Annotated in this window: 54 protein-coding genes (2 of these 54 running past the window's edge); 31 read left to right on the top strand and 23 right to left on the bottom strand. The window is 62.1% G+C overall.

The window, feature by feature from the left end; genetic code table 11:
• Positions 1-426, bottom strand: partial view of an NADP-dependent isocitrate dehydrogenase gene (gene icd / locus BM416_RS16795; RefSeq protein WP_027606337.1) — the 5' end (the start) only. 831 nt of this gene lie to the left of the window's left edge; the window shows 426 of its 1,257 coding nt (coding positions 1-426); it begins with the start codon at positions 424-426; its stop codon lies beyond the left edge, outside the window.
• Positions 427-919: 493 nt separating this feature from the next.
• On the opposite strand from icd, the gene BM416_RS16800 reads away from it, so the two are divergent.
• Positions 920-3,145 (top strand): NADP-dependent isocitrate dehydrogenase, encoded by a 2,226-nt coding sequence (locus BM416_RS16800; RefSeq protein WP_092488799.1) that lies wholly within the window; start codon positions 920-922, stop codon positions 3,143-3,145.
• Between the two features lie 57 nt (positions 3,146-3,202).
• On the opposite strand, the gene BM416_RS16805 is transcribed toward BM416_RS16800, so the two are convergent.
• Together BM416_RS16805 and BM416_RS16810 are read right to left on the bottom strand one after the other, a co-directional pair.
• Complete coding sequence (locus BM416_RS16805; RefSeq protein ID WP_092488800.1) at positions 3,203-4,075, bottom strand: LysR family transcriptional regulator; 873 nt, start codon at positions 4,073-4,075, stop codon at positions 3,203-3,205.
• Between the two features lie 72 nt (positions 4,076-4,147).
• Positions 4,148-5,044: a DMT family transporter gene (locus BM416_RS16810; RefSeq protein WP_175539077.1), complete on the bottom strand. Its 897-nt coding sequence runs from the start codon at positions 5,042-5,044 to the stop codon at positions 4,148-4,150.
• Positions 5,045-5,233: 189 nt separating this feature from the next.
• On the opposite strand from BM416_RS16810, the gene BM416_RS16815 reads away from it, so the two are divergent.
• From BM416_RS16815 to nuoN, 21 genes are all read left to right on the top strand, one after another.
• Positions 5,234-5,680, top strand: a complete 447-nt coding sequence (locus tag BM416_RS16815) for an NUDIX hydrolase (protein ID WP_092488802.1) — start codon at positions 5,234-5,236, stop codon at positions 5,678-5,680.
• Positions 5,681-5,739: 59 nt separating this feature from the next.
• Positions 5,740-6,864, top strand: a complete 1,125-nt coding sequence (gene mnmA, locus BM416_RS16820; RefSeq protein ID WP_092488803.1) for a tRNA 2-thiouridine(34) synthase MnmA — start codon at positions 5,740-5,742, stop codon at positions 6,862-6,864.
• Positions 6,861-7,484, top strand: coding sequence for a high frequency lysogenization protein HflD (hflD, locus tag BM416_RS16825; protein ID WP_027606331.1), 624 nt, complete (start codon positions 6,861-6,863; stop codon positions 7,482-7,484). Before mnmA ends, hflD begins: the two co-directional genes overlap by 4 nt.
• A 125-nt stretch (positions 7,485-7,609) precedes the next feature.
• On the top strand, positions 7,610-8,980 hold the full coding sequence (purB, locus tag BM416_RS16830) for an adenylosuccinate lyase (protein ID WP_027606330.1): 1,371 nt from the start codon (positions 7,610-7,612) through the stop codon (positions 8,978-8,980).
• 83 nt (positions 8,981-9,063) lie between these two features.
• On the top strand, positions 9,064-10,230 hold the full coding sequence (locus tag BM416_RS16835) for a ribosomal protein uL16 3-hydroxylase (RefSeq protein WP_027606329.1): 1,167 nt from the start codon (positions 9,064-9,066) through the stop codon (positions 10,228-10,230).
• Positions 10,223-10,645 (top strand): GNAT family N-acetyltransferase, encoded by a 423-nt coding sequence (locus BM416_RS16840; protein ID WP_027606328.1) that lies wholly within the window; start codon positions 10,223-10,225, stop codon positions 10,643-10,645. Before BM416_RS16835 ends, BM416_RS16840 begins: the two co-directional genes overlap by 8 nt.
• Before the next feature lie 231 nt (positions 10,646-10,876).
• The gene (locus BM416_RS16845) at positions 10,877-11,614 is read left to right on the top strand and encodes a secretin N-terminal domain-containing protein (protein WP_092488804.1); all 738 of its coding nucleotides are present in this window, start codon (positions 10,877-10,879) and stop codon (positions 11,612-11,614) included.
• A gap of 495 nt (positions 11,615-12,109) precedes the next feature.
• Entirely contained in the window at positions 12,110-13,435 is a 1,326-nt protein-coding gene (gene aceA / locus BM416_RS16850; RefSeq protein WP_003219577.1) for an isocitrate lyase, read from the top strand.
• Between the two features lie 593 nt (positions 13,436-14,028).
• Positions 14,029-14,442: an NADH-quinone oxidoreductase subunit A gene (locus tag BM416_RS16855; RefSeq protein ID WP_003219575.1), complete on the top strand. Its 414-nt coding sequence runs from the start codon at positions 14,029-14,031 to the stop codon at positions 14,440-14,442.
• A 10-nt stretch (positions 14,443-14,452) separates the two neighbouring features.
• Entirely contained in the window at positions 14,453-15,127 is a 675-nt protein-coding gene (locus tag BM416_RS16860; RefSeq protein WP_092488805.1) for a NuoB/complex I 20 kDa subunit family protein, read from the top strand.
• 72 nt (positions 15,128-15,199) lie between these two features.
• A complete protein-coding gene (nuoC, locus tag BM416_RS16865) occupies positions 15,200-16,984 on the top strand; it encodes an NADH-quinone oxidoreductase subunit C/D (protein WP_092488806.1) in 1,785 nt (594 codons plus the stop codon).
• Between the two features lie 2 nt (positions 16,985-16,986).
• Positions 16,987-17,484 carry an NADH-quinone oxidoreductase subunit NuoE gene (gene nuoE / locus BM416_RS16870; protein ID WP_010566874.1) on the top strand — a complete coding sequence of 166 codons (498 nt, stop codon included), beginning with the start codon at positions 16,987-16,989 and terminating at the stop codon, positions 17,482-17,484.
• Positions 17,481-18,836, top strand: a complete 1,356-nt coding sequence (nuoF, locus tag BM416_RS16875) for an NADH-quinone oxidoreductase subunit NuoF (protein WP_092488807.1) — start codon at positions 17,481-17,483, stop codon at positions 18,834-18,836. The genes nuoE and nuoF overlap by 4 nt, the downstream gene beginning before the upstream one ends.
• 135 nt (positions 18,837-18,971) lie before the next feature.
• Entirely contained in the window at positions 18,972-21,686 is a 2,715-nt protein-coding gene (gene nuoG / locus BM416_RS16880; RefSeq protein ID WP_092488808.1) for an NADH-quinone oxidoreductase subunit NuoG, read from the top strand.
• Positions 21,683-22,690, top strand: coding sequence for an NADH-quinone oxidoreductase subunit NuoH (gene nuoH / locus BM416_RS16885; RefSeq protein WP_017137518.1), 1,008 nt, complete (start codon positions 21,683-21,685; stop codon positions 22,688-22,690). Before nuoG ends, nuoH begins: the two co-directional genes overlap by 4 nt.
• Positions 22,691-22,701: 11 nt before the next feature.
• Positions 22,702-23,250 carry an NADH-quinone oxidoreductase subunit NuoI gene (gene nuoI / locus BM416_RS16890; protein WP_003174725.1) on the top strand — a complete coding sequence of 183 codons (549 nt, stop codon included), beginning with the start codon at positions 22,702-22,704 and terminating at the stop codon, positions 23,248-23,250.
• A 9-nt stretch (positions 23,251-23,259) separates the two neighbouring features.
• Positions 23,260-23,763 carry an NADH-quinone oxidoreductase subunit J gene (nuoJ, locus tag BM416_RS16895; RefSeq protein ID WP_003174726.1) on the top strand — a complete coding sequence of 168 codons (504 nt, stop codon included), beginning with the start codon at positions 23,260-23,262 and terminating at the stop codon, positions 23,761-23,763.
• A gap of 2 nt (positions 23,764-23,765) precedes the next feature.
• Entirely contained in the window at positions 23,766-24,074 is a 309-nt protein-coding gene (nuoK, locus tag BM416_RS16900; protein WP_003174727.1) for an NADH-quinone oxidoreductase subunit NuoK, read from the top strand.
• Positions 24,071-25,924, top strand: a complete 1,854-nt coding sequence (nuoL, locus tag BM416_RS16905) for an NADH-quinone oxidoreductase subunit L (protein WP_065927062.1) — start codon at positions 24,071-24,073, stop codon at positions 25,922-25,924. Before nuoK ends, nuoL begins: the two co-directional genes overlap by 4 nt.
• Before the next feature lie 39 nt (positions 25,925-25,963).
• A complete protein-coding gene (gene nuoM, locus BM416_RS16910) occupies positions 25,964-27,496 on the top strand; it encodes an NADH-quinone oxidoreductase subunit M (RefSeq protein ID WP_017527174.1) in 1,533 nt (510 codons plus the stop codon).
• A gap of 7 nt (positions 27,497-27,503) precedes the next feature.
• Positions 27,504-28,967 (top strand): NADH-quinone oxidoreductase subunit NuoN, encoded by a 1,464-nt coding sequence (nuoN, locus tag BM416_RS16915; protein ID WP_003174731.1) that lies wholly within the window; start codon positions 27,504-27,506, stop codon positions 28,965-28,967.
• Positions 28,968-29,092: 125 nt separating this feature from the next.
• On the opposite strand, the gene BM416_RS16920 is transcribed toward nuoN, so the two are convergent.
• Both BM416_RS16920 and BM416_RS16925 read right to left on the bottom strand, forming a co-directional pair.
• A complete protein-coding gene (locus BM416_RS16920) occupies positions 29,093-29,845 on the bottom strand; it encodes an outer membrane beta-barrel protein (RefSeq protein WP_027606322.1) in 753 nt (250 codons plus the stop codon).
• A 123-nt stretch (positions 29,846-29,968) separates the two neighbouring features.
• Positions 29,969-30,808 (bottom strand): arylamine N-acetyltransferase family protein, encoded by an 840-nt coding sequence (locus tag BM416_RS16925; protein WP_092488809.1) that lies wholly within the window; start codon positions 30,806-30,808, stop codon positions 29,969-29,971.
• 120 nt (positions 30,809-30,928) lie between these two features.
• On the opposite strand from BM416_RS16925, the gene BM416_RS16930 reads away from it, so the two are divergent.
• Entirely contained in the window at positions 30,929-31,165 is a 237-nt protein-coding gene (locus tag BM416_RS16930; protein ID WP_092488810.1) for a DUF6555 family protein, read from the top strand.
• A 32-nt stretch (positions 31,166-31,197) separates the two neighbouring features.
• On the opposite strand, the gene BM416_RS16935 is transcribed toward BM416_RS16930, so the two are convergent.
• Positions 31,198-31,398 (bottom strand): DUF6021 family protein, encoded by a 201-nt coding sequence (locus tag BM416_RS16935; RefSeq protein WP_027606319.1) that lies wholly within the window; start codon positions 31,396-31,398, stop codon positions 31,198-31,200.
• Positions 31,399-31,410: 12 nt separating this feature from the next.
• A complete protein-coding gene (locus BM416_RS16940) occupies positions 31,411-31,590 on the bottom strand; it encodes a hypothetical protein (protein ID WP_065940075.1) in 180 nt (59 codons plus the stop codon).
• 134 nt (positions 31,591-31,724) lie between these two features.
• On the opposite strand from BM416_RS16940, the gene BM416_RS16945 reads away from it, so the two are divergent.
• On the top strand, positions 31,725-32,246 hold the full coding sequence (locus tag BM416_RS16945; RefSeq protein ID WP_092488811.1) for a DUF3087 domain-containing protein: 522 nt from the start codon (positions 31,725-31,727) through the stop codon (positions 32,244-32,246).
• 1 nt (position 32,247) lies between these two features.
• Here BM416_RS16945 and BM416_RS16950 read toward each other — a convergent pair whose 3' ends face one another.
• The 4 genes from BM416_RS16950 to BM416_RS16965 form a co-directional block, all read right to left on the bottom strand.
• The gene (locus tag BM416_RS16950) at positions 32,248-33,381 is read right to left on the bottom strand and encodes an MFS transporter (RefSeq protein ID WP_065927057.1); all 1,134 of its coding nucleotides are present in this window, start codon (positions 33,379-33,381) and stop codon (positions 32,248-32,250) included.
• A gap of 57 nt (positions 33,382-33,438) precedes the next feature.
• Positions 33,439-34,806 (bottom strand): MFS transporter, encoded by a 1,368-nt coding sequence (locus tag BM416_RS16955; RefSeq protein ID WP_092488812.1) that lies wholly within the window; start codon positions 34,804-34,806, stop codon positions 33,439-33,441.
• A gap of 144 nt (positions 34,807-34,950) precedes the next feature.
• Positions 34,951-35,406: a hypothetical protein gene (locus tag BM416_RS16960; RefSeq protein WP_092357624.1), complete on the bottom strand. Its 456-nt coding sequence runs from the start codon at positions 35,404-35,406 to the stop codon at positions 34,951-34,953.
• Positions 35,407-35,557: 151 nt separating this feature from the next.
• On the bottom strand, positions 35,558-36,433 hold the full coding sequence (locus BM416_RS16965) for a Dyp-type peroxidase (RefSeq protein WP_092488813.1): 876 nt from the start codon (positions 36,431-36,433) through the stop codon (positions 35,558-35,560).
• Positions 36,434-36,584: 151 nt separating this feature from the next.
• On the opposite strand from BM416_RS16965, the gene BM416_RS16970 reads away from it, so the two are divergent.
• Both BM416_RS16970 and BM416_RS16975 read left to right on the top strand, forming a co-directional pair.
• Positions 36,585-38,201: an NADP-dependent glyceraldehyde-3-phosphate dehydrogenase gene (locus BM416_RS16970; protein WP_092488814.1), complete on the top strand. Its 1,617-nt coding sequence runs from the start codon at positions 36,585-36,587 to the stop codon at positions 38,199-38,201.
• A gap of 91 nt (positions 38,202-38,292) precedes the next feature.
• Entirely contained in the window at positions 38,293-39,354 is a 1,062-nt protein-coding gene (locus BM416_RS16975) for an FUSC family protein (protein ID WP_065927053.1), read from the top strand.
• 166 nt (positions 39,355-39,520) lie between these two features.
• Here the strand turns inward: BM416_RS16975 and BM416_RS16980 are convergent, their stop codons facing one another.
• Positions 39,521-40,273, bottom strand: a complete 753-nt coding sequence (locus BM416_RS16980; RefSeq protein ID WP_065927052.1) for a TetR/AcrR family transcriptional regulator — start codon at positions 40,271-40,273, stop codon at positions 39,521-39,523.
• Positions 40,274-40,635: 362 nt separating this feature from the next.
• On the opposite strand from BM416_RS16980, the gene BM416_RS16985 reads away from it, so the two are divergent.
• From BM416_RS16985 to BM416_RS17000, 4 genes are read left to right on the top strand one after another with little or no spacing between them, the layout of a single operon-like run.
• On the top strand, positions 40,636-41,340 hold the full coding sequence (locus tag BM416_RS16985) for an ABC transporter ATP-binding protein (RefSeq protein ID WP_065940083.1): 705 nt from the start codon (positions 40,636-40,638) through the stop codon (positions 41,338-41,340).
• Entirely contained in the window at positions 41,337-42,536 is a 1,200-nt protein-coding gene (locus tag BM416_RS16990; protein WP_092488815.1) for an ABC transporter permease, read from the top strand. The genes BM416_RS16985 and BM416_RS16990 overlap by 4 nt, the downstream gene beginning before the upstream one ends.
• Positions 42,529-44,007: a TolC family protein gene (locus tag BM416_RS16995; RefSeq protein WP_092488816.1), complete on the top strand. Its 1,479-nt coding sequence runs from the start codon at positions 42,529-42,531 to the stop codon at positions 44,005-44,007. Before BM416_RS16990 ends, BM416_RS16995 begins: the two co-directional genes overlap by 8 nt.
• The gene (locus BM416_RS17000) at positions 43,997-45,241 is read left to right on the top strand and encodes an efflux RND transporter periplasmic adaptor subunit (protein ID WP_092488817.1); all 1,245 of its coding nucleotides are present in this window, start codon (positions 43,997-43,999) and stop codon (positions 45,239-45,241) included. The genes BM416_RS16995 and BM416_RS17000 overlap by 11 nt, the downstream gene beginning before the upstream one ends.
• A gap of 160 nt (positions 45,242-45,401) precedes the next feature.
• Here BM416_RS17000 and BM416_RS17005 read toward each other — a convergent pair whose 3' ends face one another.
• From BM416_RS17005 to BM416_RS17055, 11 genes are all read right to left on the bottom strand, one after another.
• A complete protein-coding gene (locus BM416_RS17005) occupies positions 45,402-46,796 on the bottom strand; it encodes an FAD/NAD(P)-binding protein (RefSeq protein WP_092488818.1) in 1,395 nt (464 codons plus the stop codon).
• A gap of 12 nt (positions 46,797-46,808) precedes the next feature.
• Positions 46,809-47,576, bottom strand: coding sequence for an ABC transporter ATP-binding protein (locus tag BM416_RS17010; RefSeq protein WP_092488819.1), 768 nt, complete (start codon positions 47,574-47,576; stop codon positions 46,809-46,811).
• Between the two features lie 3 nt (positions 47,577-47,579).
• Complete coding sequence (locus BM416_RS17015; protein WP_092488820.1) at positions 47,580-48,920, bottom strand: ABC transporter substrate-binding protein; 1,341 nt, start codon at positions 48,918-48,920, stop codon at positions 47,580-47,582.
• 17 nt (positions 48,921-48,937) lie between these two features.
• Positions 48,938-49,987, bottom strand: a complete 1,050-nt coding sequence (locus BM416_RS17020; protein ID WP_092488821.1) for a branched-chain amino acid ABC transporter permease — start codon at positions 49,985-49,987, stop codon at positions 48,938-48,940.
• Positions 49,988-49,991: 4 nt separating this feature from the next.
• Positions 49,992-50,873: a branched-chain amino acid ABC transporter permease gene (locus BM416_RS17025; protein ID WP_027606301.1), complete on the bottom strand. Its 882-nt coding sequence runs from the start codon at positions 50,871-50,873 to the stop codon at positions 49,992-49,994.
• The gene (locus BM416_RS17030; protein ID WP_092488822.1) at positions 50,873-51,643 is read right to left on the bottom strand and encodes an ABC transporter ATP-binding protein; all 771 of its coding nucleotides are present in this window, start codon (positions 51,641-51,643) and stop codon (positions 50,873-50,875) included. Before BM416_RS17030 ends, BM416_RS17025 begins: the two co-directional genes overlap by 1 nt.
• Complete coding sequence (locus BM416_RS17035) at positions 51,640-52,488, bottom strand: AMP-binding protein (RefSeq protein ID WP_092488823.1); 849 nt, start codon at positions 52,486-52,488, stop codon at positions 51,640-51,642. The genes BM416_RS17030 and BM416_RS17035 overlap by 4 nt, the downstream gene beginning before the upstream one ends.
• 126 nt (positions 52,489-52,614) lie before the next feature.
• Positions 52,615-54,063, bottom strand: a complete 1,449-nt coding sequence (locus BM416_RS17040) for an LLM class flavin-dependent oxidoreductase (protein ID WP_092488824.1) — start codon at positions 54,061-54,063, stop codon at positions 52,615-52,617.
• Entirely contained in the window at positions 54,063-54,389 is a 327-nt protein-coding gene (locus tag BM416_RS17045; protein ID WP_092488825.1) for an acyl-CoA dehydrogenase, read from the bottom strand. Before BM416_RS17045 ends, BM416_RS17040 begins: the two co-directional genes overlap by 1 nt.
• An 11-nt stretch (positions 54,390-54,400) precedes the next feature.
• Positions 54,401-55,597, bottom strand: coding sequence for an SfnB family sulfur acquisition oxidoreductase (locus tag BM416_RS17050; protein WP_092357640.1), 1,197 nt, complete (start codon positions 55,595-55,597; stop codon positions 54,401-54,403).
• 154 nt (positions 55,598-55,751) lie between these two features.
• Positions 55,752-56,315, bottom strand: coding sequence for a helix-turn-helix domain-containing protein (locus BM416_RS17055; protein WP_092488826.1), 564 nt, complete (start codon positions 56,313-56,315; stop codon positions 55,752-55,754).
• A gap of 93 nt (positions 56,316-56,408) precedes the next feature.
• On the opposite strand from BM416_RS17055, the gene BM416_RS17060 reads away from it, so the two are divergent.
• Positions 56,409-56,963, top strand: partial view of a DMT family transporter gene (locus tag BM416_RS17060; protein ID WP_092488827.1) — the 5' portion only. The gene runs 375 nt beyond the window's last position; the window shows 555 of its 930 coding nt (coding positions 1-555); its start codon is at positions 56,409-56,411; the stop codon falls past the right edge of the window.

Consider the following 56,963-nt stretch of genomic DNA (forward strand, 5'->3'; position numbering starts at 1 on the left):
CGGGCTGGGCACACCTTCGAACCAGCGCACCGGGCGCAGGCACACGTAAAGGTCGAGTTGCTGGCGCAGGGCCACGTTCAACGAACGAATGCCGCCCCCTACCGGAGTGGTCAGCGGGCCTTTGATGGACACCACGTAATCCTTGACCGCATCCAGGGTTTCCTGGGGCAGCCAGGTGTCCTGGTCGTAGACCTGGGTCGCTTTCTCGCCGGCGTACACCTCCATCCACGAGATCTTGCGCTTGCCGCCGTAGGCCTTTTCAACAGCTGCGTCGACCACCTTGATCATCACCGGGCTGATGTCGACGCCAATACCGTCACCTTCGATATACGGGATGATCGGTTGGTCAGGAACATTGAGAGAATGGTCTGCATTGACGGTGATTTTGTCGCCGACTGCCGGAACCTGAATCTTCTTGTATCCCATGCTGAACTCCATCTATGGATTGAACATCTGGCTGCGTTCGAGCCTACTCCAGATAAATGGCGACTGAAACCTCGCGCCATGCTCATTTGCATCGAAAACAGCATAAATTGTCGCCTACAAGCCTGAAAGCAAAGGGAAAAGCGCCAATCTTGAGCACTTCGTGCGACTTTAGGCGTAACCCGGTACCTGCGACCTTTAGACCAATGGACGACACACCTTTTGTATGAAGGCTCGGCGTAAGCATAGCGACCTATGTATAATGCCGCCGCTGACCAAAGAGTCACGATGGCAGACCGCTCTGGAACAGGGCCCTCCGCTACAAAGCAGGACTAATACAATAGTCCACCCGCTTGACGCTCGACTGATGCAACCCAACATCACCGCGAAGAAACCTCGACCTTTCGCTCATGGATGACTTTGAACGAACGCGCTCCACCCGGCGCATCTCGAGTTTCTGCGCACGCTTTCAGCAAAGAAGAGAGTTAATCCGAATATGCCCACCCGCTCGAAGATCATCTACACCTTCACCGACGAAGCCCCAGCCCTCGCCACCTATTCACTGCTGCCTATCGTAGAGGCCTTCACCGCTTCCGCTGATATTGCCGTGGAAACCCGCGACATCTCCCTCGCAGGGCGCATCCTCGCAAGCTTCCCCGAGCAACTGGGCACCAAGGCCGTACCGGACCACCTCGCCGAACTGGGCGACCTGGCCGTTACCCCTGAAGCCAACATCATCAAGTTGCCTAATATCAGCGCCTCGACCCCGCAGCTGCAAGCCGCGATCAAGGAACTGCAGGCCCAGGGCTACGCCCTGCCGGACTACCCGGAAACCGTAACCACCGACGCGGAAAAAGAAACCCGTGCACGTTACGACAAGGTCAAGGGCAGCGCCGTGAACCCGGTACTGCGCGAAGGCAACTCCGACCGCCGCGCGCCGCTGTCGGTCAAGAACTACGCTCGCAAGCACCCGCACAAGATGGGCGCCTGGGCTGCAGACTCCAAGTCCCACGTTGCCCACATGAGCAACGGCGACTTCTACGGCAGCGAAAAAGCCGTGCAGATCGAAGCCGCTGACGCTGTCAAGATCGAGCTGGTCGCCCAGGACGGTACCACCACCGTCCTGAAAGAAAAGACCACCGTCAAGGCCGGCGAAATCATCGACAGCGCGGTACTGAGCAAGAACGCCCTGCGCAGCTTCATCGCCGCTGAAATCGAAGACGCCAAGAAACAAGGCGTGCTGCTGTCGGTCCACCTGAAAGCCACCATGATGAAGGTCTCCGACCCGATCATGTTCGGCCAGATCGTTGCCGAGTTCTATAAAGACGCCCTGGCCAAGCACGCAGACGTGCTGGCACAGATCGGCTTCAACCTGAACAACGGCATCGGCGACCTGTACGCCCGCATCAAGGCCCTGCCGGCCGAGCAGCAGGCCCAGATCGAAGCTGACATCCAGGCGGTCTACGCCGCTCGCCCTTCCCTGGCGATGGTCAACTCCGACAAAGGCATCACCAACCTGCACGTGCCGAGCGACGTCATCGTCGACGCCTCGATGCCGGCCATGATCCGTGACTCCGGCAAGATGTGGGGCACCGACGGCCAGCTGCACGACACCAAGGCCGTGATCCCGGATCGCTGCTACGCCACCATCTACCAGGCGGTGATCGAAGAGTGCAAGGCCAACGGCGCCTTCGACCCTACCACCATGGGCAGCGTGCCGAACGTTGGCCTGATGGCGAAAAAAGCCGAAGAGTACGGCTCCCACGACAAGACCTTCCAGGTCAAGGCTGACGGCGTCGTCCGCGTGACCGACAGCAAGGGCAACCTGCTGATGGAACAGAAAGTCGAAGCCGGCGACATCTTCCGCATGTGCCAGACCCAAGACGCGCCGATCCAGGATTGGGTCAAGCTGGCCGTCAACCGTGCCCGCGCCAGCAACACCCCGGCCATCTTCTGGCTGGACCCCAAGCGTGCACACGACGGCGTCGTGGTCGAGAAAGTCCAGGCCTACCTGAAAGACCACAACACCGAAGGCCTGGACATCCGCATCATGTCGCCGGTCGACGCGATGAAGTTCACCCTGGAACGTACCCGCAAGGGCCTGGACACCATCTCGGTGACCGGCAACGTGCTGCGTGACTACCTGACCGACCTGTTCCCGATCATGGAACTGGGCACCAGCGCCAAGATGCTGTCGATCGTGCCGCTGATGAATGGCGGCGGCCTGTTCGAAACCGGCGCCGGCGGTTCGGCGCCGAAGCACGTGCAACAGCTGCTGGAAGAGAACTTCCTGCGCTGGGATTCCCTGGGCGAGTTCCTGGCCCTGGCCGCTTCCCTCGAGCATTTGGGTGTGACATACAACAACCCGAAAGCCCTGGTACTGTCCAAGACCCTGGACCAGGCCACCGGCCAGTTCCTCGACAACAACAAGTCGCCATCGCGCAAAGTCGGCAACATCGACAACCGCGGCAGCCACTTCTACCTGGCGCTGTACTGGGCCCAGGCCCTGGCCGCCCAGACCGAAGACACTGCACTGCAAGGCCAATTCGGCGAACTGGCCAAGACCCTGGCCGCGAATGAAGCAACCATCGTTGCCGAGCTCAATGCCGTACAGGGCAAGCCAGTGGACATCGGCGGCTACTACGCGCCGAACCCGGAGCTGACCAGCAAGGCCATGCGCCCAAGCAACACCCTCAATGCGGCGATTGCCAAGTTGAAGTAAGGTTGTAGGGATGCATCACAAACCCCGGCCACGTGCCGGGGTTTGTGTTTTCAGGGTTTATGCAACACCGTATTCCTCGCGCCATGCGGCCTCGATAATCGCCAGGAACTGCGGTTTGTACCAAGGCTCCCAGCCCGGCCTCTGCTTGAGTTCAACCCCAAACCCCGGCAGCGCAGGCAAATGCGCGAGCGCTTCGACGTTTTTCAAGCCCGGCACCTGGGCAAACCAGGGTAAAAGCGTCACACCAACTCCCGCCTGGACCGCTGAACGCAGCGACATCAAGTCTTCAGACTCATACACGCAGCGCCACCTGATGCCACTCTCCTCCAAACGCCGAATCGCCAGGCTCCTGAACACGCAGGGCGCCTTGAACAGCGCCAGCGAAACTTCCTGCCCTTCCATGGGGGCTGCCGCACACTCGCCACCCAGCCACATCAACGAAAGTGCATGCAAAGGCACGCCAGCGACTTTTGGCAACTCATCAATCATCAGGCCAATATCGATTCGTCCCTCACTGAACGCCTCTGCGAGCAACAGGGAACGCGCGACCTTGACCACAATTCGCACTGAAGGTAATTCAACCGCCAGAGCAGGAATAACGCGCTGCAGGATTTCCTCGCTGAAATATTCGGGAATACCCAGCGTCACGGACTCTTGAGTGCGACTGGCATCAAACAGGCTCCCCACCTTGTCGTTGACGCTGACCATCTGCTGGGCATAGCCGGTCAAGCGCTCTCCTTCGAGGGTGAGCAACACCTGCCGATTGTCGCGAGCAAAAAGCTCGACACCCAGCAAATCCTCAAGTCGTCGAATTTGCTGGCTGATTGCCGGCTGGGTCAGGCTCAACGCTTGCGCGGCCCGAGTGAAACTGCCCAGCTCTGCGACCTTGAGGAAACTGCGCAGCGACTGAATATCAAGATTGACTCTCATGCCACCCCCATGGGAGTGAGTAATTATTCCCCGCCATTAGTGCAAGGCGCCCGCTATACCTGTCAAGACTACCTACTTGGCGCGCACATGATTCATCCAATAAACCCCTGCCCCTGAAACAACAAACCCCACAATCGCCACCCCACTCGGCACCTCACCCAACACCAACGACGCCATGATCTGCGTGACCGCCGGAATCACATGAAACAAGTTCGTCGCCTTACTCGCCTCCCCGCGTCGAATCATCAAATACAGCAGCGTCAGCGCACCCACGGAGTTCATCAGCGTGATCCAGGCCACCGACGCTACGAATGGAACCCACTCGGTGACCTGCATGGTTTCGGTGGTGTATGCCAGCAGCAACATGACCAACGACGCGGTGACCATCTGAATGAAACACCCGACCCATAGATTCACCCCGCCAAGAAAGCGCTTCTGGTAGAGCGTGCCAAGCGTGATACCCAATAGCGCCAAGCCCACCGCGCCGTAACCACCCACTGACGCCTCGAAGCCAAAAAAGCTGCTGGCCACGACGATGGCCACGCCGCCAACGCCGAGGATCGAACCCGGCAGGTCGCGCCAACTCAATTGTTCACCCAGGCAGAAATAGGCACCGATCACCACGAACACCGGCATCAGCCCAACGATCAATGCCGCCTGCCCTGCGGGAACGCCGTGGCTGATGCCGGTGTAAAGGCCGCCGAACTGCAGGGCCTGCAACAGCAGCCCCACTGTCGCAGCATGGAAGTAGGGTGCAAGTCGTTTCGGCCATTGCGCCTTGATGGCGAGTGCAACGCCCAGGAACACCAGGGCAGCCAGGGCAAACCGATAGAACGTCATGGTGAACGGCTCGCCATAGCGCACACCGAACGCACCGCCGATGTAGCCGGAACTCCACAGCAGGATGAAGGCAATGGGCAGTGGCGATGTAAGGCGTACTTCGTAGCTTTTATCGGCAATCGGGTTCATGACACTTTCCAAACTGAGGGCTCTGGAGAGATAAGCTGCGCCAGGCGCTGAAATCGGTAAAATCATAAAATGTCAGGCGCATCATGCAGATTGCTTATGCATCATCCTTGTGGGAGGGGGATTGCCCCCTCCCACACTGCTGTAATCCTGCTCCAAGACTGCGCTGCATTCAGACTCGAGAGGCATCCCATGACCTGGCAACCCCACATCACCGTCGCCACCATCGTCGAAGACAACGGCAAGTTCCTGATGGTCGAAGAGCTCAAGGGCGGCCGCGCCGTGCTCAACCAGCCTGCCGGCCACCTCGACCCAGACGAAACCCTGACCGAGGCCGCCGTGCGTGAAACCCTTGAGGAAACCGGCTGGGACGTGGAGGCCACCGGCATTGTCGGCATCTACCTGTACACCGCACCCAGCAACGGGGTTACCTATCAACGCGTCTGCTTTATTGCCAAGGCACTGAAACACCACCCGGACTATCAACTGGACGAAGGCATCCTGCGTGCCCGCTGGCTCACCCGCGACGAACTGCTGGCCGTGCGCGACGCCTGGCGCAGCGAGCTGATCATCCGCTGTATCGATGATTACCTGGCCGGTCAGCGTCACAGCCTGGAATTGATCCGCCCTTCTCTTTAGCCTTGCGGGCCCAGGCCTGTTAGAATCGCGTCCTTTTTCAAGACACCCGTTGAAACCCTATGCGTGATCCAGCCCCTTCTGACATACAAAAGAAGCGCGTCATCGTCGGCATGTCCGGCGGCGTGGATTCTTCCGTTTCCGCCGTTCTGCTCATGGAGCAGGGTTATGAGGTGGAAGGCCTGTTCATGAAGAACTGGGAAGAAGACGATGGAACGGAATATTGCACCGCCATGGACGACCTCGCGGACGCCCAGGCCGTGTGCGACAAAATTGGCATCAAGCTACACACCGCCAATTTCGCCGCCGAGTACTGGGACAACGTGTTCGAGCACTTCCTGGCCGAATACAAGGCCGGTCGCACGCCGAACCCGGACATCCTGTGCAACCGCGAAATCAAGTTCAAGGCGTTCCTCGACTACGCCATGATCCTTGGCGCCGACTTGATTGCCACTGGCCACTACGTGCGCCGCCGCGACATCGATGGCCGCACCGAACTGCTCAAGGGCCTGGACCCGAACAAGGACCAGAGCTACTTCCTGCACGCCGTCGGCGGTGAACAGATCGCCAAGACCCTGTTCCCGGTGGGCGAGCTGGAAAAGCCCGAAGTGCGCAGGATCGCCGAGCAACACGGCCTGGCGACCGCCAAGAAGAAGGACTCCACTGGGATCTGCTTTATCGGCGAGCGCCGCTTCAGCGACTTCCTCAAGCAGTACCTGCCGGCGCAGCCGGGCGAGATCAAGACCACCGACGGCGAAGTGATCGGCCGTCACCATGGCTTGATGTACCACACCATCGGCCAGCGCCAGGGCCTGGGCATCGGTGGCTTGAAGGATGCCGGCGAAGAGCCGTGGTACGTGCTGGTCAAGGACCTGGAGCACAACGTGCTGATCGTCGGCCAGGGCAATGAACACCCGCTGCTGTTCTCGGGCGCACTGCTGGCCTCGGAGATCTATTGGGTCAACCCGATCGACCTGAGCACCCCGCGCCGCCTGACGGCCAAGGTACGCTATCGCCAAAGCGACCAGCCCTGCGTCCTGGAAAAAACCGCGACGGGCTACCGCGCCACCTTTGATGACCCGCAACGCGCGGTCACCCCTGGCCAGTCCGTGGTGTTCTATGACGGCGAAATCTGCCTGGGCGGCGGCGTGATTGAAGTCGCCGAAGCCTGGAGCAACCCGGCATGAGCCCGACCCAGGAGCAATTGACGGCACTCGGCGGGGTATTTCTTTCCGCCGTGCTGGTGGACAAGATCGCCAAGACCGGCCAGGTCACCGAAGCCGGCCTGACCTGCATGCTCGGCAGCCTGCTGATCCGCGACCCCAAGGACACCCTGGAAGTCTACGGCGGCGACGACCTCGCACTGCGTGAAGGTTATCGCGCCCTGATCGGCGCCCTGGAGCGCGACCCCAGCACCTTGCAGCGTGAACCGCTGCGCTACGCCCTGTCGATGCTCGGCCTCGAGCGCCAGCTGGCCAAGCGCGAAGACATGCTGGAAACCATCGGCAAACGCCTGCCACAGATCCAGTCCCAGGTAGAACACTTCGGCCCGGCCCACGAAAACGTGATCGCCGCCTGCGGTGCGCTGTACCAGGACACTTTGAGCACCTTGCGCCAACGCATCCAGGTGCACGGCGACATGCGCAACCTGCAGCAACCGAACAACGCCTCGAAAATCCGCGCACTGCTGCTCGCCGGCATTCGTTCGGCGCGGTTGTGGCGGCAATTGGGCGGACATCGTTGGCAACTGGTGATCAGCCGACGCAAATTGCTCAAAGAGCTTTACCCGTTGATGCGCAACGAATAAGTCGCACCGACAGGCTATTTTCAAGCCGTTACGCGTAATACGCCGGTCAGTTGGCAACGGACCGGCGGATTTTTTCATGTATGATACGCGCCCCATTTCGTTGCCCGACTGTCCGAGAACACCCCATGCAGCTCTCTTCGCTCACTGCGGTTTCCCCTGTTGACGGCCGCTACGCCGGCAAAACCCAGGCCCTGCGCCCTATTTTCAGCGAATACGGCCTGATCCGTGCTCGTGTACTGGTTGAAGTGCGCTGGCTCCAGCGCCTGGCCGCTCACCCCGCCATCAGCGAAGTGCCGGCGTTCTCCGCCGAAGCCAACGCTGTACTCGACGCCCTGGCGGACAATTTCTCCCTGGAGCACGCCGAGCGTGTGAAAGAGATCGAGCGCACCACCAACCACGACGTCAAGGCCATCGAATACCTGCTCAAGGAGCAGGCGGCCAAGCTGCCGGAACTGGCCCAGGTCAGCGAATTCATCCACTTTGCCTGCACCAGCGAGGACATCAACAACCTGTCCCACGCCCTGATGCTGCGCGAAGGCCGTGATGACGTGATGCTGCCGCTGATGCGCCAGACCGCCGAAGCGATCCGCGAGCTGGCCATCCGTTTCGCCGACGTGCCGATGCTGTCGCGTACCCACGGCCAGCCGGCGTCGCCGACTACCCTGGGCAAGGAACTCGCCAACGTGGTGTATCGCCTGGAGCGCCAGATCGCTCAAGTCGCCGCTGTCCCACTGCTGGGCAAGATCAACGGCGCCGTGGGCAACTACAACGCGCACCTGTCGGCCTACCCTGAGATCGACTGGGAAGCCAACGCCCGCGCCTTCATCGAAGACGAACTGGGCCTGGGCTTCAACCCGTACACCACGCAGATCGAACCCCACGACTATATTGCCGAGCTGTTCGACGCCATCGCGCGCTTCAACACCATCCTGATCGACTTCGATCGCGATATCTGGGGCTACATCTCCCTGGGCTACTTCAAGCAGCGCACCATTGCCGGTGAAATCGGTTCGTCGACCATGCCGCACAAGGTCAACCCGATCGACTTCGAAAACTCCGAAGGCAACCTCGGCATCGCCAACGCCCTGTTCCAGCACCTGGCCAGCAAGTTGCCGATCTCCCGCTGGCAGCGCGACCTGACCGACTCCACCGTACTGCGCAACCTCGGCGTGGGCTTTGCCCACAGCGTGATCGCATACGAAGCCAGCCTCAAAGGCATCAGCAAACTGGAGCTCAACGCGCAGAAAATCGCCGCTGACCTGGACGCGTGCTGGGAAGTGCTGGCCGAGCCGATCCAGACCGTGATGCGCCGCTACAACATCGAAAACCCTTACGAGAAGCTGAAAGAGTTGACCCGTGGCAAGGGTATCAGCCCTGAAGCACTGCAAACTTTCATCGACGGCCTGGACATGCCAGCCGCGGCCAAGGCCGAGCTGAAACTGCTCACCCCGGCCAACTACATCGGCAACGCTGTAGAGCAAGCCAAGCGCATCTGATTCGCGCAAGCCCCTTGAGACGCCCGGCCGCGCCGGGCGTTTTTATTTCAGTCTGAAAAGTGCTTTTTTTCAATAGGTTACACATGAATCCTGATATCCCTCTTCAACTTCTGGGCGGCATCACGGCACGGGAATTCCTGCGCGACTACTGGCAGAAAAAACCGCTGCTGATCCGCCAGGCGATCCCTGACTTCGAAAGCCCGATCGACGCCGACGAACTCGCCGGCCTGGCCCTGGAAGAAGAAGTCGAATCGCGCCTGGTGATCGAACACGGCGAACGCCCGTGGGAACTGCGCCGCGGCCCGTTCGCCGAAGACGCCTTCAGCACCCTGCCTGAACGTGAGTGGACCCTGCTGGTGCAGGCGGTCGACCAGTTCGTGCCGGAAGTGGCCGAGTTGCTGGAGCAGTTCCGCTTCCTGCCAAGCTGGCGCATCGACGATGTGATGATCAGCTTTGCCGCACCCGGCGGCAGCGTAGGCCCGCACTTCGACAACTACGACGTGTTCCTGCTGCAGGCCCAGGGCAAGCGCAACTGGAAGATCGGCCAGATGTGCAGCTCCGAAAGCCCGCTGCTGCAACACGCCGACCTGCGCATCCTCGCCGAATTCGAAGAAAGCGCCGAATGGGTGCTGGAACCGGGCGACATGCTCTACCTGCCGCCACGCCTGGCGCATTTCGGCATCGCCGAAGATGACTGCATGACGTACTCGGTGGGCTTTCGCGCCCCAAGCGCCGCAGAAGTACTGACCCACTTCACCGACTTCCTCGCCCAGTACCTGACCGACGAAGAGCGCTACACCGACGCCGACGCGCAGCCGGTCAGCGACCCGCACCAGATCCAGAGCGACGCCCTCGACCGCCTCAAGAGCCTGCTGGCCGAGCACATGAGCGACGAGCGCATGCTGCTGACCTGGTTCGGCCAATTCATGACCGAGCCGCGCTACCCGGAACTGGTGGCAGGCGAAGAACTGGGCGAAGACGACTTCATCAACAGCCTGCAGGACGGCGCAATCCTGGTGCGCAACCCAAGCGCGCGCATGGCCTGGTCGGAAGTCGACGATGACGTCCTGCTGTTCGCCAGCGGCCAGAGCCGTTACCTGCCGGGTAAACTGCGCGAACTGCTGAAACTGGTCTGCGCCGCCGACGCCCTGCACGCCGAAAACCTCGGCGAATGGCTGCTGGACGAAGACGCCCGTGACCTGCTGTGCGAGCTGGTCAAGCAAGGAAGCCTGGGGTTTGCCGATGAATAGGATTCACGTAGGTGTCGCGGACTGGCATAAGGATATCGCCGAGATTCGGCGCATTCGTGAAGCGGTATTTATCGCTGAACAGTCCGTCCCACCTGAACTTGAGTGGGATGCGGACGACGCAGACGCAGTGCATTTCCTTGCATTCGAAGGCGACTTTCCGATTGGTACCGCGCGCCTGCTGCCCAGCGGCGAGATCGGCCGGGTGTCGGTGCTCAAGGACTGGCGCGGGTTGAAGGTCGGCGACAAGCTGATGGAAGCGGTGATCGGCGTGGCCGAGCAACGTGGCCAGACCAAGCAGTTCCTGAGTGCACAAGTGTATGCGGCGCCGTTCTATGAGCGACTGGGCTTCAAGATCGTCAGCGAGGAATTCCTGGAAGTCGGGATTCCCCATGTCGATATGGTGCGCGGGGGCTGATTCGAGACCGCGTCGCTGCCATCGGGGGCAAGCCCCCTCCCACACTTGGCTGCATCCCCAAGGATGTACTCGGTCAAAATGTGGGAGGGGGCTTGCCCCCGATAGCTATTTCAGGAACACCAACAATGCCCTGCCATGCCAGGGCATTTTGCCGTCTACGATTCAACTTGCGACCCGCCAGGCCGACAAACTGGCACTATCAAGCCTAACTGACTCGCAGAGATAACGGACATGTCCCTACGCACCCTGCTCACCGCCCTCCTCCTCACTGCCAGTTGCTCGGCAATGGCCGACACCGAAGTCGTCAACCTGAGCAACCGCACCAGCACCGACCTGCTCCCCGTGGCGCAGAACTTCATCGGCAAGGACGGCACCATCAGCGCCTACGGCAACCAGCTTATCGTTAACGCTGCCCCCGGCAAGATCCAGGACCTGCGTGCGCTGCTCGCCCAGCTGGATACACCAGCCAAGCGCCTGCTGATCACCGTCGATACCAATGAAAACAACCAGCAGAACAGCGGCGACAGCCAGACCCGTATCATCAGCTACGGCACCGCCAGCCGCGACGGCGACATCCAGCAGATCCAGGCCAGCGAAGGCGTGCCCGCGCTGATCCAGGTCGGCCAGAGCGTGCCACTGACCACAACCCAACCCGACGCCTACGGCCGTCCGCAGAACCAGACCCAGTACCGCAACGTCACCCAGGGCTTCTACGTCACCGCCAGCGTCACCGGCGAGACCGTGCACCTGGCGATCAGTACCAACCGTGACCGCATGAGCCAGGAACGTCCCGATGTAGTGAATGTGCAAAGTACCGACACAACTGTCAGCGGGCGCCTTGGGGAATGGATCCCCCTGGCCGGCATCAACCGCGAGACCCAGGCCGACAAATCCTCCACAACCCGCAGCTACTCTACCCAGGGCCGCGATGACCTGACTTTGCGGGTCAAGGTCGACACCCTGAACTGAAGCACCAAAAACTGACTGATGAGTCGTATTAGACTAAAGATGTAGTGCCTGAAAAAAAGCACTACAAAACATTTGACGATCCAAAAAAGCATGGGCATGATGGCCTCGCTCCCGCTAATCAGGGGCCCTGGCAAGGGCCTTCGGATCGCCGCTCCAAGCTACCCACCCGAGCCGATTCGTGTCTGTACCGCCCACAAGGTGTGTTTGACGAGGTTGCGACTGGAACGAAGTTGTCCCGAGGGACGGAAGCTAACCAGGTAACCCGGCTACACACTGATGGATCGTACAAAGGCCCACGATGCCCGAAGACCGTTCGCAGTTCGCCCCTACCTGCTCAACTCCCCCCCTTGAGCCGTCGTTCATCCCGTCGCCCGCCCCGCCGAACTTGACTTGAACACCTGAGCTTCTGGTCAGCGAGCAGCCATAACCACGCATTCACTACGTGGCTGGCAAATGGAATTTTCCACCTAGACCTATGCGACGAGGTTTTCCCCCATGGCACTGACACGCGAACAGCAAATTGCAGCCCTCGAGAAAGACTGGGCTGAAAACCCACGCTGGAAAGGCGTAACCCGCGCTTATTCCGCTGCTGACGTCGTCCGCCTGCGTGGCTCGGTTCAACCTGAGCACACCTTTGCAAAACTCGGCGCCGAGAAGCTGTGGAAGCTGGTCACCCAAGGTGCCAAGCCGTCCTTCCGCCCCGAGAAAGATTTCGTCAACTGCATGGGCGCCCTCACTGGCGGCCAGGCAGTCCAACAGGTGAAAGCCGGTATCCAGGCGATCTACCTGTCCGGCTGGCAAGTGGCAGCGGACAACAACTCCGCTGAATCCATGTACCCCGACCAATCGCTGTACCCGGTGGACTCCGTGCCTACCGTGGTCAAGCGCATCAACAACTCGTTCCGTCGTGCCGACCAGATCCAGTGGAAAGCCGGTAAAGGCCCGGGTGATGAAGGCTACATCGACTACTTCGCGCCCATCGTGGCCGACGCCGAAGCCGGTTTCGGCGGCGTACTGAACGCCTACGAGCTGATGAAGAGCATGATCGAGGCTGGCGCGGCCGGCGTGCACTTCGAAGACCAACTGGCTTCGGTGAAGAAATGCGGCCACATGGGCGGCAAGGTACTGGTACCGACCCAGGAAGCCGTACAGAAGCTGACCGCTGCCCGCCTGGCGGCTGACGTTGCCGGCACGCCGACCATCATCCTGGCCCGCACCGATGCCAACGCCGCGGACCTGCTGACCTCGGACTGCGACCCGTACGACCAGCCGTTCGTAACCGGCGAACGTACCCAGGAAGGTTTCTACAAAGTGCGCGCCGGTCTCGACCAGGCCATCGCCCGCGGCCTGGCCTACGCGCCGTACGCCGACCTGATCTGGTGCGAAACCGCCAAGCCGGACCTGGACGAAGCGCGTCGCTTTGCCGAAGCAATCAAGAAGGAATACCCGGACCAGCTGCTGTCCTACAACTGCTCGCCTTCCTTCAACTGGAAAAAGAACCTGGACGACGCGACCATCGCCAAGTTCCAGCGCGAACTGTCCGCCATGGGCTACAAGCACCAGTTCATCACCCTGGCCGGCATTCACAACATGTGGCACAGCATGTTCAACCTGGCGCACGACTACGCCCGCAACGACATGACTGCCTATGTGAAGCTGCAGGAACAGGAATTCGCTGACGCCGCCAAGGGCTACACCTTCGTGGCTCACCAGCAGGAAGTGGGCACCGGCTACTTCGACGACATGACCACCGTAATCCAGGGCGGCACCTCGTCCGTGACCGCGCTGACCGGTTCGACCGAAGAAGAGCAGTTCCACTGATCGATGTGAGTACACGGCCACGGCGGACCCGTTAAAGAGCTAACCGCAGTGCCGCACGACAATCACGCCCCGACTGGTTCGGGGCGTTTTTTTGCCGGTACACATCACGCTGGTTCACCAAAGTCAAATGTGGGAGGAGGCAACTCCCTCCCACATGAGGAACGCTTGCAGCCTGAAGATTTTGTGCAAAACCTTGATCCAGAGCGGTATTTGCTGCAGATAAATCGGTTAAAAGATCCGCTCCAACAACTCGCGCTAATCAGGCAAGTAACGGCAACTTACTCCGCTGTATGAGAAACAATCGCTTAAACCCCACGCAAACAATATTCATTATCATTTAGAACATAAAAACTTCGTTACAGGTTAAACAAAACACATTTGATCAAATGCCCGCTAATGCCCGCCCCACAAGGGCTACAGCCCCAAGAAGGTGCACTATGTGCTTATTCCATCGAATAATTTCGCCCTAGGAATTTTACTTGCCCGGTGTTTAGCCATAAAATCACCGCGATTGATTGCAGTGCGACATATCGTCACTGCATCGTTACTTTTTCGAGCTCAGAGACCTTTGCTCTCTGTTAAGGATTCCCAGCATGACCGAAGCGACAGGACTCATGGCCCACAACTGGGGCTTTGCCATTTTCCTCCTCGGTGTTGTCGGCCTTTGCGCCTTCATGCTCGGTGTGTCCAGCCTCCTCGGGTCAAAAGCCTGGGGCCGCAGCAAGAATGAACCGTTCGAATCCGGCATGCTGCCTACAGGTGGCGCCCGCTTGCGGCTCTCAGCCAAATTCTATCTGGTCGCGATGCTCTTCGTGATCTTCGACATCGAAGCCCTCTTTCTCTTTGCCTGGTCTGTGTCCGTCCGCGAAAGCGGCTGGACCGGATTCGTCGAAGCCCTCGTTTTCATAGCAATTCTGTTGGCAGGCCTTGTCTACCTATTTCGAGTGGGCGCCCTTGACTGGGCTCCGGAAGCTCGTCGTAAGCGGCAAGCGAAGCTGAAACAATGAGGCTTTGGCGATGCAATACAATCTCACCAGGATCGACCCGGATGCTCCTAACGAGCAGTACCCCATCGGCGAACGGGAAACCGTTTCCGATCCGTTAGAAGACCAAGTCCACAAGAACATCTACATGGGCAAGCTGGAAGACGTGCTGAGTGGCGCGGTCAACTGGGGACGTAAGAACTCCCTGTGGCCGTACAACTTCGGTCTTTCGTGCTGCTACGTGGAAATGACCACCGCCTTCACGGCGCCCCACGACATCGCGCGCTTTGGCGCCGAAGTTATCCGGGCATCACCGCGCCAGGCGGATTTCATGGTTATCGCCGGTACCTGCTTTATCAAGATGGCGCCGATCATTCAGCGTCTCTACGAGCAAATGCTCGAGCCGAAGTGGGTTATCTCCATGGGTTCGTGCGCCAACTCCGGTGGCATGTACGACATCTACTCCGTGGTCCAGGGGGTGGACAAGTTCCTGCCCGTGGACGTCTACGTGCCTGGCTGCCCGCCCCGCCCCGAAGCATTCCTGCAAGGCTTGATGCTGTTGCAGGAATCGATTGGCAAGGAGCGTCGCCCGCTTTCCTGGGTCGTCGGCGATCAAGGCGTGTACCGCGCCGAGATGCCGTCGCAAAAGGAACAGCGCCGCGAACAGCGAATCGCAGTCACCAACCTGCACAGCCCCGACGAAGTCTGATCCAGCACCGCTTCTTTTATAGAACGAAAACCTGGCTTCATTCTTTACGTTGACCGAAAGCGATAAAAAACCATGACTACAGGCAGTGCTCTGTACATCCCGCCTTATAAGGCAGACGACCAGGATGTGGTCGTCGAACTCAATAACCGTTTTGGCCCTGACGCCTTCACCGCCCAGGCCACACGCACCGGTATGCCGGTGCTGTGGGTGGCGCGTGCCAGGCTCGTCGAAGTCCTGACCTTCCTGCGCAACCTGCCCAAGCCGTACGTCATGCTCTATGACCTGCATGGCGTGGACGAGCGCCTGCGCACCAAGCGCCAGGGCCTGCCGAGCGGCGCCGATTTCACCGTGTTCTATCACCTGCTGTCGATCGAACGTAACAGCGACGTGATGATCAAGGTCGCACTGTCCGAGAGCGACCTGAGCGTGCCGACCGTGACCGGTATCTGGCCGAACGCCAGCTGGTACGAGCGCGAAGTCTGGGACATGTTCGGTATCGACTTCCCGGGCCACCCGCACCTGACGCGCATCATGATGCCGCCAACATGGGAAGGTCACCCGCTGCGCAAGGACTTCCCTGCCCGCGCCACCGAATTCGACCCGTTCAGCCTCAACCTCGCCAAGCAGCAGCTTGAAGAAGAGGCTGCGCGCTTCCGTCCGGAAGACTGGGGCATGAAGCGCTCCGGCACCAACGAGGACTACATGTTCCTCAACCTGGGCCCGAACCACCCTTCGGCCCACGGTGCCTTCCGCATCATCCTGCAACTGGACGGCGAAGAAATCGTCGACTGCGTACCGGACATCGGCTACCACCACCGTGGTGCCGAGAAGATGGCCGAGCGTCAGTCGTGGCACAGCTTCATCCCGTACACCGACCGTATCGACTACCTCGGCGGCGTGATGAACAACCTGCCGTACGTGCTCTCGGTCGAGAAGCTGGCCGGCATCAAGGTCCCGGACCGCGTCGACACCATCCGCATCATGATGGCCGAGTTCTTCCGGATCACCAGCCACCTGCTGTTCCTGGGTACCTATATCCAGGACGTCGGCGCCATGACCCCGGTGTTCTTCACCTTCACCGACCGTCAGCGCGCCTACAAGGTCATCGAAGCCATCACCGGTTTCCGCCTGCACCCGGCCTGGTACCGCATCGGCGGCGTCGCCCACGACCTGCCGAATGGCTGGGAACGCCTGGTCAAGGAATTCATCGACTGGATGCCCAAGCGCCTGGACGAGTACCAGAAGGCTGCGTTGGATAACAGCATCCTCAAGGGCCGTACCATCGGCGTCGCCCAGTACAACACCAAGGAAGCCCTGGAATGGGGTGTCACCGGTGCCGGCCTGCGTTCGACCGGTTGCGACTTCGACCTGCGTAAAGCGCGCCCTTATTCCGGCTACGAGAACTTCGAGTTCGAAGTCCCGCTGGCGGCCAATGGCGATGCCTACGACCGTTGCATCGTGCGCGTCGAAGAAATGCGCCAGAGCCTGAAGATCATCGAGCAGTGCATGCGCAACATGCCGGCCGGCCCGTACAAGGCGGACCACCCGCTGACCACGCCGCCGCCGAAAGAGCGCACGCTGCAGCACATCGAAACCCTGATCACGCACTTCCTGCAGGTTTCGTGGGGCCCGGTAATGCCGGCCAACGAATCCTTCCAGATGATCGAAGCGACCAAGGGTATCAACAGTTATTACCTGACGAGCGATGGCGGCACCATGAGCTACCGCACCCGGATTCGTACCCCAAGCTTCGCCCACTTGCAGCAGATCCCTTCGGTGATCAAAGGCGAGATGGTCGCGGACTTGATTGCGTACCTGGGTAGTATCGATTTCGTTATGGCCGACGTGGACCGCTAAGCATGAACAGCACGCTTATCCAGACAGACCGTTTCACCTTGAGTGAAACCGAACGCTCGGCCATCGAGCACGAGCTGCATCACTACGAAGACCCGCGCGCGGCGTCGATCGAAGCCTTGAAGATCGTCCAGAAGGAACGTGGCTGGGTGCCGGACGGCGCCCTCTACGCCATCGGCGAGATCCTCGGCATCCCCGCCAGCGACGTTGAAGGCGTGGCGACGTTCTACAGCCAGATCTTCCGCCAGCCGGTCGGCCGCCACATCATTCGCGTGTGCGACAGCATGGTCTGCTACATCGGTGGCCACGAGTCGGTGGTCAGCGAGATCCAGGCCAAGCTGGGCATCGGCCTCGGCCAGACCACCCCGGACGGCCGCTTCACGCTGCTGCCGGTGTGCTGCCTGGGCAACTGCGACAAGGCGCCGGCGTTGATGATCGACGACGACACATTCGGTGACGTGCAGCCTGCTGGCGTGACCCAATTGCTCGAGGGCTACCCATGACCCTGACTTCCTTCGGCCCGGCCAACCTGATCAAGCGTTCGGCCGAGACCCACCCACTGACCTGGCGCTTGCGTGACGACGGCGAGCCGGTATGGCTTGACGAGTACCAGGCCAAGAACGGCTACGCCGCTGCGCGCAAGGCCTTCGCCGACATGGCCCAGGACGACATCGTCCAGACCGTGAAGGACGCCGGCCTCAAGGGTCGCGGCGGTGCAGGCTTCCCCACGGGCGTGAAGTGGGGCCTGATGCCCAAAGACGAATCCATCAACATCCGCTACCTGCTGTGCAACGCGGACGAAATGGAACCCAACACCTGGAAAGACCGCATGCTGATGGAGCAACTGCCCCATCTGCTGATCGAAGGCATGCTGATCAGCGCCCGCGCGCTGAAAACCTACCGTGGCTACATCTTCCTGCGCGGCGAATACACCACCGCCGCCAAGCACCTCAACCGTGCCGTGGCAGAAGCCAAGGCCGCAGGCCTGCTGGGCAAGAACATCCTCGGTTCGGGCTTTGACTTCGAACTGTTCGTGCACACCGGCGCCGGGCGTTACATCTGCGGTGAAGAAACCGCACTGATCAACTCCCTCGAAGGCCGCCGCGCCAACCCGCGCTCCAAGCCGCCCTTCCCTGCCGCCGTGGGCGTGTGGGGCAAGCCGACCTGCGTGAACAACGTCGAGACCCTGTGCAACGTGCCGGCGATCATCGCCGACGGCGTGGACTGGTACAAATCGTTGGCCCGCGAAGGCAGCGAAGACATGGGCACCAAGCTCATGGGCTTCTCCGGCAAGGTCAAGAACCCTGGCCTGTGGGAACTGCCATTCGGCGTGACCGCCCGCGAGCTGTTCGAGGACTACGCCGGCGGCATGCGCGACGGCTACACCCTCAAGGCCTGGCAGCCAGGCGGCGCCGGCACCGGTTTCCTGCTCCCCGAGCACCTCGACGCACAAATGTATGCCGGCGGCATCGGCAAGGTGGGCACCCGGATGGGTACCGGCCTGGCGATGGCGGTGGACAACACCGTGAACATGGTCTCGCTGCTGCGCAACATGGAGCAGTTCTTTGCCCGTGAATCCTGCGGCTTCTGCACCCCATGCCGCGACGGCCTGCCGTGGAGCGTCAAGCTGCTGATGGCCCTGGAAAACGGCGAAGGCCGCGAGGGTGACATCGAGACCCTGCTGGGCCTGGTCGGTTTCCTCGGCCCAGGCAAGACCTTCTGTGCTCACGCACCGGGTGCCGTGGAGCCATTGGGCAGCGCAATCAAATACTTCCGCTCGGAGTTCGAAGCCGGCATCGCGCCTACCGGCGCCGCCGTCCCGCCTCTGGCAAGGCCGATCGTAGTCGGCGCGTAACGCTTTAAAAGGCGAAGGGTCCGTGCCCTTCGCCTGCTCATGTGCTGACGCCTTCATGGCTGTGTAGATGCACATGAATAACAAGATTCCATTAGCCACGCCCGCTGACAACGGGCCAACGAAGAACTTTGAACCATGGCCACTATCCACGTAGACGGCAAAGCGCTCGAAGTCGATGGGGCGGACAACCTGTTACAGGCGTGTCTGTCACTAGGCCTCGACATCCCGTATTTCTGCTGGCACCCCGCGCTTGGTAGCGTCGGTGCCTGTCGCCAGTGTGCGGTCAAGCAGTACACCGACGAAAACGACACCCGTGGTCGTATCGTCATGTCCTGCATGACCCCAGCCACCGACAACACCTGGATCTCCATCGACGATGAAGAATCCAAGGCGTTCCGCGCCAGCGTTGTCGAATGGCTGATGACCAACCATCCCCACGACTGCCCGGTCTGTGAGGAAGGCGGTCACTGCCACCTGCAAGACATGACGGTGATGACCGGCCACAACGAGCGCCGTTATCGCTTCACCAAGCGTACCCACCAGAACCAGCAACTGGGCCCGTTCATTTCCCACGAAATGAACCGCTGCATCGCCTGCTACCGCTGCGTACGCTTCTATAAAGATTACGCCGGCGGCACCGACCTCGGCGTATTCGGCGCCCACGACAACGTGTACTTCGGCCGTGTTGAAGACGGCGTGCTCGAAAGCGAGTTCTCCGGCAACCTCACCGAGGTCTGCCCGACCGGTGTGTTCACCGACAAGACCCACTCCGAGCGCTACAACCGCAAGTGGGACATGCAGTTCTCGCCGAGCATCTGCCACGGCTGCTCGAGCGGTTGCAACATCTCCCCGGGCGAACGCTACGGCGAACTGCGTCGCATCGAAAACCGCTTCAACGGTTCGGTCAACCAGTACTTCCTGTGCGACCGTGGTCGTTTCGGCTATGGCTACGTCAACCGTGAAGACCGTCCACGCCAGCCACTGCTGGCCGATGGCGCCAAGCTGAGCCTGGACGCGGCGCTGGACAAAGCCGCCGACCTCCTGCGCGGCCGTAACATCGTCGGTATCGGCTCGCCCCGCGCCAGCCTCGAAAGCAACTACGCGTTGCGCGAGCTGGTGGGTGCCGAGCACTTCTACTCCGGTATCGAAGCCGGTGAGCTGGAGCGCATCCGCCTGGTCCTGCAGGTGCTGAACGACAGCCCGCTGCCGGTGCCGAACATGCGCGACATCGAAGACCACGATGCCATCTTCGTGCTCGGTGAAGACCTGACCCAGACCGCCGCGCGTATCGCGCTGTCCCTGCGTCAGTCGGTCAAAGGCAAGGCCGAAGACATGGCCGACGCCATGCGCGTCCAGCCTTGGCTCGACGCTGCGGTGAAAAACATCGGCCAGCACGCGCTGAACCCGCTGTTTATCGCCAGCCTGGCGGAAACCAAGCTCGACGACATCGCCGAAGAATGCGTCCACGCTGCACCGGACGACCTGGCCCGCATCGGTTTCGCCGTGGCCCACGCCCTCGACGCCAGCGCGCCGGCAGTCGAAGGCCTGGACACTGAAGCCGCCGAACTGGCCCAACGCATTGCCGATGCCTTGCTGGCAGCCAAGCGTCCATTGATCATTGCCGGTACCTCGTTGGGTTCCAAGGCCTTGATCGAAGCCGCCGCCAACATCGCCAAGGCCTTGAAGCTGCGCGACAAGAACGGCTCCATCAGCCTGGTGGTGCCGGAAGCCAACAGCCTCGGCCTGGCCATGCTCGGTGGCGAGTCCCTGGACGCCGCCCTGCAAACCGTGATCGACGGCACTGCCGATGCGATCGTGGTGCTGGAAAACGACCTGTACACCCGCACCGACGCCGCCAAGGTTGACGCTGCGCTGAACGCCGCCAAGGTCCTGATCGTCGCCGACCACCAGAAGACCGCCACCAGCGATCGCGCCGACCTGGTACTGCCAGCCGCCACCTTCGCCGAAGGCGACGGCACTCTGGTCAGCCAGGAAGGCCGTGCCCAGCGCTTCTTCCAGGTGTTCGATCCGAAGTACATGGACTCCAGCATCCTGGTTCACGAAGGCTGGCGCTGGCTGCATGCCCTGCGCGCGACCCTGCTGAACCAGCCGATCGACTGGACCCAGCTCGACCATGTCACCGCCGCAGCCGCCGCGAGCGCGCCGCAGCTGGCGCGTATCGTCGACGCCGCACCGTCCGCCGCGTTCCGCATCAAGGGCATGAAGCTCGCCCGTGAGCCGCTGCGTTATTCCGGTCGTACCGCCATGCGCGCCGACATCAGCGTGCACGAACCACGTACGCCGCAAGACAACGACACCGCGTTCGCCTTCTCCATGGAAGGTTACTCGGGTTCGGTCGAGCCACGTCAGCAGGTGCCGTTTGCCTGGTCGCCGGGCTGGAACTCGCCACAGGCCTGGAACAAGTTCCAGGACGAAGTCGGTGGGCATATCCGCGCCGGCGACCCGGGCACCCGCCTGATCGAACCCCAGGGCGACGCGCTGAACTGGTTCGCTGCGGTCCCGCGTCCGTTCAACCCGGCCCAGGGCACCTGGCAGGTTGTGCCGTTCTTCCACCTGTTCGGCAGCGAAGAAACCTCTTCCAAGGCCGCACCGGTACAAGAGCGCATTCCCGTGGCCTATGTGTCCGTGGCCAAGTCCGAAGCCGACCGCCTGGGCGTCAACGACGGCGCCCTGCTCAGCGTGACCGTGGCCGGCCAGACCCTGCGTCTGCCGCTGCGTATCAACGAAGAGCTGGGTGCCGGCCTGGTTGCCCTGCCTAAAGGCGTCGCCGGCATCCCGCCGGCGATCTTCGGCAAAACCGTTGACGGTCTGCAGGAGGCAGCGCAATGACCTGGTTCACCCCTGAAGTGATCGACGTGATCATCTCGGTCGTCAAGGCCATCGTGATCCTGTTGGCCGTGGTGGTCGCGGGCGCCCTGCTCAGCTTCGTCGAACGTCGCCTGCTGGGCTGGTGGCAGGACCGTTACGGTCCGAACCGCGTTGGCCCGTTCGGTATGTTCCAGATCGCCGCCGACATGCTGAAGATGTTCTTCAAGGAAGACTGGACCCCGCCGTTTGCCGACAAGGTGATCTTCACCCTGGCACCGGTCGTGGCCATGAGCGCCTTGCTGATCGCCTTCGCGATCATCCCGATCACCCCGACCTGGGGCGTGGCGGACCTGAACATCGGCTTGCTGTTCTTCTTCGCCATGGCCGGCCTGTCGGTCTACGCGGTGCTGTTCGCCGGCTGGTCGAGCAACAACAAGTTCGCCCTGCTGGGCAGCTTGCGGGCCTCCGCCCAGACCGTGTCCTACGAAGTGTTCATGGGCCTCGCGCTGATGGGCATCGTGGTGCAGGTCGGCTCGTTCAACATGCGCGACATCGTCGAGTACCAGGCGCAGAACCTGTGGTTCATCATTCCGCAGTTCTTCGGCTTCTGTACCTTCTTCATCGCCGGCGTCGCCGTGACTCACCGTCACCCGTTCGACCAACCGGAAGCGGAACAGGAACTGGCTGACGGTTACCACATTGAATACGCCGGCATGAAATGGGGCATGTTCTTCGTCGGTGAATACATCGGCATCATCTTGATCTCGGCCCTGCTGGTCACGCTGTTCTTCGGCGGCTGGCACGGTCCGTTCGGCATCCTGCCGCAGCTGGCGTTCTTCTGGTTCTTCCTGAAGACCGCGTTCTTCATCATGCTGTTTATCCTGCTGCGCGCTTCCATTCCGCGTCCACGATACGACCAGGTGATGGATTTCAGCTGGCGCTTCTGCCTGCCGCTGACCCTGATCAATTTGCTGGTGACTGCTGCCGTTGTGTTGTTGAACACGCCAGCGGGCGCGGTTCAGTGAGGATTTGACCCATGTTCAAATATATTGGCGACATCGTTAAGGGTACCGGTACCCAGTTGCGAAGCCTGGTGATGGTCTTCGGTCACGGCTTCCGTAAACGCGACACCCTGCAATACCCGGAAGAAGCGGTGTACCTGCCGCCGCGCTATCGCGGCCGCATCGTACTGACCCGCGACCCCGATGGCGAAGAGCGTTGCGTGGCCTGCAACCTGTGCGCCGTGGCGTGCCCGGTGGGTTGCATCTCCCTGCAGAAAGCTGAAACCGAAGACGGTCGCTGGTACCCGGACTTCTTCCGCATCAACTTCTCGCGCTGCATTTTCTGCGGCCTCTGCGAGGAAGCTTGCCCGACCACCGCGATCCAGCTCACACCGGATTTCGAGATGGCCGAGTTCAAACGTCAGGACCTGGTGTACGAGAAAGAAGATCTTTTGATCTCTGGTCCCGGTAAAAACCCTGATTACAACTTCTATCGTGTTGCAGGTATGGCCGTTGCCGGTAAGCCGAAAGGCGCCGCACAAAACGAAGCCGAGCCGATCAACGTGAAGAGCTTGCTGCCTTAAGGAAGAAAGATGGAATTCGCTTTCTATTTCGCATCGGGTATCGCGGTTGTGTCCACGCTTCGCGTGATCACCAACACCAACCCCGTGCACGCCCTGCTCTACCTGATCATTTCGCTGATCGCCGTGGCCATGACCTTCTTCAGCCTCGGCGCACCGTTCGCCGGTGTGCTGGAAGTGATCGCCTACGCCGGCGCCATCATGGTGCTGTTCGTGTTTGTGGTGATGATGCTCAACCTCGGGCCGGCCTCGGTCGCCCAGGAACGCGTCTGGCTCAAGCCCGGCATCTGGCTCGGCCCGGTTGTCCTCGCAGCGCTGCTGCTGGGTGAACTGCTGTATGTGCTGTTCGCTCACCAGAGCGGCCAGGCCATCGGCCATACCACCGTGGACGCGAAAGCCGTGGGCATCAGCCTGTTCGGCCCGTACCTGCTGGTGGTCGAACTGGCTTCGATGCTGCTGCTCGCCGCAGCCATCACTGCCTTCCACTTGGGCCGCAACGAAGCCAAGGAGCAATGACGATGCCTGCTATCCCTTTGGAGCATGGTCTGGCGGTCGCCGGCATCCTGTTCTGCCTTGGCCTGGTCGGCCTGATGGTTCGCCGTAACATTCTGTTCGTGTTGATGAGCCTGGAAATCATGATGAACGCTGCGGCACTGGCGTTCATCGTTGCAGGTGCACGTTGGGGCCAGCCGGATGGACAAGTCATGTTCATCCTGGTGATCAGCCTGGCAGCCGCCGAGGCCAGTATCGGCCTGGCGATCCTGCTGCAACTGTATCGTCGCTTCCACACGCTTGATATCGACGCTGCCAGTGAGATGCGCGGATGAACATGATCTTTCTGACTTTCGTATTTCCCCTGATCGGTTTCCTGCTGCTGTCGTTCTCTCGCGGACGCTGGTCGGAAAACCTTTCGGCCCTGATCGGTGTGGGCTCCATTGGCCTGTCGGCCATCGTTGCCGCCTACGTCATCTGGCAATTCAACGTGGCACCGCCGGAAGGCGGCCACTACACCCTGGTGCTGTGGCAGTGGATGTCGGTGGAGGGCTTCAAGCCCAACTTCGCCCTCTACGTCGACGGCCTGTCGATCACCATGCTTGGCGTGGTGGTGGGCGTGGGCTTCCTGATCCACCTGTTCGCGTCCTGGTACATGCGCGGTGAAGCGGGCTACTCGCGCTTCTTCTCGTACACCAACCTGTTCATCGCCAGCATGCTGTTCCTGGTGCTCGGCGATAACCTGTTGTTCCTGTACTTCGGTTGGGAAGGCGTAGGCCTGTGCTCGTACCTGTTGATCGGTTTCTACTACAGCAACCGCAACAACGGTAACGCGGCACTCAAGGCATTTATCGTCACCCGCATCGGCGACGTGTTCATGGCCATCGGCCTGTTCATCCTGTTCCAACAGGTGGGCACGCTGAACATCCAGGAACTGCTGGTGCTGGCACCGCAGAAATTCCAGGTCGGCGACTTCTGGATCACCCTGGCGACCCTGATGCTGCTGGGCGGCGCCGTGGGTAAATCCGCGCAACTGCCGCTGCAGACCTGGCTGGCGGATGCGATGGCCGGTCCTACCCCGGTGTCGGCACTGATCCACGCCGCAACCATGGTGACCGCCGGTGTCTACCTGATCGCCCGTACCCACGGCCTGTTCACCCTGGCGCCGGACATCCTGCACCTGGTGGGCATCGTCGGCGGCGTGACCCTGGTACTGGCCGGCTTCGCCGCGCTGGTGCAGACCGACATCAAGCGGATCCTCGCCTACTCGACCATGAGCCAGATCGGCTATATGTTCCTGGCCCTGGGCGTCGGCGCCTGGGACGCGGCGATCTTCCACCTGATGACCCACGCCTTCTTCAAGGCCCTGCTGTTCCTGGCCTCCGGTGCGGTGATCGTGGCCTGCCACCACGAGCAGAACATCTTCAAGATGGGCGGCCTGTGGAAGAAACTGCCACTGGCCTACGCCAGCTTCATCGTCGGTGGTGCCGCCCTGGCCGCCCTGCCGCTGGTGACCGCCGGTTTCTACTCCAAGGACGAAATCCTCTGGGAAGCCTTTGCCAGCGGTAACCAGAACCTGCTGTACGCAGGCCTGGTGGGTGCGTTCATGACCTCGCTGTACACCTTCCGCCTGATCTTCATCACCTTCCACGGTGAAGCCAAGACCGAAGCCCACGCAGGCCATGGCATCTCCCACTGGCTGCCACTGTCGGTGCTGATCATCCTGTCGACCTTCATCGGCGCGCTGATCACCCCGCCACTGGCCGGTGTGCTGCCGGAAAGCGCCGGTCATGCCGGCGGCGCCGCCAAGCACAGCCTGGAAATCGCCTCGGGCGCCATTGCCATCGCCGGTATCCTGCTGGCGGCCCTGCTGTTCCTCGGCAAGCGTCGCTTCGTGACCGCCGTGGCCAACAGTGGCATCGGCCGTTTCCTCTCGGCCTGGTGGTTCGCGGCCTGGGGCTTCGACTGGCTCTACGACAAACTGTTCGTCAAGCCCTACCTGGCCATCAGTCATGTACTGCGTAAAGACCCGCTCGACCAGACCATCGGTTTGATCCCGCGCGCGGCCAAAGGCGGTCACACCGCCCTGAGCCGTACCGAGACCGGCCAGTTGCGTTGGTATGCGGCTTCCATGGCGGCCGGCGCCGTGCTGGTGATCGGCGCCATCGTTGTGGTAGCGGTCTGATATGAACTTTGCGAACTTGCGAAAGGAAACGAGCCCGTCATGATTCTGCCCTGGCTAATCCTGATCCCCTTTATCGGCGGCCTGCTCTGCTGGATGGGTGAACGCTTCGGCGCCACCCTCCCCCGCTGGATTGCGTTGCTGACCATGTCCCTGGAACTCGCACTCGGCCTCTGGCTGTGGGCCCATGGCGACTATTCATTCGCTCCGGCACCGGGTGTCGATCCGACGTTCGCGCTTGAATTCAAGCACGTGTGGATCCAGCGCTTCGGCATCAACGTGCACCTGGCCCTCGACGGCCTGTCGCTGTTGATGATCCTGCTGACCGGCCTGCTGGGTATCCTCTCGGTACTCTGCTCCTGGAAAGAGATCCAGCGTCACGTGGGCTTCTTCCACCTGAACCTGATGTGGATCCTGGGCGGCGTTGTCGGCGTGTTCCTCGCCCTCGACCTGTTCATGTTCTTCTTCTTCTGGGAAATGATGCTGGTGCCGATGTACTTCCTCATCGCGCTCTGGGGTCACAGTTCTTCGGACGGCAAGAAAACCCGGATCTACGCGGCGACCAAGTTCTTCATCTTCACCCAGGCTTCCGGCCTGATCATGTTGGTGGCGATCCTGGGCCTGGTACTGGTCAACTTCAACTCGACGGGCGTGATTACCTTCAACTACGCCGACCTGTTGAAAACCAAGATGTCCCTGACCACCGAGTACATCCTGATGCTGGGCTTCTTCATCGCCTTCGCGGTGAAGCTGCCGGTGGTGCCGTTCCACTCCTGGCTGCCTGACGCTCACGCCCAGGCGCCGACCGCCGGTTCCGTGGACCTGGCCGGTATCCTGCTGAAGACGGCGGCCTACGGCCTGCTGCGTTTCGCCCTGCCGCTGTTCCCGAACGCCTCGGCCGAGTTCGCACCGATTGCCATGACCCTCGGCCTGATCGGGATCTTCTACGGTGCGTTCCTGGCATTCGCGCAAACCGACATCAAGCGTCTGATTGCCTTCTCGTCCGTTTCCCACATGGGCTTCGTACTGATCGGCATCTACTCCGGCAGCCAGCTGGCGTTGCAAGGTGCAGTGATCCAGATGCTGGCCCACGGTGTCTCGGCCGCCGCACTGTTTATCCTGAGTGGCCAGTTGTACGAGCGCCTGCACACCCGTGACATGCGTGAGATGGGCGGCGTGTGGTCGCGCATTGCGTACCTGCCGGCGATCAGCCTGTTCTTCGCCGCCGCCTCCCTGGGCTTGCCGGGTACCGGTAACTTCATCGGCGAGTTCCTGATCCTGATGGGTGCCTTCGTGCAAACGCCGTGGATCAGCGCCATTGCTACGTCCGGCCTGGTATTCGGTTCGGTCTACTCGCTGATCATGATCCACCGCGCCTACTTCGGCCCGGCCAAGTCCGACACCGTCCTCAAGGGGATGGATGCTCGCGAACTGATCATGGTGCTCGGCCTTGCGGTATTGCTGATCTATATCGGCGTGTACCCGCAACCGTTCCTGGACACTTCTGCCGCGACGATGCATGGCGTGCAGCAGTGGTTCGGCACCGCCTTCTCTCAACTCGCTTCGGCCCGGTAAGAGCGCTATGGAATTCACGATCCAACACTTTATCGCGCTTGCGCCGCTGCTGATCACCAGCCTCACCATCGTGGTGGTGATGCTGGCGATCGCCTGGCGCCGCAATCACTCACAAACGTTCCTGCTGTCCTGCGCCGGTCTGAACCTGGCCCTGCTGTCGATTATCCCGGCACTCAAGGTCGCGCCACTGGCGGTGACTCCGCTGATGATGGTCGATGACTTCGCGCTGCTGTATATCGCGCTGATCCTCGTCGCCACCCTCGCCTGCGTCACCCTCGCCCACGCCTACCTCGGCGAAGGCGGCACCGGCTACCCGGGCAACCGCGAAGAGCTGTACCTGCTGATCCTGCTGGCTGCGGCCGGCGGTATCGTGCTGGTCAGCGCGCAGCACCTGGCCGGCTTGTTCATCGGCCTGGAACTGCTGTCGATCCCGACCTACGGCCTGGTGGCCTACGCCTTCTTCAACAAGCGCTCCCTGGAAGCCGGCATCAAGTACATGGTGCTGTCGGCCGCCGGTTCCGCGTTCCTGTTGTTCGGCATGGCCCTGCTCTACGCCGAAGCCGGCAGCCTGAGCTTCACCGGTATCGGTCACGCCCTGGCCGCCACCAACAGCCCCGCGCCGATTGCCCAACTGGGCCTGGCGATGATGCTGATCGGCCTGGCGTTCAAGCTGTCGCTGGTGCCGTTCCACCTGTGGACCCCGGACGTGTACGAAGGCGCCCCGGCGCCGGTGGCGGCGTTCCTGGCGACAGCGTCCAAGGTCGCTGTGTTTGCGGTGATGGTGCGTCTGTTCCAGATCTCGCCTGCCGCCAACACCGGCGTGCTGAGCAACGTGCTGACCGTGATCGCCATCGCGTCGATCCTGTTCGGTAACCTGCTGGCCCTGACCCAGAACAACCTCAAGCGTCTGCTGGGTTACTCGTCCATCGCCCACTTCGGCTACCTGCTGATCGCCCTGGTGGCGAGCAAAGGGCTGGCCGTGGAAGCCATCGGCGTGTACCTGGTCACCTACGTGATCACCAGCCTCGGCGCGTTCGGCGTGATCACCCTGATGTCCTCGCCTTACAAGGGCCGGGACGCCGACGCCCTGTACGAATACCGCGGCCTGTTCTGGCGCCGTCCGTACCTGACCGCCGTACTGACCGTGATGATGCTGTCCCTGGCCGGTATCCCGCTGACCGCAGGCTTTATCGGCAAGTTCTACATTGTGGCTACCGGTGTCGAAGCCCACGAGTGGTGGCTGGTTGCGTCCCTGGTGCTGGGCAGTGCCATCGGCGTGTTCTACTACCTGCGCGTGATGGTCACCCTGTACCTGATCGAGCCAAACCTGCGCCGTGTGGATGCCGAGCTGCACTGGGAACAGAAAGCCGGTGGCGTGATGCTGCTGGCCATCGCCCTGCTCGCCTTCTTCCTCGGCGTGTACCCACAACCGTTGCTCACCCTGGTGCAGCACGCGGTGCTGGGGGTTTGATCCCTTAGCGGTATGTGAACCAACAGAAACGGCGCCCCAGGGCGCCGTTTTTGCGTTCTGGGCTGACCTGCAACAGCCCAAAAAAAACGCCCCGAATGTTCGGGGCGTTTTACATTGCAACCGCGTCAGAACGCGATACCGACCTTGACCCCGTACTCATCCCGCTTGAGCCGAGTGTTATCGGCCACTTCGGAATCACCGTCGAGCTTGTATTCGGTGCGGGTGTAGTAAAGGCCCGCCATCACTGGCAGGTCGCCCTTCTGGTTCATCAGCAGGCTGACTTCCGCATACGGGTTAGTGCGGTCCTTGAGGTCTACGGTGTCGCTGCCCACGCCGTCCACCTTGAGCTTGGTACGACCATCAATGGTGCGACGTGCACCGGCTTCGAAACGCAGCGTCATGTCATCGAACTGATGGTTGTAGCCCAGGGCTGCCTTGGCGAACGGCGACTTGTTGGTGAGCTCCATGTCGTAGTCGTTCGAGTCCAGCTCATAGCGGGTCCAGCTGTAACCGCCGCCAACGATCACGTCGACGAAGTTGCGCGCGTCCAGCGCGGCACGCCAGCCGAGATCCAGGTCGGCCTGGCCTTCCTTGAGTTTGTTATCACTCTTTTTACCGTACTTGGCTTCCACACCTGCCTGGTAGATAAAGCCCGACTCGGCGGTGAGCTTGTTGCCGAAGTTGTAGAAAAGACCGGCTTCGGGCATGTGGTCCTTATCACTTTCACTACCGCCTTCGAGCTTGAAGTCGTTGTAGCTGCCCAGAATCCCAAAGGTAGAAATCGGGTCAGTGGACGGTGCGGCAAACACCACGGCTGGCGCGGCGACCAGCGCCAGCAGTGAGGAATGCTTGAGGAGGTTTCCGAATAGTTTGGACATCGTTTACATCTCCTTGTCTGGTGGGCAAATTATTCAGGAAACGCTTCGAACCCAGGCTGGCACCAAAGGTTCGAAAAAATTTGCCCCCACCTGGAGGTAAAACGGTTCAGCGATGGCTCTAGATCAATACTCCTGGCGTGCAGCCCTTACCAAGCCATCAAGGGTTGAATCAAACTGAGGGTGAACCGGCACGCGAATCCCAAAGGTAGTATCCAGTACGTCCAGCAGCTCGTCGGCGCTCTGGATCACACGCTTGTCACTCGGCCGATCCAGGTAGTGAATCCCATAGTGGGCGTTGTTCAAGGTGTGGCGTTCGCCCGCTGCCAGGCGTGCGACTTTCAATTGGCCCAAGAACGGCGAGGCCGGGTGGGTCGAGACGTACCAGTTACCGATTTCGTAGTCGATGTCTGCCTGCACTTGCAGGTCGAACACATACAAGCCACGCCACTCCCCCGCGACCTCGGCCCACAAGGTGTAGCTGCCCTCCTGCTCATTGAGTGTCAGGCGATACGGCTCATGGGCCGTGGCCTGTACGGCTTGCGTGTCCAACTGCAACGGACTGCTGGGCACCATGCCACCAAAGCCGACGTCGGTGATGTAGCGCACACCGTCCAATGTCACCAGGCTCAGGCGATGGGTACGCGCCGTACGTGCATCCGGCGGCCCGCCCATCACCACCCGCCCGGTAATGCCGCGCGCCTCGAACCCCAGTTCCTGCAACAGCGCCAGGAACATCTGGTTCAACTCATAGCAATACCCACCCCGTCCATCGAACAGGACTTTCTGCTCGACGCTGGGCAAGTCGATCGGCACCGGCAGGCGCAGCAGGGTCGACAGGCTTTCGAAGGCGAAGGTGCACACATGACCCAGTTGCAAATCTCGCAGGGTCTGCAGGGTGGGCGGTGGTGGCGAGTCGTAACCCAGACGTTGCAGGTACAGGCGGCTGTGGTTCAGGAGGGTCATGGCGCGATCCTTGGGCGCGGGAGGAATGCGTCACTATGCCGCGCAAGCATGCAGATTGTCATTTTGAGTGAACCTTTTTAAACCGTTCCCTATCCATCTATAACAAGACAGGGAGGCAACATGAGTACCGCAAAAATCTACACCATCCACTACCAACTGCACGGTCAACCAAAGTCCTTTGTGGTGCGTGCCGAAGTGATGAACAACGCCGAGGCCTGGCACTGGGCAGCCGTTGACGCCGACATAGCGCATGTCAGTCGTATCGGCCGGGTTGGCCATGAGCAGGTGAAAAAAACCACGCGCCCATGGGCCGAGAAGTACGGCATTACCAACGTCACCTGGATGCCGCCCAGATAAATAAAAAGCCCCGCTCATTGGCGGGGCCCAGCTCATTTCTTCAAGTCGCCCAACGGATCGTAGGGCGGCTTTTTTTTCCCGTCGTCCTTGGCCTTTTTATCCAGCGGGGCAATGGCCGGACCGATGGGATCAACCTGCGGATCAGCCACATCGGGCGAGTCCGGATCAAATCCCAGCTCATCCTTGCCGCTGGCGTGTTCATTGGAGGGCGGTCCATCCGAGCGCTTGTTCATCATGGTCTCCTGTTATAGCGGGCGAGCTTTGTCGTGGAGGTTTTCCAGGTCTTCTTCGACGCGCTCCACGTCATCCTGGGCGTCACGCTCTTTCGGGTCATTGGGGCGCAAGGCATCGTTGTCGCGCTCCTCTTCGCCGGGTGTGCGATCAGGGTCGGGTGTACCGGGCGGTGGCTGCTTGTATTCGGGCATGGTGGTTGACCTCAAAGGGACTACACCGGTTTAGAGAAACTGCCCCAGATCATGGTTCAACTTGATTGCCCCACTACTGACCGCCGACCATGAGAAGATGCCCTCCCCCTACCCGCCCTGGAGACCTGGACCGGATGTTCGAGCTCAAACCCTGCGACCCCGTCACCTACCGCCAACAGACGCGCCGCAGCACGCTGATCGTGGCCGTGCTGTTCATGGCCCTGGCCATGCTGCTGTCGAGCCTGGCGGTGATGCTGTTCGGCGAACCCGGCGGTGACAACTTCCGCTTCAATGTCGGTGGCGTATTCGCCGGGGTGTTGATAACGGTCGCCCTGCTGCGCGGCCCGCTCCGCACCCAACCGTGGCTGGCACCGGCCGTGTATGGGTGGCTGCTCAAGCGCACGCTGATGCGCGTGACCAACGTGATGCACACCGTCACCGAGCGTGTGCAGGCGAATGATCCGACGGCCATGAAGGTGCTGCGCTTCTATCATCTGGGGCTGACACAGATGCACGCCCTGGACGCCAACTCCAGTGCCCAGGCGCAGTTGGTCGGCGAAATGGACGCGCATAAGAACACGATGCAGGCACTGGGGATCGACACCGAACAAACCCGCTTTGATCCCGCTTGGCTGGAAGGATTGAAAAGCACGTAAGTCAGTCTGCTGCCACACGGGTGCGCCAGCAGAACAACGCACTCACCGCAATCGCCGCACCCGCCACGCCAAACACCAGGGGGGCCGAGGCCACCGGCAACAGCAGGCCTGCCAGCAGTGGCCCGAGGCCCGCACCGATGTCACGCCATACCGCATTCGACGCCAGGGCCGACACCCGCAGCGAACCGGGGTTGCGCTCGGCGACCAGGGTGGTCACCAGGGGCAGTTGCAACGCGCGCAGCACCAACACCGCCGCCGCGCCGACAATCACCCAATAGCTGCCGAACGCCGTCAGGGCCAAGGCACTCAGGAACGAAAACAGTAACAACATCGAGGTCGCGCCAAAGCGCTGGGCGGCGTGGCCTCCCAGGGGGCTCAGGAGCATTTCCGAGACATAACGCAGGGCCATCAAGCCGCCGGCGATCAGCACCGCATTACCGCCGAGCAGCTTTTGCGCCTGGATCGACAGGCCGAAAATAAACAGTCCGTCCAGCGCCACGCCTTCGATAAACGACCACAGCGCCACGCTGTCGGGCCACTTGAAACGGCGCCCCGGGGTGCTGTGCAAATCATGCCCGGCGCTGGGCAGGCCGCGCGCCATCCACAGCCCCACCAGGCAACAGCCGGCGAGGATCACAAAGATCGGACGCGGCCCGGCCCACAGCGTCAGCCAGCCACCGAACGGTAACGCCAGCATCGGCCCCCAGGCGATCAGGGCCCGCGAACGCCCAGCCCGGCGCGCGGCGCCCTCCGGCTCGGAGGTGGCCAATACCTGGGTCGACAGGTTCAACGCAGCGAAACACAGGCCCCATACCAGCCGCAGCCCCAACAACGCGGCAAAGCCCGACAGTACCGAATTACCCAGGGCGCACAGCGTTGCGGCACCGGCGGCGATCATGCAGGTCAGGCGATCGCCGTTGCGCGCGTAGAAATTCAACACGTGCCGGTAACCGAAAATCCGCACCAGCCGGTTGGCCGCCAACAACACCCCGGCCTGGGCGAGCGTGATGCCGAAGGCCTGGGACTCCATGGGCAGCAGCAGATAGAGCAACACGTCACTGGGCAGGCATAAGGCCAGGGTCAACGCAGCGCGGCGGGAATGGGTATCGGCAGTGCGGAGGGCCAGGCTGGACATAAATCTGAAACATTCCGAAATATTCAGGTCGCCACGGTAGCCCTCCCACCGCAGGTTTTACAACGGCTTTTTCCCGTAGGGCAGCAAACGCAGGCCACTGGCCACGGCGCCCACCAGCGCAAACACGCAACCCAGCCACAGCGCATACAGCGGGCCATTGGCCAGGGACAGGTGGAAACACAGCGCCACCAACGACGCCCCCAGCGTCTGCCCCAGCAACCGCGAAATCGCCACGATGCCGCTGGCCCCGCCGCTGCGCGCCAACGGCGCACTGGTCATCAAGGCCTTGAGGTTAGGTGACTGGAAGAAGCCGAAACCGGCACCGCACAACGCCATGCGCCAGCCAATATCGAAGGCCGACGCGCCGTGGCCCAAGGTCGCCAACGCGGCCATTCCCACACTCAACATCAACAGCCCGATACCGCACAGCAGGCCCAGGGACACACGGTCAGCCAGGCGCCCGGCGACCAACGCCATCACCGCCACGACCGCCGGCCACGGTGTCATCAGGAACCCGGTTTCCACCTGGCTATGCCCCAGCACCGCCTGCAACAGAAAGGGCAGCGACACAAAGGCCAGGCCCTGGGCGCTGAAGGCGCAGATCGCCGTCAGGGAAGACAAGGCAAACACCGGGCGTTTGAACAGATCCAGGGCCAGCATCGGCGCCGGGTGATCGGCCTGCCGACGCAGCAGCAACGCGCCACACAGCAGCGCCACCGCAATCAAGCCCAGGGTCAACGCCCCCTGCGCACCATGCACCGCCGTGCCCAGCCCCAGCACCAGCAAGGCGAACAACCCGGCACACAGCGCGGCCGCGAGGCGGTCAAAGGCATGTCCAGTCATCGGCAGGGTCGGCAATGAACGCAGGCCCAATCCCAGGGCCAACAGCCCCAACGGCACATTGATCAGGTACAGCCAGTGCCAGGTCGCCACCGACAGAATCGCCGACGCCGCCGTGGGCCCCAGGGTAAACGCCAGCCCCACCACCAGCGAGTTATAGCCCAGGCCACGCCCGAGCATTTTTGACGGGTAGATATGCCGCAGCAACGCCGTATTGACGCTCATGATCGCCGCCGCCCCCAGCCCCTGCACCACACGGGCGGCAGTCAGGGTCACCAGCGAGCCGGCCAGCCCGCAAAACAGCGACGAGACGATAAACAGCAGCAACCCGCCGAGATACACGCGGCGGTGCCCGAGCACATCGCTGAGGGACGCAAACGGCAGCACCGTGGCGATAATCGCCAGCTGGTAGGCATTGACCACCCAGATCACCGAGGCGGAATCGGTGCCAATCCCTTCGGCCAGGGTCGGCAATGCCGTGTTGACGATGGCCGTGTCCAGGGTCGCCATGCCGATCCCCAGGGAGATCGCGATCACGGCAGGCAGGCGTTTATTGAGGGGCAGCCCATCGACGACAGAAGACATGAACCATCCGGACAGGTAACAAAGGCCACTAGCATACGATCAACGGGGATTGATTTCAGTGGCCCATGGCGCCGCTGTCAAAATTTTCATGTTGTTGAACATGGGATTCGCGCCTTATCCCGAATCACGCCTGCCTGTCATCCCCTAATAAACAATCAGGCTCGCAGCAATAGCGGGTTTAAGAAGCCAGGATCCAGGCGTTGGCGCAAAGCATTGTGGAGACGAGGCCGATAACTTATTGGCGGCCATGTCCGGATTCCACCGGCCAATAATGCCGTCCCGACCTGCAACATCCACCGTATCCAGTTGGTTCATCACCTGGTCACGCTTGAGCACTTCCCTGGCCAACATTGTCAGGTTGTCTTGCTGTGAATCGCCCGTCAGGGGGCGCCCCGCGACCTGACAAATTTCCCCCTGTGTCGCATAGGGCGAGCCTGCTGGCCTGAATGCATCGAAATTTTTGTCAAACTCCTGCGCCAGCGCGGCGTCGGACCGCCCCGCATAAGGGTTGGCAGGGTGCCAATGGGCAACAACAGGGGCATGGGTGGCGAAAGATGCACTATGGACAAGAGACACGTGGTGCTGATGAATGATAGCCATGAGTGAGTTTCCTTGATTACTCGACAAATCCGCTCTACATACCGTCGAAAAACGGATATGCAAAGCAGACTGTTGTCTCTGTGGCGACCCACGCCAGGGTGGTTCCGCAGTCGTACGCAAAAACCGCTTCGCCACCCAAGTCCGGACAGCGTTAGATACGCGGTCCTTGAAAGATTGCACTCAGGTCCAGGCGTCCGTCCTTGACCGGCGGGCACCAGTAGTAACCACCGGTCAACGGCGTGCTGATGCGATACAGGCCATCGACAATCCCGTCCTCCAACCCGCTCATGCGGCGCAGTTGGGCTTCGAACGCATCGAAGGAATGGCCGAATGCGAGGAACATCAACCCGGCCTGGCCATTTTCGGCCCAGGGCATGGAGCGGCGCACCACGAAGGCTTCCGGGCTGAAGCTTTCCTGGGCGGTACGTTTGGTGTGGGCGGATTCTGGGGCGTCTTCCAGCTCTTCGTTGTCGCCATGGCGGCGGCCGATGATGTGGTCGCGCTCCTGGGCGGGCAACGCGGCGAAGCCATCGAGGTCGTGCTGCCATTGCTGGATCGCGGCGAAGCTGGCACCGCTGTCGGTCAGGGCGGCTTCAACGGCAGCGTCGTCGTGGGGGTTTTCGGTGCCGTCTTCGTAGTCGGTGAGGTCGAAGCCGGTCTTGTAGCGGAAGCCTTCGATCGACTGCACCAGGCGAAACGCCGGGGCCAGGGCCTTCTCGAAAGCGCGACTGCGCAGCAGCAACTCGCCGCGATCGACGCCATGCAGCCACACCCACAGTGCCTGCTGGGTAGACGGGTTGTGTGCGCCCGGTGCGCTCACGGCAGGAAAGCTGCGCAAACCATCAACTGTTGCACCCAGCGCGTTGACCAGCGGCTCGCCAAATCCGACCACTGCCGCCGAATCGGTCAACTGCACCAGCGCGTCCAGCGCAGCGGGCACGGCTGCCAGGGTGTCCACGGCAAAAAACAGATGGCGTGCCTGCAAAGGCACCGGTGCGGCAAGAATGCCCGGCTGGTACTGACTCATGTGAACTCCTTCAAGAAAGGCGCGCAGTCTACTATCTCGAAGAGCAGGCGACACGCCCCGGTGTGCAGTGCAACGCGCACAAGCCTTGCCATAGAGCCCTGTGTTGGGTGACTCTCTAGTCATGTTTTGCAACTATTTCAGGGGTAGTGCCATGACCACCAGCAACCTGCTCGCCCAGCTGTTTCCCACCAGCGTCGCCGATATTCCCGAGCAATACCGCCTGGCGGCGCCCATCGAACAGCGTGACTACCTGGTGGATGGCCAGTTGCAGGTGTGGAACGGCCCCTTGGCCCAGGTGCAGAGCCCGGTGCAATTGGGCGACCGCCGCGTGGTGATCGGCAGCACGCCGTTGCTGGACGCCGACACCGCCCTCACCGCCCTCGATGCCGCCGTGCGCGCTTATGACCGCGGCCAGGGTGAATGGCCTACGATGCGCGTGGTGGAGCGTATCCAGCACGTCGAGGCGTTTTTGCGACGTATGCGCGAACAGCGCGACGCAGTGGTCACCCTGCTGATGTGGGAGATCGGCAAGAACCTCAAGGACTCGCAGAAAGAATTCGACCGCACCTGCGACTACATCACCGACACCATCAATGCCCTCAAGGAACTCGACCGTCGCAGCAGCCGCTTCGAGCTGGAACAGGACACCCTCGGGCAGATCCGCCGCGTGCCCCTGGGCGTGGCGCTGTGCATGGGGCCCTACAACTACCCGCTCAACGAGACGTTTACCACGCTGATCCCGGCGCTGATCATGGGCAATACCGTGGTGTTCAAGCCGGCCAAACTCGGTGTGCTGCTGATCCGTCCGTTGCTGGAAGCCTTCCGCGACAGCTTCCCGGCCGGGGTGATCAACGTGATCTACGGCAGCGGCCGCGAAACCGTCAGTGCGTTGATGGCCAGCGGCAAGATCGACATCTTTGCCTTTATCGGCACCAACAAGGCCGCCAGTGACTTGAAAAAGCTGCACCCCAAGCCGCACCGCCTGCGTGCGGCCCTGGGCCTGGATGCGAAAAACCCCGGCATCGTGTTGCCCGAGGTGGACCTGGACAACGCCGTCAGCGAGGCCGTCACCGGCTCGCTGTCCTTCAATGGCCAGCGTTGCACCGCGCTGAAAATCCTGTTTGTGCATGAAGACGTGGTCGACAGCTTCATCGAGAAATTCAACCGCAAACTGGAAACCCTCAAGCCCGGCATGCCCTGGGAAGACGGGGTTTCACTGACGCCGCTGCCGGAAGTCGGCAAAGTCGATTACCTCAACGAGCTGGTGGCCGATGCGCAACAACACGGTGCCCAGGTGGTGAATGCCAATGGCGGCGTCAGCCGTGGTTCGTTCTTCTACCCGGCGCTGCTGTACCCGGTGAACCCGCAGATGCGCGTGTACCACGAGGAACAATTCGGCCCGGTGGTGCCCATCGTGCCCTACCGCGATCTGGAGACGGTGATCGAGTACGTACTCGACTCGGACTTCGGCCAGCAATTGAGTATTTTCGGCACCAACGCCGTGGAAGTCGGACGCATGGTGGACACCTTCGCCAACCAGGTCGGCCGCATCAATATCAACGCCCAATGCCAGCGCGGCCCGGACACTTTCCCGTTCAACGGGCGCAAGAACTCGGCCGAAGGCACGCTGTCGGTACATGACGCGCTGCGCGTGTTTTCGATCCGCACCCTGGTGGCGACCAAGTTCCAGGACAGCAACAAGGCGCTGGTCAGCGACATCCTGCGTAACCGTGACTCAAGCTTCCTGACCACCGACTATATCTTCTAAGCACAATGCCGATCTCAATGTGGGAGGGGACCGCCCCCCTCCCACATTTGGATTGTGTACATATCCAAAACCGAGGCCACTTTAATTACCGATGAACCTGCCACTCTTCGCCCGGCGCCTGCTGCGCCCCTTGCTCGACCCCTACCGCCGCTATCGTCACGCCAAGCTGATCCACGCCGTGCGCGTGTCCATCGGTTTGCTGGCGACGATCCTGCTGACCACCGGCATCAACCTGCCCCATGGTGAATGGGCATCGGTGACCATGCTGGTGGTGATCGGCGGTTTGCAACACCACGGCAATATCGGCAAGAAGGCCGTTGAGCGCGCCTATGGCACGCTGATCGGCGCCAGCGTCGGTTTGCTGCTGGTGGTGCAGGAGGCGTATGTCGGCCAGCCGCTGCTCACCTACCTGCTGATGTCGGTGGTGTGCGGGTTCTTTTCCTATCACGCCATCGGCAAGGGCGGGTACACGGCGCTGTTGTCCGCGATCACGGTGTTTATCGTCGCGGGGCACGGTGACAACCCGTTGTCGGACGGGCTGTGGCGCACCGTGGATATCCTGATCGGCATTGCCTTGGCGTTGGCGTTTTCCTTCGCCCTGCCGCTGTATGCCGTGTATTCCTGGCGCTACAACCTGGCCAGCGCCTTGCGTGATTGCGCCCAGATCTACAGCCGGATCATCAATGGCCAGTCGGTCACCGACGATGAACACCTGAAGCTGCTCAACCGCCTGAATGCGGCGATGCTGCAATTGCGCTCGCTGATGCCGTCGGTGTCCAAGGAGGTGCGCATCTCCATGACCGAGCTGGACGCGATCCAACGCCACCTGCGCATGTGCATCAGCACCCTGGAGATTCTCGGCAACACCCGCCCGGACCCGCGGGACGAACAGGCGATGGCGCGCATGCAAGTGATGTTGAAAGCCGAGCATCGGCAGATTCGTGTGCAGTTGGTGGGGATGGCGCGGGCATTGAAGTCCGGGGTCACGGAGCGGCTGGAGCGGCCCAGCCCTGTCAGCGGCGGCGAGCCCAGCCTGGATGCGCCGGTTTACAGTGCGCTGGATGGGTATCGATTGTTGACCGTGCAACTGGCGGCGAATGTGGACGCGATGCGCCAACGCCTGGCTAAAAGCGCCGGGCGCTGGAAGATCTAGAAAGGTGGCCCGTTGACCGGTTTACTCACATCAACACTTTCACACTTTCTCTTACATATTTTTCACGTTTTATTCACATCCCGGGACGTAGGGTGAAGCCTCATCCGTTACAAACGTTGCACATCAAGCCCGCCGCCCCAGCGGGCTTTTTTTTGCCTGGGATTTCTCAGCGCGAGGCCTTGGCGGCCGGCGCTGTCGCCTGTTCACGAATGGCGCGCTGGGTATCCAGCACCTTGGCCAGCGCGTGTTCGGCTTCCGGGCTTTGCTGCGGCACACGAATCGCCGCCGAGACCAGGGTGATCAGCTTGGCCATCACCTCGGCATCCGTCGCCGGGCGGCCCAGGCTCATGGAGTTCATCAGCAGGCGCAGTTCGGTACCGGCCATGACCCCGGAAATCGCCTTGAGGGCAAATTGCAGGCGCACCCCCAGCTCATTGCGCGGCAAGTCCGGCAAGGCCAGGGCAAAGGCTTCGAAGAAGCGCTGGAACACCGGCTGGTAATGCACCTTGAGGTATTCCTGGATAAACGGCGAGGTGTCGCTGTACACCCGCCCGAGGAAACGGATGAACGAACGCCCTTCTCCGCTCGCCGGGTCGCTGCGTTCCAGGCCCATGGCCGGGGCGAAGAGCACGCCGAGCAAGGTGTCGCAGTCGAGGGGGCCGTCGGATTCAGCCTCACAGCGCGCCAGCAATTCCAGGCGCTGCTCGTTGAGCGGTTCCAGGCGTTGCATCAGCAGGGTCTTCATCAGGGAGTCCTTGTCCCCGAAGTGGTAGTTCACCGCAGCCAGGTTCACCTGGGCGCGCTCGGTAATCTGCCGCAGCAGCACGGCGTCATAGCCGTATTTGATGAAGAGAGCCTCTGTCGCATCCAGCAATCGAGTCTTGGTAACGTTTGGAGCGCTGAGTTTCTTCGCGACCATAAGGGTTCCACGGCGGAAATATTGTTTTAAAAAATAATTTGATTTTTTATACCGGTGCGGCCGGTCGAAAGCAAGTAGTGACACACCGCCATACTATCCAAAGCCTTTGCCCATGGGGATTCTCAGGTAAGCCAGGGACCTTTCGGTAGACCCCCGTACCGGCGAGGGAAATCTTTTCAAAGTGTAAAACCGCTCTACATCCACGGCTGGCGAAGCACCGGGAACGCGGTTAGTATTCAAACAATATTTTAAAAACAAGAAATAAAACCAGTCCGTGACGCGAACCAGATAGCTCCCGAACTTGTTACAAAGATTTACAACGGGCGCATGACGGCAGCGTCGAGACTGCAGGCGTAGTCACGATGACAGATACCCCCGCGCACCCAGGCTTGATTTCCCTGCAAGGCATCGGCAAGCGCTATCAGCTCGCCGGGCAGGAACTGACCATTCTCAATGAGGTGTGCCTGTCCATCGAACGCGGTGATAGCTGCGGCATCCTCGGCGCCTCGGGCTCCGGCAAAAGCACCCTGCTCAATATCCTCGGCCTGCTGGACCTGCCCAATTGCGGCCAGTACCACTTTGCCGGCCACGATATTTTCAGTGCATCCCCGGACGAACTGGCGGCGATCCGCAACCAGCAGATCGGTTTTGTGTTCCAGAGCTTCAACCTGCTGCCGCGCCTCAGCGCCCTGGACAACGTCGCCCTGCCCCTGAGCTATCGCGGTGTGTCGCGGCATGAATCGGTGGCGCAGGCCCTGCGCATGCTCGAACAGGTCGGGCTGGCCGAGCGCGCCCACCATCGCCCCGCCGACCTCTCCGGCGGCCAGCGCCAACGTGTGGCGATTGCCCGTGCATTGGTGGGCAAGCCGTCGGTGATCCTGGCCGACGAACCCACCGGCAACCTCGACAGCACCACCGCCCAGGACATCATGGACCTGCTGCTGGCATTGAACCGCGAGCAACAGGTCACGCTGATCATCGTCACCCACGACCCGCATATCGCCGAACGCCTGGAGCGCAAGATCCTGGTGCGCAACGGCGTAGTGCACGAGGCCGGGCGCCTATGAGCCTGCGGGTCGAACAGAGCTTCAGCCAACTGCTGCATGAAGCCTTCGTCAGCCTGCGCACCCTGGGCAAGCGCTCGGTGCTGGCCCTGCTGGGCATCGTCATCGGCAGTTCGTCGGTGGTGGCGCTGATCAATATCGGCCATAACGCGGCAGTGGATGCCGCGATGATTTTCAAGGACATGGGCACCGACACCCTGGTCGCCCAGTTCCCGCCCAAGGGCAACAGCACGGTCCCCACGCCCGCGAGGCTCGACCTGGATGCCGTGCGCCAGGCCGTGCCGGGCATTGCCCATATCGGCGCGCTGACCTTGTTCAGCGGGCCCATCGTGTTCCATGGCCGCACCACCAACGCCAACCTCGTCGGCAGCACACCGGACATCCAGGCGGCGATGCGCCTGGTGGTACGGCAGGGGCGCTTCCTGTCGAGCTTCGACGCCAACGAAACCTATGGCGTGATCGGTGACCAGCTGGCCCAGGCCCTCGGAGCGCCGGGCGATCCGCTGCAACTGGGCGACCGCGTGCGCATCAACGACTACCTGTTCCTGGTGGTGGGCATTCTGCAGAACCAGCCCAGGGCAATGCTGATGCCGGTACAGGCCAACGAGTCGTTGTTCATTCCCGCCGAAGGCATGCGCCGCATCCATGCCATGCCGCAGATCGGCAATGTGATTATCCGCGCCGCGCCCGGCCAGGACATGGAACACATTGCCACGGAAGCCGCCAGCGCCTTGCAGGCCCAGCTCACCGACCACACGGTCGACATCCAGGTGCCCCAGCAAATGATCGACGGCATGACCCGGCAAAGCCGCACCTTCGCCTACCTGCTGCTGGCCCTCGGCGCCATCTCCCTGGTGGGCGGTGGCGTGGGGGTGATGAACGTGATGCTGATGAACGTGTCGGAGCGCCGCCGCGAAATCGGCATCCGCATGGCCCTGGGCGCTCGCCAGCGCGACATCCGCAACCTGTTCCTGCTCGAAGCCGTCACCCTCACCGCCGTCGGTGCGCTGTGCGGTGCGGTACTTGGCATGACCGCCGCCTGGCTCTATGCCTGGCTGTCGGGCTGGCTATTCGACCTGGCCGTCGCCGCCCTGCCCCTGGGGGTGGGCAGTACGTTGCTGGTGGGCTTGTTCTTTGGCATCTACCCGGCGGTGTCGGCCTCGCGGTTGCAGCCGGTGGAGGCCTTGCGCGATGAGTAAATGGCTCGGGTTGCTCGTGTTGATCAGCCTGCACGGCATGGCCGCCGAGGTGGCCATCAAACCGTCGGCCCCCAGCAGCACCCGCAGCGGTTACGACCGGGGCGTGTCCTTGAATGCCCAGGTCACCACCATGACCCTGGGTGACGCCGTGTACCTGGGCCTGCGCAACAACCCGGCGATCCGCAGCGCCTACCTGCAACGGGTGGCGCAGAAGTTCGACCTGCGCGTCGCCGAAGACGTGTTCAACCCCAAGCTCACCCTTAACAGCTATTACCGCAGCACCCGTGGCTCCCAGGACAGTGCGCGCAATGCCAACGTGGCGCCGGCCACCAGCTTGCTCAGTGAATACGGCACCCGCCTGAGCATGGCCTGGACCCAGCAGCTGAACAACGCCGACCGCGCCGGGCGCTACCGCAGCGACGGTCTCGACCTGGCGATCATCCAGCCGTTGATGCGCGGCGCCGGCTGGGACGCCACCACCGCACCGCTGCGCCTGTCACGCCTGTCGGAGCAGGCCAACCGCCTGAACCTCAAGGCGACCGTGGCACAGACCATCAGCCAGATCATCGCCACCTACCGCGAACTGCTGCGGGCCCAGGAGCAACTGAGCATCGTGCAGGACGCCCTCAAGCGCTCCGGCACCTTGCTGGAGGTGAACAAAGCATTGATCAGCGCCGGGCGCATGGCCGAATTCGAGATCGTGCAGACCGAAGCCGACATCGCCACCCAGCAACTGGGCGTCGAAGAAGCGCAGAACCAGCTCGACACCAACCGCCTGGCCTTGCTGCGCCTGCTGGCCCTGGACCTGTCGACGCCGATTCGCGCCACCGAAGCCCTGGAGGCCAAACCCATGCAGATCGACAAACGCCAGGCCTTCAACCTGGCGCAGACCCAGCAACCGGAATACCTCGCCGCCCTACTCGGCAGCCAGCAGGCCGACCTCAACCTGGTGATCGCCAAGGACTCCGGGCGCTGGCAGGTGGACCTGGTGGCCGGCGCAAACCAGATACGCGACGCCTACAATAACGACGGCGGCAGCACCAACAACCGCACCTGGGACAGCTACGCCGGGGTGCAGGTGCAGATCCCCATCGGCGACATCAGCACGCGCCAGGCCGAAGTGCGCGCGCGGGTCAATGTGGAGGACCAGGAGATCCGCATCACCGACGCCCGCCAGGAACTGGAACGCAACGTCAACGACGTGGTACGCGACCTCGGCACCCGCTGGCGCCAGTATGAAATCTCCCAGCGCGCGGTGGAGTTGTCGCGGCGCAAGATCGAGATCGAACGCGAGAAACTCAGCGCCGGACGCTCCACCAACTTCCAGGTGCTGAGCTTCGAGACCGACCTGCGCAATGCCGAAAACGCGCAGCTCAACGCCCTGATCGCTTATTTGAACGCCCAGACCCAGCTCGACCTGACCCTGGGCATGACGCTGGAAAGTTGGGAAATCGCCCTCAATGACTACTAATCGAAAACGCCTGCTGGGCGTCGCGTTGATCCTGCTGCTGGCCGGCGCGTGGCTGGCCCTGCGCAGCCCCGCAGAAGGCCCGGCCGGCGCCACCGAACAATGGCTGGCCGTCAAGCCCGACCCGCTGGTGCACCAGATCGGCCTGGTGGGCAAGATCGAACCCGACACCACCCTCACCCTCACGGCGCCGTTCGACGGCAACGTGCAGGCCAATCTGGTGGAGCAAGGCCAGCGGGTCGAGGCTGGCCAGGTCCTGCTGCGCATGGACCCGGCCACCCTTGAAGTGCAGTTGCGCGACGCCCTCTCCGCCCAGCTCAAGGCCCGCCGCGCCGTGCAGGAGCTGCAGGACTGGGACAGCGGCCCCACCGTCAGCCGTGCGCGCCGCAGCCTGCGCACTGCCGAAATGACCGCCGGCAATACCCAACGCAAACTCACCGAAAGCGAAAACCTGTTCAAGCGCGGCATCATCCCGCGCAATGAGCTGGACGACCTCAAGCAACAGGCCCAGCAACAGCAACTGGACCTCGCCTCTGCCCGCAGCGAACTGCAACAGGCCCTCGACCAGGGCAAGGGCGAATACCGCCAGATCGCCGACATGGAACTGACCAACGCCACGGTGAAATACGAGGCCTTGCGCACCCTGCTCGCAGGCAAGGAGGTGAAGGCGCCGTTCTCCGGCATCGTGGTGCCCGCCCCCGGTAACAATGCGCCCCAAGGCGGCGGCAACACCAACGCGCCGATTCAGGCCGGCAGCAAGGTCAGCCAGGGCCAGGTGCTGTTCGGCCTGGCCAATATCGAACGGCTGAAGATCGTCGCCAAGGTGTCTGAGCTGGACATCAACCAGCTGCATCAGGGCCAGGCGGTGGAAGTGCTGGGCGATGGGTTTGACGGGGAACGGTTGAGCGGCTCGGTGAGCGTGGTCAGCGGCCTGGCGATTGCCAGCGACAGCCAGGGCAGCGCGCAGTTTCCGGTGACGTTGTCGATCCCCAGGCTGACCCCGCAACAGTTGCAGCGGGTGCGCCTGGGAATGAGTGCGCGGTTGACCATCGTCACTTACAACAATGCGCAGGCGATGGTGATTCCGAGCGAAGCGATCCAGGCGGACAGGACGGTGGAGTATCGAGAAGCGATGGATAAGCCGGTGGAGCGGGTGAAGGTGAGCACCGGGCAATCGACGCCGCAGGGGGTGGAAGTGTTCGGCCTAAAACCCGGCTTCGTAAAGACCTCAAGATAAATGGAGATCCCCTGTGGGAGGGGGGCTCCCGATGGCGGTGGATCAGTTAAAAACCTGTGTCTGACACACCGCTATCGGGGGCAAGCCCCCCTCCCACAGGTGACGGGTTGCCCGTTCTGTCCCTTAACTGACCGGCATTGGGGCTTGCCCCCTCCCACATTTAGAAATGCGCCAACTTCAATGCCAAGGCCTTGGCCTGAAGCGCCACATCCGTCACAGCCGTGCTCTCCCACCACATCCCGCGCAACGGCGGGCCCATGGCGAACAATCGCGTGCTGACCCGGCCCTGGGCATCCAGCACGGCGCCGCACGTATCCGCAGCAATCCCCAGCGCCAGCGGCCCCGGCCTGATCAGCTCGCGCTTGAGCAACTGCTGCGGCAACGGCCGGGCCACGCGGCGCCAGTCGTATTCGATGCCGCTGGAGTTGATCAGCGCCGCTCCCGATACCAGGCTGACCACCTGTTCGCCACGGTAACGCAAGCGAATCGTCACGCCCTCGCCCGAAGGCTCCAGCCCCTTGAACGACGCCGCGCGAATGCGCAACCGCCCTTGCTCATGCAGCCGGGCCACCAACTGTGCACTCAACGGCGGCGAGCGGTGGTGATGGCTTTCCCACCAGGGCCGTACATGCCGCACGAACTGACGTTTCTGGCCTTCGCTGGCCTGGCTCCACAGCCGGCCGATATGGGCGCGCACGGTGTCCAGTGGCGCCTGCCAATCGATACCCTGCGCCAGTGCGAGGCGGCATTGACGACGCACTTCGCGCAGCAGTTGCCGAGGGCTGCGCAAGGCGTGGTCGGCGGCGAGGAAATCGTCCCAGCCCGGCGGCTGCCGGCGCACATGGGGCAACAAGCCGTGGCGTGAAAACACCTCGATGGGCCCACGATGCCCGGCCTGTTCCAGGGACACCACGGCGTCGACCATGGTCAACCCGGAGCCGATGATCAGCACCGGCGCCTGCGGGTCGATCCGGGTCATGGCCTGCACGTCCCAGGGGTCCACGGCGGCGGCGTTCAAGCCACTGGACTGGGTCTGCGGTGTGCGCGCCGCCGGGAACATGCCGGTGGCCAACACCGCCTGGGCGCCGCGCAGTTGCTGGCCGTTGTAGAGGGTCAGCAACACTGAATCGTCGCCGACCTGCAGGTCGACGACTTCGGCGCGGATATGCTCGACGGTGGACGCCGACAACGCCTTGGCTTCAGCCAGCCGTTGCTGCGCATACAGGCCAAAAATCCCGCGTGGCGGGAACAGCTCGCTGATGGGCACGTGCTGCTGGTCCGACTCGGGCCAACCGCCAGCACCGATGTAGGCGGTGAGCCATTGGGTCAGGTCATCGGCATTGTCCGGGTCGACGCTCATGCGCGCCGCATTGCCGTTCAAGGTATGGCCCAGTTCGACGGCGCTGTAGGCCTCGCCTCGGCCGAGTTCGGCGCGCGGTTCGATCACCAGGATCCGGCGCTGCCCAGGCCGGCGCAGCAGTTGCACCGCCAGCATCGTGCCGCTCAGGCCGCCGCCGATGATCAGCACATCAGCGTTGCGGAGGGATTCAGTCATGCACATTCGCCTTTACTGTTTACCCAGATAAATATCGTGCAAATCGCCCCGTGCCAACAGCTCGGCAGCGCTGCCACTCAAGGCCACGCGCCCAGTATCCAGCACGTAGCCCTGGGACGCATAGTTGAGCGCGACGTTGATGTTCTGCTCGGCGATCAGGAAGCTCACCTGCTGCTCGCGGTTGAGCTGCGCGATGATCTCGAAGATCTCCTGCACGATCATAGGCGCCAAACCCATGGACGGCTCGTCGAGCAGTACCAAAGTAGGACGGGTCATCAACGCGCGGCCGATGGCGACCATTTGCTGCTCGCCGCCGGACGTCAGGCCGGCGCGGGTGTGGCGCTTGGTCTTGAGCCGCGGGAACCAGGCGTAGATGCGCTCCAGATCCTGCTCCATGGCCTTGCGGCTCAGGCGCCGGACAAAGCCGCCGCTGCGCAGGTTGTCTTCGACGCTGAGCTGGCCGAAGACATGGCGGCCTTCCAGCACATGCACCATGCCCTGGCGCACGCGCTGGCTGGGGTCGACGCCGGCCAGGTCGACGCCCGCGTATTCGATCACGCCCCGGCTGACTTCGGCGCGCTCGGCACGCACCAGCCCGGAGATCGCCTTGAGGGTGGTGCTCTTGCCGGCGCCATTGGCCCCCAGCAAGGCGACGATGGCGCCCTCGGGCACGCTCAGCGACACCCCGGCCACGGCGAGGATCGCGCCGTCGTAGATCACTTCAATATCGTTGACCGTCAACAACGACGGGCGCGTGGCTGCGCTGGCGAGCTGGCTCATGGTTTATTCATCCCCGGTGCAGGTGCGTGGCGTCAGGCCTTTTTCCTTGGCGAACGCCGCGGATTTTTCATCGATCAGCGGGCGCAACAGGGCGCGGTCGGCGGCGATCCAGTCGCTGATCAGCGTCCAGTGGGCGCCGTCCCATTGCTGCACGCGCGCCGAGCCGCCGCCTTCGTGGTCGCGGCACGACAGCTTGAGGTTCTGCATCAAGCCCAGGTAGCCCATGTCCTTCAAGCGCGCGTCATCGATATTCAGGTGTTCCAGGCCCCAGCGGCCTTCTTCGCCATTGAGCGGACGCTTGCCGAACCTGGCCTGGCCGGTGCGGATCGCTTCCACGGCCACGGCGGCGTTCACCAGGCCGGAGTTGTAGTAGACGCTGCCGAAATTCTTCAGGTCCTTGAGGTCGCTGTGGCCCTTGTCGAGGATGTATTGCTTGAGGCGCTTGTGGATCTCGAAATCCGCACCTGCCGGGTAAGGCGTGAGCGCCAGGTAGCCCTTGGCGGCGGCGCCTGCGGGCAATACGTCTTCGCTGGAGCTGGCCCAGATGTCGCCGATGATATGGTCCACCGGGAAGCCGAAGCGGGCGGCGGTTTTCACCGCCACCGGGGTGGACACGCCCCAGGTGCGCAGGAACACCCAATCCGGGTTGGCCTGGCGTACCTGGCGCCATTGCGCGGACTGCTCATTGCCCGGGTCGGCCACCGGAATCTGGATGTTTTCAAAACCGTATTTTTCCGCCAGCAATTTCAGCGGGCCAAGGGTTTCACGACCGTAGGCCGAGTCGTGGTAGACCGTGGCGATCTTCTTGCCCTTGAGTTTGTCGAAGCCGCCTTCGCGCTGGGCGATGTAGTTCACCAGGGTCGACGCCTCGCTGTAGAACGTCAGCATCACCGGGAAGTTGTACGGGAACACCGTGCCGTCGGTGGCTTCGGTGCGACCGTAGCCGAGGGTGATCAGCGGGATCTTGTCCACCTCTGCCCTTTCGCTGAGCGCATAGGCCGCCGGTGCGCCGTTGGGTTGGTACACCGCGACCGGCGCGCCATCCAGGCCGTTCTTGAAGCGCTCGTAGCACTCAATGCCCTTCTCCGCCGTCCACTCGGTCTCGCATTCCTGCCACACCAGTTTCACGCCATTGATGCCGCCTTCGACCTCGTTGATATAGCGCAGGTAGTCGATCATCCCGGCCCACACCTGCACGCCGCTGGACGCGTAGGCACCCACCCGGTAGGTGGCCAGGGGAAAGAACTGCTGGGCGGCCGAGGCTACCGCCTGGGGCACGGCACCGGCCAGGGCTGCCAGCGCGAAGGCGGCGCCGGCCAGGGAGCGTTTCAAGGATGCACGCATAGGGATTCTCTTATCGGTCAGAAACGTAGAGGCCACTGACGCAGCCGGTCATGGAGGTTGTACAACAGGCGAATCAAGCCCTCGGGTTCCTTGATCAGGAACACGATGATCAACACGCCAAAAATGATTTTCTGCAGGTTCTGCAACTGCCCGGCATCCACCGAGCCACCGAACAACGCCTGCCCGGCATGGCTGAGGAAGATCGGCAGCAAACTGATGAATGCCGCGCCGACGAAGTTGCCGGCAATGCTGCCCATGCCGCCGATAATGATGATGAACAGGATCTGGAATGAGCGGTTGATGTCGAAGCTGCTGGCGCTGGCCGTGCCCAGGTAGGCAAACGCCCACAACGCGCCGGCGATGCCGAGGTAGAACGAACTGACCGCAAACGCCAGGCGCTTGTAGCGCACCACCGGGATGCCGACCACGGCGGCGGCGGTGTCCATGTCGCGGATCGCCATCCAGTTGCGACCCACCTGGCTGCGCACCAGGTTGACCGCGGCCCAGGTCAACAACAGCACCGTGACCAGGGTCAGCCAGTAGCGGCCCAGCGGCGTGTTGAGGTCATGGCCGAACAACGCCAGCTTCGGCGCCGAAATGGTCCCGGACGAGCCGTAGTTGTAGAACCAGGGGAATTTGACGAACAGCCACTCCAGGAAAAACTGTGCGGCCAAGGTGGTGACCATCAGGTAGAAGCCTTTGATCCGCGAGCTGGGCAAGCCAAACAGCAGACCGACCAACGCGCTGATGATCCCGCCGCCGAGCAATGCCACCGGCAGGCCCAACTCCGGCAGGCGCAGTAAAAACCCATAGGTGGCGAAGGCACCGACGGCCATGAACCCGGCGGCACCGACCGAGGTTTGCCCGGTATAGCCGGTGAGTAAATTCAGGCCCAGCCCGGCCAGTGACAGCACCAGGAACGGGATCAGGATCGCGTTGAGCCAATAGTCATTGCCCCACAGCGGCACCACGATAAACGCCAGCGCCAGCAGGCCGAGCAGGCTCCAGGGCACGCGCCGCTGGACCAGCAGCAAGGGGGCGGTGTGTTCAGCAACAGGGATCGACATGCTTTCAGACTCGCTCGATGGCGCGCTCGCCGAACAGGCCGGCGGGACGGATATACAGGAAGGACAACGCCAGGACATAGGCGAACCACGGCGTGATGCCGCCACCGATCAGCGGGCCGATATACACCTCGGCGAGGTTCTCCGCCGCACCGACAATCAGCCCGCCGACAATCGCCCCGCCAATCGAGGTGAAGCCGCCGATGATCAACACCGGCAAGGCCTTGAGCACCACCAGCGACAGCGAAAACTGCACGCCCTGGCGCGCCCCCCACAACAACCCCGCCACCAGCCCGACGATGCCGGCTACCGCCCAGACGATCTGCCAGATGCGGTTGAGGTTGATGCCGATGGACAGCGCCGCCGTGGTGTCATCCGCCACCGCGCGCAGCGACACACCGATGCGGGTCTTGTTGAACAGCAGCGCCAGCACCGTCACCAGCACCACGGCCACGGCCGCGGCGATCAGGTCGAACTGGCTGAGCATCAGCGGCCCGACGAACAGCGGTACATCGTCGATGCCCAGGTCCAGGGCGCGCACCTGCGAGCCCATCACGCCCTGGGCCAGGCCTTCGATAATGAACGACAGGCCCAGCGTCGCCATGAACAGCGTGATCTGCGAGCGGTTCACCAGCGGCCGCAGCACCAGGCGCTCGATGAGCAAGGCGCCGACGATCATCACGATCACCGTCAACAACAACGCCAGGGCAAACGGCACACCCTGGTCGTGCAGGCTGACGAAGGTCAGCGCGGCAAACAGCAGCATCGAGCCCTGGGCAAAATTGAACACGCCGCTGGCCTTGTAGATCAGCACGAAGCCAATCGCGACCAGGGAATACATGGTGCCGGCGAGCAGGCCGCCGAGCAGGGTTTCGAAGAAGAACGTCATCAGTGCGTCACTCCCAGGTAGGCCGCGATCACCTCGGGATTGGCCTGCACCTCGGCAGGGGTGCCGTCGCCGACCTTGCGCCCGTAGTCGAGCACCACCACATGGTCGGACAGCCCCATGACCACGCCCATGTCGTGTTCGATCAACACCACGGTGGTGCCGATGTCGCGGTTCACGTCGGCGACAAAGCGTGCCATTTCCTGTTTTTCCTCGGCGTTCATGCCGGCCATGGGTTCGTCCAGCAGCAACAGGCTGGGCCCGGCGATCAATGCACGGCCCAGCTCCACACGCTTTTGCAGGCCATAGGACAGGTTGCCCACCAGCACATCGCGGTAGGCTTGCAGCTCCAGGAACTCGAGGATGCCCTGGGCGCGCAGACGGAAGGCTTCGGCTTCATGGCGTGCGCGGGGCAAGCCGAGGGCCTGTTCGATAAAGCTGGTGCGCATATGCCGCGACAGGCCGGTGAGGATGTTGTCGAGCACGCTCATTTTCTTGAACAGGGCGTTGTTCTGGAAGGTACGGCCAATGCCTCGACGCGCGGCGCCCAGCGGGTCGATACGCTGGAAGTGCTGCGCCTCGAACACGATCTCGCCGGCATCGAAGCGATACACGCCGTTGAGGACGTTGAGCAATGAACTTTTGCCGGCACCGTTGGGCCCGATCAACGCACAGATTTCCCCGCGCGCCACCTCGAACGACAACCCATTGATCGCCTTGACGCCTTTGAACGACAGCGAGATGTCCCGCACCTGGAGGATGGCTTGGCTCATGCACGTTCCCGTTTGAATTCGGCAAGCCACGTCGGCTCGGCATTGGATTTGAGGGGCTGCCAGATATAGGCCAGGCGCTGGAAGCCCAACAGTGTGCGCACGCGGTTTTTCAGCAGGCGGCGCAGGCCGCTGTGCGGGTGGGCAATGGCCCAGTCGCACAGGCGTCGACGCCAGGTGCCGTGGGGTGGCAGGCGGCTTTCGATCTCGTCGGCCAGATGCAGCAAACGGGCGGGCGACAGCAGCAGGCCGGTGGGCGCGACTTCGCTGCGATCACGCCGCGCCGAGGCCGGGCTTTCCGGAAACGCCAGGCCGTGGCCGCTGCTCAGCCACTGCTCCAGCACCACCGCCAGGCCGCCTTGCCAGTGGGTGCCCTCCTCGCTCCACAACGCGGTTTCGCCGGCGGGCTGCCACCAGCGCTGCAGGTGTTGCGCCGGGTCCACGGGGCCGAGCAGTTGGGCGAAATCCAACCGCTGGGTGAAGGTCCAATCGCGCTGGCGACCTTGAACGTAGGCGTGGCTGGGATGAATACGCCACAGCTGTTGCTCCAAGGCCTGCGGCTCGAGGTTATCGGCCAGCGTCAGCACCTGTGCGCCGACGGACTGGGCCGCCAACGCCAGCAACAGCAGGTTCGGCTCAAAGGCGCCGCTGAGCACCAAGCGTGACTGTTGATTGAAACCTTGCTGGCGCAAACCATCGGCCAGGCGTTCGACATCGCGCAAGGTGTCGATCCAGCGCCAGGCGTACCACTGACCCTGGCGCTTGTGGCGCAGGGCGATGTGCAACGGTGTGAGTTGTGCCCAGTGGCGCAGGTGTTCCAGGAGGGCCGTTGGTTCGTGCACGCTCATAGGGGGTTGCTCCTATTGGGGGGTGTGCGTGCGGTGGTCCGCTGGCTGGATTATTTGGATCGACACAGGACAACTGTGGGAGGGACGGTGCGACGATTCGACTTGCTCCCGATGGCGGTGGATCAGTTAGAACACCTTTGACTGAGCCACCGCTATCGGGGGCAAGTCGAATCGTCGCACCGCCCCTCCCACATTGGTTTTTTGTATCCCAGATAAATTGCGATAGCCCGCGCCCGGGTGGTTCGCGCCCAACCTTGCACCGTCGCCGAACAACTTCTCGCGCAATGTGCCCTGAGCGTATTCGGTCTTGTACACGCCGCGCTTCTGCAACTCCGGCACCAGCCATTCGACGGCGTCGACAAAGGTTTCGTGGGTCAGCGCATAGGCGAGGTTGAAGCCGTCGACGTCGGTCTCTTCGACCCACTCCTGCAACAGGTCCGCCACGGTTTCCGGGCCGCCGATGAACAGCGGGCCAAAGCCGCCGATACCGACCCAATCGGCCAGTTCGTTGGGCGTCCAGACCTTGTTCGGATCCGCCGTGGAGAAAGCTTCCACCGCCGATTGAATCGCATTGGTGTGCACGTGCTTGAGCGGTTCATTCGGCTTGAACTGGCTGAAATCGATGCCCGTCCAACCAGAGATCAGCGCCATCGCGCCTTCATAACTGGCGTAGGATTTGTATTCGTCGAATTTGGCCTTGGCCTTGGCGTCGGTCTCGTCGACGATCACGGTCTGCAAGTTGAAAATCAGGATTTTCTTCGGGTCGCGCCCGGCCTCGGCCGCACGGCGGCGGATGTCGGCGACGGTCTTTTTCAGCAGCACCTTGGACGGCGCGGCAACGAACACGCATTCGGCCTGCTCGGCGGCGAACTGCTTGCCACGGCTGGAGGCACCGGCCTGGTACAGCACCGGGGTGCGCTGCGGCGACGGTTCGCACAGGTGGATGCCGGGCACCTGGAAGTGTTTGCCGACGTGGCGGATCTCGTGGATCTTGCTCGGGTCGCTGAAGATCCGACGTTCGCGGTCGCGCAATACCGCGCCCTCTTCCCAACTGCCTTCCCAGAGCTTGTAGCAGACCTCCAGGTATTCCTCGGCATAGTCGTAGCGGGCGTCGTGTTCGGTCTGGGCTTTCTGGCCAAGGTTCTTGGCGCCGCTTTCCAGGTAGGAGGTAACGATGTTCCAGCCGATGCGGCCCTTGGTCAGGTGGTCGAGGGTCGACAGCCTGCGTGCAAACGGATACGGGTGTTCGAACGACAGCGACGCGGTGAGGCCAAAACCCAGGTGCTCGGTGACCAGCGCCATGGGTGCGATCAGCGACAACGGATCGTTGACCGGCACCTGGGTCGCCTGGCGAATCGCCGCGTCGCCATTGCCGTTGTACACGTCGTAGATGCCCAGCACGTCGGCGATAAACAGGCCGTCGAACTTGCCGCGCTCAAGGATCTTCGCCAGGTCGGTCCAGTATTCAAGATCCTTGTACTGCCACGAACGATCGCGCGGATGCGCCCACAGGCCCGGCGATTGGTGGCCGACACAGTTCATGTCGAAGGCGTTCAAGCGGATTTCACGGGACATCACAGCACTCCGTTGAGGTGGTAGTTGCCGACGACCTGGTATTTCCAGCGCAACGGATCATCCAGGGTCGGTGGCAGCGCGGTGCGTTGGCCGGTCAGTTCGAATTCGGTGTTGCTGGCAAAGAGCAAGGCTTCGGCGGCGGCGATCTGCGCTTCGGTGGCGGCGACCGGGCTTGGGTCGGTTTCGGCGCGTTCCAGCAAGGCGGCCGCTACATCCACGCGAATCTGCCAATCGCCGAAGCGGCTGATCACGTAGGGGTCGTCGCTTTTTTCGACGTGGCGACGGGTGCTGTCCAGCAGTTGGCGTGCGAGGGTCAGTGCGGTCATGGGTCAGGTCCTCAGTTCCAGGCGTGGCGCGCAGGCTTGACGCCGTTGAGCACGAAATTGCCGATCAGGTGATATTTCCAGCGGGCCGGGTCGTGCAGGGTGTGGGTCCGCGCGTTGCGCCAGAAGCGGTCGAGGTTGTGCTTGGCGGTGACCGAGCGGGTGCCGGCCAGTTCGAAGAGTTTGCTGCTGGCGAGCAAGGCGGTTTCGGCCGACAGGACCTTGGCCTGGGCGACCACCAGTGAAGCCTGGGCGACGGTGTCCTCATTCGGTTCGGCGAGGGCCCGGTCGACGGCCAGGCCGGCCTTGGCGAGGATCGCTTCGGTGCCGTGCACACGCCACTCCAGGTCGCCGATGGCGGCGATGGTGAACGGGTCCTGCCAACCGTGATCCTGCTGGCTGTCGATCCACGGACGGGCCTGGCGCGCGAAGATTTTTGCCTGCTCCAGGGCGCCGACGGCAATACCGGTGTCGACCGCGGCCTGGATGATTTGCGAAATCGGCCCATCGGCCGTGGGCTGGTCAAACGCCAGGTGGGCGGGAATCACCGCGCTCAAGGGCACGCTCACGCCGTCGAGGGTCACGCCGCCGCTGGCGGTGGTGCGCTGGCCGAAGCCATCCCAGTTGTCGATCACGGTCAGGCCTGGCGCATCGCGCTCGACGAGGCCGATGAACGCCTGGCCCTTTTCGTTATTACCCACGGTGGGCACGATATGGGCGAACAACGCGCCGGTGCAGTAGAACTTCTCGCCGTTGATTTGCGCGGTGTCGCCGTGGAAGCGAATCTGCGTGTCGAAGGTGCCGGCGTTTTTGCTCTTGGCCTCGGAGAAGGCGTTACCAAAGCGATAACCCGCCAGGACTTTGCCAAAGTAGTGGCGCTTTTGTTCCTCGGTGGCGGTTTGCAGCAGGATGTCCACCACGCCCAGGTGGTTCTGCGGGATTTGCCCCAATGACGGGTCGGCGGCGGAGATCAACTTGATCACCTCGGCCACCGTCACATAGGACACCCCGGCGCCGCCATAGGCCTTGGGAACGGTGATGCCCCACAGGCCGCTGGCGGAAAACTCGTCCAGTTCGGCAACCGGCAGGCGACGCTCGCGGTCGCGCGCGCTGGCGTCGACGGCAAAGCGTTCGGCCAGGCGCTTGGCGACCTCGATGGCCTCCGCGTCCGAGCGGATGATATGGGCAGGTTGTTGAGGGTGGGCAGACATGGGCCGACTCCAGGCTCCGAGGGGATACTGGAGTGTTTGCAGGAGTCGTGCCTGAATTTAATCGTCAATAAAATCAGCGGTTTGCTGCGCAAACAGGCGCGCAACCGCAGTTTCAAACCAGCAAAGTGTGCATCCACTGTTGGCTGGCAAACAGTTAGATCACCACATTGCGCACAAAGCGCACGGCGACCTGGCCGTCATTGCGATAGGCATGGGGCTGGTGGCTGGCGAACATGAAGAATTCGCCGGCGCCGATGGTGTTTTCCTGATCGCCGACCACCAATGTCAGGCTGCCCTCGAAGACGAACAGTTGCTCGCTCCATCCCTCCAGGTCGGGGTCCGGGCAATAACGATCGCCCGGTTCAAGGCGCCACTCCCACAACTCGACCTCACGCCGCGCCGTGGCCTTGGCCAGCAACACCGCCTTGCTGCCATCGATTTCCCCCGCCCAGGCCAGTTCGTTGATGCGGCTGTGATCGCGCACATCCGGCGCCTGGATCAGGTCGCTGAACGCCACATCCAATGCTTCGGCCACGCGATCGAGGGTGGACAGGCTGACATTCTTTTCCCCGGCCTCGATGGCAACGAGCATGCGCCGGCTGACCCCGGACTTTTCCGAGAGCGCAGTCTGGCTCAGGTCGGCGGCATGGCGCAGGCGACGAACGTTCTGGCTGACGTGCTGCAGGACCGAGGCCCGTTGTGGATTTTCTTTGTGCACTATATTGCTCATTGGGTGGGTGTGCGCAGTATACTGCCCAGCGTGCGGCGCATTGTGCGGTCCGTGCCTTTCCCATGCAAGACCAGAGCCGCCATGACTGCCCCGACCTCCCCTTCGCGTTTCAACCGCTTCAGCAAAGCCGAATGCATCCTGGTGTTTATCACCATGATCTGGGGCGGCACGTTTTTGCTGGTGCAGCATGCCATGACCGTCAGCGGGCCGATGTTTTTCGTGGGCCTGCGCTTTGCGGCGGCGGCGATTGTGGTCGGGTTCTTTTCCTTGCGTACCCTGCGCGACCTGACGTTGTTCGAGCTGAAGGCGGGCGTGTTCATCGGCGTGGCGATCATGTTCGGCTACGGTCTGCAGACCATTGGCCTGCAGACGATCCTGAGCAGCCAGTCGGCGTTCATCACTGCACTGTATGTGCCGTTTGTGCCGCTGCTGCAATGGCTGGTGCTGGGCCGTCGCCCGGGGTTGATGCCGAGCATCGGCATCATGCTGGCGTTTGCCGGGTTGATGTTGTTGACCGGCCCCGCCGGGGCTTCGTTGAATTTCAGCCCCGGGGAAATCGCCACCCTGATCGGTGCCGTGGCGATAGCGGCGGAAATCATCCTGATCAGTGCGTTCGCCGGGCAAGTGGACGTACGC

The organism is Pseudomonas sp. NFACC42-2, from assembly GCF_900116055.1.
Taxonomy (GTDB): Bacteria; Pseudomonadota; Gammaproteobacteria; order Pseudomonadales; family Pseudomonadaceae; genus Aquipseudomonas; species Aquipseudomonas marginalis.

Bases quoted from the DNA above. Each gene is read 5' to 3' on its own strand.
- BM416_RS16800 (WP_092488799.1), top strand. From the start codon at position 920: ATGCCCACCCGCTCGAAGATCATCTACACCTTCACCGACGAAGCCCCA.
- BM416_RS16805 (WP_092488800.1), bottom strand. From the start codon at position 4,075: ATGAGAGTCAATCTTGATATTCAGTCGCTGCGCAGTTTCCTCAAGGTC.
- BM416_RS16810 (WP_175539077.1), bottom strand. From the start codon at position 5,044: ATGAACCCGATTGCCGATAAAAGCTACGAAGTACGCCTTACATCGCCA.
- BM416_RS16815 (WP_092488802.1), top strand. From the start codon at position 5,234: ATGACCTGGCAACCCCACATCACCGTCGCCACCATCGTCGAAGACAAC.
- mnmA (WP_092488803.1), top strand. From the start codon at position 5,740: ATGCGTGATCCAGCCCCTTCTGACATACAAAAGAAGCGCGTCATCGTC.
- hflD (WP_027606331.1), top strand. From the start codon at position 6,861: ATGAGCCCGACCCAGGAGCAATTGACGGCACTCGGCGGGGTATTTCTT.
- purB (WP_027606330.1), top strand. From the start codon at position 7,610: ATGCAGCTCTCTTCGCTCACTGCGGTTTCCCCTGTTGACGGCCGCTAC.
- BM416_RS16835 (WP_027606329.1), top strand. From the start codon at position 9,064: ATGAATCCTGATATCCCTCTTCAACTTCTGGGCGGCATCACGGCACGG.
- BM416_RS16840 (WP_027606328.1), top strand. From the start codon at position 10,223: ATGAATAGGATTCACGTAGGTGTCGCGGACTGGCATAAGGATATCGCC.
- BM416_RS16845 (WP_092488804.1), top strand. From the start codon at position 10,877: ATGTCCCTACGCACCCTGCTCACCGCCCTCCTCCTCACTGCCAGTTGC.
- aceA (WP_003219577.1), top strand. From the start codon at position 12,110: ATGGCACTGACACGCGAACAGCAAATTGCAGCCCTCGAGAAAGACTGG.
- BM416_RS16855 (WP_003219575.1), top strand. From the start codon at position 14,029: ATGACCGAAGCGACAGGACTCATGGCCCACAACTGGGGCTTTGCCATT.
- BM416_RS16860 (WP_092488805.1), top strand. From the start codon at position 14,453: ATGCAATACAATCTCACCAGGATCGACCCGGATGCTCCTAACGAGCAG.
- nuoC (WP_092488806.1), top strand. From the start codon at position 15,200: ATGACTACAGGCAGTGCTCTGTACATCCCGCCTTATAAGGCAGACGAC.
- nuoE (WP_010566874.1), top strand. From the start codon at position 16,987: ATGAACAGCACGCTTATCCAGACAGACCGTTTCACCTTGAGTGAAACC.
- nuoF (WP_092488807.1), top strand. From the start codon at position 17,481: ATGACCCTGACTTCCTTCGGCCCGGCCAACCTGATCAAGCGTTCGGCC.
- nuoG (WP_092488808.1), top strand. From the start codon at position 18,972: ATGGCCACTATCCACGTAGACGGCAAAGCGCTCGAAGTCGATGGGGCG.
- nuoH (WP_017137518.1), top strand. From the start codon at position 21,683: ATGACCTGGTTCACCCCTGAAGTGATCGACGTGATCATCTCGGTCGTC.
- nuoI (WP_003174725.1), top strand. From the start codon at position 22,702: ATGTTCAAATATATTGGCGACATCGTTAAGGGTACCGGTACCCAGTTG.
- nuoJ (WP_003174726.1), top strand. From the start codon at position 23,260: ATGGAATTCGCTTTCTATTTCGCATCGGGTATCGCGGTTGTGTCCACG.
- nuoK (WP_003174727.1), top strand. From the start codon at position 23,766: ATGCCTGCTATCCCTTTGGAGCATGGTCTGGCGGTCGCCGGCATCCTG.
- nuoL (WP_065927062.1), top strand. From the start codon at position 24,071: ATGAACATGATCTTTCTGACTTTCGTATTTCCCCTGATCGGTTTCCTG.
- nuoM (WP_017527174.1), top strand. From the start codon at position 25,964: ATGATTCTGCCCTGGCTAATCCTGATCCCCTTTATCGGCGGCCTGCTC.
- nuoN (WP_003174731.1), top strand. From the start codon at position 27,504: ATGGAATTCACGATCCAACACTTTATCGCGCTTGCGCCGCTGCTGATC.
- BM416_RS16920 (WP_027606322.1), bottom strand. From the start codon at position 29,845: ATGTCCAAACTATTCGGAAACCTCCTCAAGCATTCCTCACTGCTGGCG.
- BM416_RS16925 (WP_092488809.1), bottom strand. From the start codon at position 30,808: ATGACCCTCCTGAACCACAGCCGCCTGTACCTGCAACGTCTGGGTTAC.
- BM416_RS16930 (WP_092488810.1), top strand. From the start codon at position 30,929: ATGAGTACCGCAAAAATCTACACCATCCACTACCAACTGCACGGTCAA.
- BM416_RS16935 (WP_027606319.1), bottom strand. From the start codon at position 31,398: ATGAACAAGCGCTCGGATGGACCGCCCTCCAATGAACACGCCAGCGGC.
- BM416_RS16940 (WP_065940075.1), bottom strand. From the start codon at position 31,590: ATGCCCGAATACAAGCAGCCACCGCCCGGTACACCCGACCCTGATCGC.
- BM416_RS16945 (WP_092488811.1), top strand. From the start codon at position 31,725: ATGTTCGAGCTCAAACCCTGCGACCCCGTCACCTACCGCCAACAGACG.
- BM416_RS16950 (WP_065927057.1), bottom strand. From the start codon at position 33,381: ATGTCCAGCCTGGCCCTCCGCACTGCCGATACCCATTCCCGCCGCGCT.
- BM416_RS16955 (WP_092488812.1), bottom strand. From the start codon at position 34,806: ATGTCTTCTGTCGTCGATGGGCTGCCCCTCAATAAACGCCTGCCTGCC.
- BM416_RS16960 (WP_092357624.1), bottom strand. From the start codon at position 35,406: ATGGCTATCATTCATCAGCACCACGTGTCTCTTGTCCATAGTGCATCT.
- BM416_RS16965 (WP_092488813.1), bottom strand. From the start codon at position 36,433: ATGAGTCAGTACCAGCCGGGCATTCTTGCCGCACCGGTGCCTTTGCAG.
- BM416_RS16970 (WP_092488814.1), top strand. From the start codon at position 36,585: ATGACCACCAGCAACCTGCTCGCCCAGCTGTTTCCCACCAGCGTCGCC.
- BM416_RS16975 (WP_065927053.1), top strand. From the start codon at position 38,293: ATGAACCTGCCACTCTTCGCCCGGCGCCTGCTGCGCCCCTTGCTCGAC.
- BM416_RS16980 (WP_065927052.1), bottom strand. From the start codon at position 40,273: ATGGTCGCGAAGAAACTCAGCGCTCCAAACGTTACCAAGACTCGATTG.
- BM416_RS16985 (WP_065940083.1), top strand. From the start codon at position 40,636: ATGACAGATACCCCCGCGCACCCAGGCTTGATTTCCCTGCAAGGCATC.
- BM416_RS16990 (WP_092488815.1), top strand. From the start codon at position 41,337: ATGAGCCTGCGGGTCGAACAGAGCTTCAGCCAACTGCTGCATGAAGCC.
- BM416_RS16995 (WP_092488816.1), top strand. From the start codon at position 42,529: ATGAGTAAATGGCTCGGGTTGCTCGTGTTGATCAGCCTGCACGGCATG.
- BM416_RS17000 (WP_092488817.1), top strand. From the start codon at position 43,997: ATGACTACTAATCGAAAACGCCTGCTGGGCGTCGCGTTGATCCTGCTG.
- BM416_RS17005 (WP_092488818.1), bottom strand. From the start codon at position 46,796: ATGACTGAATCCCTCCGCAACGCTGATGTGCTGATCATCGGCGGCGGC.
- BM416_RS17010 (WP_092488819.1), bottom strand. From the start codon at position 47,576: ATGAGCCAGCTCGCCAGCGCAGCCACGCGCCCGTCGTTGTTGACGGTC.
- BM416_RS17015 (WP_092488820.1), bottom strand. From the start codon at position 48,920: ATGCGTGCATCCTTGAAACGCTCCCTGGCCGGCGCCGCCTTCGCGCTG.
- BM416_RS17020 (WP_092488821.1), bottom strand. From the start codon at position 49,987: ATGTCGATCCCTGTTGCTGAACACACCGCCCCCTTGCTGCTGGTCCAG.
- BM416_RS17025 (WP_027606301.1), bottom strand. From the start codon at position 50,873: ATGACGTTCTTCTTCGAAACCCTGCTCGGCGGCCTGCTCGCCGGCACC.
- BM416_RS17030 (WP_092488822.1), bottom strand. From the start codon at position 51,643: ATGAGCCAAGCCATCCTCCAGGTGCGGGACATCTCGCTGTCGTTCAAA.
- BM416_RS17035 (WP_092488823.1), bottom strand. From the start codon at position 52,488: ATGAGCGTGCACGAACCAACGGCCCTCCTGGAACACCTGCGCCACTGG.
- BM416_RS17040 (WP_092488824.1), bottom strand. From the start codon at position 54,063: ATGTCCCGTGAAATCCGCTTGAACGCCTTCGACATGAACTGTGTCGGC.
- BM416_RS17045 (WP_092488825.1), bottom strand. From the start codon at position 54,389: ATGACCGCACTGACCCTCGCACGCCAACTGCTGGACAGCACCCGTCGC.
- BM416_RS17050 (WP_092357640.1), bottom strand. From the start codon at position 55,597: ATGTCTGCCCACCCTCAACAACCTGCCCATATCATCCGCTCGGACGCG.